The organism is Paenibacillus sp. F411, assembly GCF_017582705.1.
Classification (GTDB): domain Bacteria; phylum Bacillota; class Bacilli; order Paenibacillales; family Paenibacillaceae; genus Paenibacillus_AQ; species Paenibacillus_AQ algicola.
The window spans coordinates 115344-171212 of sequence record NZ_JAGFIP010000010.1; the positions used below are offsets into that span (position 1 = coordinate 115344).

Below are 55869 nucleotides of genomic sequence, written 5' to 3' on the forward strand. Positions count from 1 at the left end.
CCGGCGGCCGGAGCCGGACGTCTGGCGGCAGAGGCGGACAGAGCAGCGGCGGGCCGAGATCCGGCAAGAGCGGCACGGGAGCCGGCCGCAGCGGCGGCAGAGGTACAGGCGGAAGCGGCCGGAGCTCTGGCGGCTCCAGCAGACATGCTGGCAGCGGAGGTTCAGGCAGCGGACGGCGCGGGCGCACTCGTTAATTGGTTGTATAGCCGATGTAAACTCTTTGTCTAATCTGCAGATTCTGATTCAGGCATGCCCCTGGGGTTTAATAATTCTACGTTACCGAATATAGTAAAAATTTACTGAGGAGGCGTTAGACATGTCTGAACATAATCATGTAGTCAAAAAAGACGGTGAGCTTGATATGAACAAAGTGGACGATGCCATGAACAAGATGGATCAAGGGGAAAAGGATCAAATCCTGGCCAACTTTGATACCTTCAAATCCTACCTGCATAAACGTATCAAACTGGCAGAAAGCATCGGTCTTGGCGAGGAGCAGCTGGCCAAGGGCGCCGAGAAGGTAGCCAACTATCTGGCCGAGCACGAAGATCCGCGCAACAGCGAAGAGAAGCTGCTGCAGGAGCTGTGGAAGGTGGGTTCGGAAGAGGAGCGCCACAAGCTGGCCCACATGCTGGTCAAGCTGGCTCAGAACGAATCCAGCCATCACTAATCATATGGCCTCAGCCCTTCTCCGGTCGTGCACCGGGGAGGGGCTTTTGCTTGTGCTTTTGCTTTGGCTGCAGGGACTGCAGCTGTACATAAATCTTCTGTATAAAGGAGTGGCCCAACGTGTCCACGGCGATTCACGAATATCGGGAGCGCAAAATGCAGCCCTTCTACTGGATACTGACGTTTGAAATGATGATAATAGGAATGCTGCTGGGACTGGCGCTGGTTGTGGGTCCGGTAATCTTGCTGACCCTATGGCCATCGGGCTGGATGGCGCTCACCCTGCTGGCCATACCTCTAGGCCTATGGATGATTCGATCGCTGTGGAGGAGCCTGGCGACGCGCATCTGGCATAACCGTCATAATGATTATTTTGCCATCTATGAAGATGTACTGAGGTATACCGTGTGGGACCGGGAGACCCGGGAGGAGCAAAGCGGCAGCATCCGTCTGAAGGACATCTCCGAGATGTACTACGGACGCCATGTGATGATGTACAGCTACGCCTACAAAGAAACCTCCTTCCGGGAACGCGCGCCCCAGGTCGAGCTGTGGCCGGTCATTCACCTGATCTACAACAGCGGCGGAGGCGAGAAGATGATCAGCGTGCCTTTGGCAGAGACGCGGGAGGCGAACGAGTGGCTGAAGACACTGGCTCCGCATGGCATCCCGCTCTGGCTGTCGTCGGTGGTGGTCGTGGACGAGGATGAAGCGGCCATCCACGTTCTCCGAGAGGAGGAGAATCGGGGCGCCGCCGTGTTTGAGAACAATATCGAGCGGGCGTTCCGGCCCTTCATTGAGAAGAAGGTCGAGGAAGAGGAACAGCGAGCACCGGGTCCGGAAGAGCTGGAGGCACTGGATGCCGAAATTCGGCGGATTGAGGAGCAGGAGGCACAGCAGGCTCAAAAAGCGGTGTTTGCCAATGTGGGTCCCTTGGGCTGGATGGTGTTTGTACTCCAGTTCTTCCTCGGCTGGCTCATTATGAATCAGGCAGTCGCTGGCAGGATAGATCCTGACGGGGTGATCATTCCGGTACTGCTGATGCTCGTCATGAGCTTCTTGTTCTTCTTCTTGGTCAAGCGCCTCCGCTGGCCTCATCTGCTGGTCTGCTGGGGCGGTCTGTTTGTGACACAGCTGGTGCTGGATATGATTGCCGGGAGCAGTGAGGAGGGAAGTGCCCTCTATTCGATCGGCGGCGGACTGATCGGAATGTCGATGGTAGCACCGGTCTTCATCTGGCTGCCCTATCTGCTGGCCCTTGGCTTGCGCCGCAGACGGGACGGCGCTAAAGCCAGGCATCACGCTGTCCAGAACAGCGGGTAATCATTCAAGCAGCGTTCCGCCCATGCCAATGGGCGGGACGCTCAGCAAAGGATAAGTAAAGGCCTGCCCTATGAAGCACTGAGGTGCTTCTAGGGCAGGCCTTTACAGGTCAAGCAGAGCTGTGTCAAGGTGCGGCCGCCTATAGGAATAACTTCAAGGAGCATCCGCACCTGCACTTGAAGCCGGAGCAGCCTTGAACTGTATAAGATACGGGTTATCTCTGCTCTCCAAGGAATACACCGAATCCAGCTCCTTCTTCTCTCCCGGTGCAAGGTGAACCTCTTCAAAGGTGCGCTTCAGCAGCTCGGTAACCCGGTCTTCATCCATCACCGTCACGCTAACGGTTCCGGTAAACGGAGCCGAGCCGTAATTGCCGGCGTAGATGACCCATTTGGTACCATCGTCCTCGTCCAGAAACGCCCCCACATAAGCCACAATGCCCGGCGCCTCCGAGAAGGAAAGCCTGTCCTTGATTTCCGCGTGGTATTCATCCATGTCCTGTACCATCTTCTCTTCCACGTAGAGCGACTCCTGGGACACGATCACGGTCGTAAACGTGACAAAGGCATAGAATACCACCAGCGACCAGCCTGTGCTCTTGAGCGTCGTTCTCCGGTCGTAGCCTCCGGCAATCATGCCGATGAAGGCAATGAGCACCAGCACCGGCACGGCCAGATGCCATACAGACACAAACATTTCTGTCTCCAGTCTCATGAACGGTACAACCTCGTTTCTATGTATTCAGCCAAGTCATTTTGGCATAAATCTTGTACCCGGAACCTGCTTGCTTTAATCATCTAAAGGCTGTCCTTTTTGCCGCCAATTCCGGTGTTTTCATATAAACCTGTCTCCAAATGCGCTATAATAGGGGAAGTATCTATACCGATTTCATATTCATACTAGAGCTGCTAAACCTCGGGAGGTCGTTACGTGTATATCGTTCAATCCGTCGTAGAGGTGCCTGTGCACAAGGCAGAGGACCTGGTCCAATTATATGTCAACCGAAGCCGGTCCGTCGATAAGCAGCCTGGCTTTCTTTCATTTCAGCTGCTTCAGAACGAGCATAAGCCGGGAGAGCTGACGGTTCACATGACGTGGGAAAAGAAGGAGCATTATCTGGCTTGGGTAACGAGTGAGGATTTCAAGCGGATCCATGAGCTGGAGAAAAAATATCCGGATCAGGAGCTGGCCGGCATCAAGCCGATGGTTCGAAGATACCACGTACGGGCGGAATAGCCCGTATTCTCATTGCAGCATACATCTATAGAGAGGAAGGGATAAGCATGGGAATGACAGAAAAGACCGCCGGAGATGCATTGCTGAACGAGGCCGAGAAGCTTGCGGACTGGATCACAGAGCAGCAATACAACAGGCAGCCGGATCTGCAGGACCGCTTCGGCCCTTCCGGAAAAGAAAAGACCCGGCGTGACTCGCTGTATACGCTGAATTATTTAGCGGAGAGTGTGCTGGTCAAGAGTCCGGCTTTATTTTTACATTATGTATCGTGGTTAAAGGTACTGCTCGAAGGCTACAAGGTGACAGGCGAGGATTTAAGGGTGAATCTGGAAGCGATGCGGAAGGCGCTGGATGAGCGGTTCGATCATCAAGACAAAGGAACCGTCCTGGATTATTTGGACATGGGGATGATGCAGTCTGTGGAGACGGTGACGCTGGATTCCTATATTACGGAGGACAACCCTTTGGCAAAGGAGGCGGCAGATTATCTGGAGCTGCTGCTGCAAGGAAAGCGCCGGGAAGCCTCCAGCCTGATTCAAGGGCTGCTGGAGCAGGAAATCGGCATTTCTGCGCTGTACAAGCATATTTTTCAGGCGGCGCAGTATGAGATCGGGAGGCTCTGGCAGCTGGGGCGTGTGAGTGTCGCTCAGGAGCACTACTGCACAGCGGTTACCCAGTCGATTATTTCCAGTCTGTATCCGCACTGGATGACGGTGGGCAGTAAGGGCCTGACCCTGGTGGCGGCCTGTGTCGGCAAGGAGACTCACGAGATCGGGCTGCGTATGGTGGCCGACACGTTCGAGCTGCACGGCTGGGACACGTATTATCTCGGAGCAGACGTTCCGGATTTCAGCCTGCTGCAAGCCATTGGCGAGCATGACGCGGATGTGGTCGCGATATCGGCTACGATGACCTATCATATCCATCTGGTGCGGGACCTCATCCGCAAGATTCGGGCCGATGAGCGGTACAAGCATGTGAAGATTATGGTTGGAGGACTGCCCTTCAACCTGGACCCTAACCTGTGGCGGGAGGTCGGAGCGGATGGCTGTGCGCCGGATGCTGAAGCTACGGTGGCTGCCGCGGAGCAGCTGGTCCTGACGAAGCCGGCGACGTGACGGTGTTTGGAAGCAACAAGTAAGGGAGGGACAGGCAAATGCATGACCCTAATACAGAGGCGGAACGGCTGCGGCAGACGATCAGAGAGATGTCAGATCAGATCATCCGGGCGAGGGAACGGGAAGAGCAGGTGCTCGGTGAATTTACCGCTATGAATAATGAGCTGGTCACGCTGCAGCGCCGGCTGGCAAAGAACAATGCTGAGCTCAAGCGGACCCGCCTGGAGGCAGAGCAGGCTAATGAAGCGAAAGGCCGGCTGCTGGCTGTGATCAGTCATGAGATCCGTACACCGATGAATGCCATCATGGGCATGGCGGAGATGCTGGAGCAGCCGGGCTTGACGGATGTTAACCGGCAATCGGTGGGCTTGATCCGCGATTCCGCAGCGCTGCTCATTCATATGATCAACGATTTGCTGGACTTATCCAAGATTGATGCGGGCAAAATGGAGCTGCGGCGGGAGGCCTTCGATCTGCATGTTATTTTGGATCATAGTGCCAGGCTGCTGCAGGACAAGCTGGAGAACAACGGCAACCGGCTGTCTATGCTTCTGGACGAACGGCTGGAGCGGCAGTGGATTGGCGATGCAGGAAGGATCAATCAGGTGATGCTGAATCTGCTCGGCAATGCCAACAAGTTCACACAGGACGGGCAGATCATGATCCGTGTGAAGCCGGCAGAGCTTGAAGGCCAGGGCGAGAACCAGAGCCTGGTGCGCTTCGAGGTCGAGGACACCGGCATGGGGATCTCAGCAGAGGATCAGAAGAATCTGTTTACGCCCTATATGCAGACCGATGAAGGCGGCTCCCCGGAGTATGGAGGCACAGGGTTAGGATTGTCCATCTGCAAGTCGCTTGTCGAGCTGATGCGGGGGAGAATCGGAGTATCCAGTGAAGAAGGCCGGGGCACCTTATTCTGGTTTGAAATTCCGCTGGAGCCGGCTGTCGGCCAGGAAAGCGGTAACCGCTCCGTGGAAGCGCTTCGCGCCGCATATGCAGAGCAGCAGCCGCTGCAGACGACCAGCCGGGATCTGTCTGTCCCTGTGCTGCTGGTGGAGGATAATGACATCAACCGTCAGGTGGTGGGGATGCAGCTGCGTAAGCTGGGCTTGCAGCAGGTGGACTGGGCCCGGAACGGGCTGGAGGCCGTACAGAAGGCGCGCGAGAACACCTATGCCCTCATCCTGATGGATCATATGATGCCCAAGCTGAGCGGAGCCGAAGCCGCGGCTCAAATCCGCACTGAGGAGCAGCAGCTGGGCAAGCCGGCTGTGCCGCTGGTGGCGATGACAGGCAGCACCGATGAGCGGGCGCGCAGGCAGTGCATGGATGCCGGTATGAATGATTTCGTATCCAAGCCGGTGCATGCCCATGCTCTGGCCGCCATCCTGGAAGCTTATCTCCCTGAAAAAACGGCTCAAAGTGATCGGCCGGTGCTGGATTACAAAACGATTCACGAAATTATCGAAATTCAGGAAGACGGCAGTCAGGAGCTGCTGGCACTGCTGTTCCAAATGTACCAGGAGGATATGCCGGACAAGATGGAGCGGCTGCACAAGCTGCTGCAGCAAGGCAGAAGCGCCGAGGCGGCGGCGGCGGCCCATGACATGAAGTCCGGCAGTCTCAGTCTGGGCGTTCAGGAATTCTCCCGGCTGCTGGCAGAGATTGAGGCGTTATGTAAGGCAGGCCGACTGGAGCAGGGCCTCCATACGTTCAGACAACTGCAGCCTGCCTATGAGGAAGCCTGCGGCAGCCTGAATGCACTGCTGGAGAGCCAGGAATAATGTGATCGGATTAAGAGACAATAAGATCATTGGTGGGCGGGCCCTGCCGGTGGTCTTTTTTTGAGTTCCATTTGTCTGCTGTCCAAACGCACATCGTGCAGAAATAACTGTGAAAAGCTGGTTCAAAAGCCTCCAGCACTGGTATTAATTAAAAAAACCAATATTCCCGACATTCTCTAGCTCATAGCTCATTGCCATAGAAGTGTTCCCAGGATCAAAGATTGTGAAATTGTGAACAAAGTGTGAGGATTGCTGCAGCCTATTGCGTTGTGAACTAATTCACAATATAATAAAGACATGAACAAGGTGAATGTTTTCACAATGATAAGCGGTAAATGACAAACAAAGTCCGAAAAATGAACGACAGACGAGCTGAATGAAATACCACCATGCCAAGGAGGAATAAGAATATGAAAGTAGCAGTGATCGGATGTACCCATGCCGGAACGGCAGCAATTGTGAATACCGCGAAGCTGTACCCGGAGGCTCAAATTACCGTATATGAACGCAATGATAATATTTCATTCCTGAGCTGCGGAATTGCGCTGTATGTCGGCGGGGTCGTGAAGGATCCGGACGGCTTGTTCTACTCCTCCCCGGACCAGCTGGCGGAAATGGGCGTAACGACGAAGATGAAGCATGAGGTCGTCTCTGTCGATACGGACGGCAAAAAGCTGACTGCGCGCAACCTCGACACCGGCGAAACGCTGGAGGATACGTTCGACAAGCTGATCGTGACGACCGGCTCTTGGCCGATCATTCCGAAGCTGGACGGCATTGATCTGGACAATATTTTGCTGAGCAAGAACTACAATCATTCCAATACCATTATTGAGAAGTCGAAGCATGCGAAGCACATCACGGTGGTTGGCGCCGGCTATATCGGTGTGGAGCTGGTGGAGGCGTTTCAGCAGAACGGCAAGAAGGTGACCCTGGTCGATAGCGTGGACCGGATTCTGAACAAATATCTGGACCCGGAATTCAGCGATAAAGTCGAGGAGTCGTTCCGCCAGAAGGGCATTGAACTGGCGCTGGGACAGACTGTGAAATCCTTTGAGGGCGAGCATGGTCAGGTGAAGCGCGTCATCACCGATAAAGGCACGATTGAAACCGATATGGTCATTCTGTGCATCGGCTTCCGCCCGAACACCGAGCTGCTGAAGGGTCAGGTTGAGATGCTGAAGAATGGGGCGATCGTCGTCGATTCCTACATGCAGACCAGCAAAAAAGACGTCTTCGCCGCTGGCGACAGCTGCGCTGTCCGGTACAACCCGACCGGCAAGGCGATGTACATCCCGCTGGCCACGAATGCGGTACGGATGGGCACACTCGTAGCGCGCAACCTGGCCAAGCCGACGACGGAGTATATGGGCACCCAGGGCACCTCGGGCTTGAAAATTTACAGCCATCACATCGCCTCCACCGGCTTGACGGAGCTGACTGCGAAGGAGGAGGAGCTGGATTTCGACACGGTGACGATCAAGGAGCACTACCGCCCCGAGTTCATGCCGACGTCGGAGGAGGTTACGCTGAAGGTCGTCTTTGACAAGAAGGACCGCCGGATTCTGGGCGCCCAGCTGATCTCCGGAGCGGACTTGACCCAATCGGTCAACACCCTCTCGGTATGTATCCAAAACAAGATGACGATTGACCAGCTGGCCTTTGTCGACTTCTTCTTCCAGCCGCATTACAACAAGCCGTGGAACTTCCTGAACACGGCGGGCCTGGAGGCACTGCCGAAGCTCGTGAAGGATCCGGTGCAGGTGTAAAGGAAACGGTATATGCGGCATAACCCATTTAAAAAGGCTGTCCCGGAAGATGAACATCTTCTCTTGGGGCAGCCTTTGCTTTTGAAAATGACACAGACACAAAAAAACAAATTCGCCGCATCGAGTTTCGGGGGAAGAAACTCGTTGCGGCGAATTTTTTTGGGAGTGGTCCATGATACGGCAAGGAGAGAAAGGGTCTGGGTTCCTCCTCTTGCTGTTGATACCAAATTACCCGGCGCACCGAGGGATGAAACAGGGGGGTGAATATTTTGTCAAAAAATATTTCGGGCGCTCTTCCCGCTTTACGGCATCCCGGATTTCGTTCTAAGATAAGGGGTAGAATATTGTCATATCAAGGATGGCATCGGGGTACGAGACGAGAGGATGACGACATAGATGATTCACGAGAAGGAAGGCGTCTTCCCGGCGGTATGTCCGCTGGACTGCCCGGATACATGCGGGCTGCTGCTGCATAAGCAGGAAGGCAGGATTGTAAAAGTGACCGGAGATCCGGAGCACCCTATCACCCAGGGAGCAATCTGCAATAAGGTGCGCCATATGGCCGAGCGGATTTATCATCCCGAGCGGCTGCTGTATCCGCTGCGGCGGGTTGGAGCCAAGGGAGAAGGGAATTTTGAAGAGATTACCTGGGAGGAAGCCATTACGGAAATTACAAGCCGCTACCGCAGCCTGATTGAGGAATACGGATCGGAGAGCATCCTGCCGTACAGCTTCTACGGCAATATGGGTGTGCTCAGTGTGGACGGCATGGACCGCCGGTTTTTTAATGCGCTGGGTGCGAGCAAGCTGAAGCAGACGATCTGTAACGCGGCCGGCAATGCAGGCTGGATTTCTGTCATGGGCGCCAATCGGGGGACTGTACCGGAGGAGACCGTGGACGCGGACGTGATTCTGGTCTGGGGCGGCAATATTGTCAGCACGAACATGCACCAGGTCGTATTGGCCGAGAAGGCTCGGAAGAACGGAGCGAAGGTCGTCGTCATTGACGTTCACAAGAATCAGACGGGGCAGTGGGCCGACTGGTTCATTCCGCTGCACCCCGGCACAGACAGTGCGCTCGCCGCCGGCATGATGCATGTCCTGTTCCGGGATGGACTGGTGAATGAGCCGTTTCTGGAACGCTATACGCTGGGCCATCAGGAGCTGAGGGAGCATGTGAAGCAATATACGCCGCAGCATGTATCTTCTATCACCGGAATTCCGGCTGCAGATATTGAGAAGCTGGCGACCCTGTACGGTCAGGCCGAGGCCGCCTATATTCATATCGGCAACGGGCTGCAGCACCATGACAATGGCGGAATGGCTGTGCGGAGCGTAGCCTGTCTGCCCGCCTTGACCGGTCACTGGCAGAAGCGGGGCGGCGGGGCGTCCAAATCCAATGGCGGCTACAGCAGCATGAACAGCGAGGCGCTGGAGCGTCCGGATCTGCGGCCGAATCCCGATGCCCGGGTCATCAACATGAACCGGATCGGGGAGGCGCTGGCTATGGAGGAGAAGCCGGTGAAGGCGGTGTTCGTGTACTGCAGCAATCCGCTGGTCGTAGCGCCGGATGCCGAACGGGTCAAGGCGGGCTTCGCCCGGGAGGACCTGTTCACTGTTGTGCATGATCTGTTCATGACGGACACAGCCAAATACGCAGATATCGTGCTGCCGGCGACCTCTACCTTTGAGAACACCGACGTATACGGCTCATACTGGCACCAATATATTCAGCTTCAGGAGCCGGTTATTCCCAAAGTGGGAGAGAGCCGCAGCAACGTCGAGCTCTTCGCCGCCCTGGGCCGGGCGATGGGCTTTGAGGATCCTGCCTTTAATGAGAGTGAACAGGACATGATCACAAAGGGCCTGGAGTATCCGCACAACCCTTATCTGAACGGCGTAACCTGGGATGGCCTGAAGGAGCACCGGCGCGTGAAGCTGGATATGACGCCTTACGAGACTTTTCTGGAACAGCTGCCTACAGTATCCGGCAAAATCGAGCTCTATTCCGCAGCGCTGGAAGCCGCCGGGCTCCCGCCCCTGCCCACGTACATTCCGCTCAAAGAGGGCTATGACGGCGTCCGCAGGGGAAAAGGAAATCGCTATCCGCTAATGTTCATCTCACCGCCAAACCATAATTTCCTGAACTCGACCTTCGCCAATGTGCCGAAGCACCAGAAGCTGGAGAAGGAGCCGTTCCTGCAGATTCATCCGGAGGATGCTGCAGAGCGCGGCATTGAGGACGGGGATGAAGTGACGGTATATAATGACCGCGGCGTGTACGAGGCCCGGGCAAAGGTGACAGACAAGATGCTTCCCGGCACTGTGGTGAGCCAGGGGCTGTGGTGGGACGGCAATGGCCGGCGTCAGCGCGCCAATGCCCTCACCCCTGATCGGCTGTCGGATTTAGGGGAGGGCGCGGTGTTTTTCTCCACTGTTGTCGATGTAAAGCGTCACTGAGTGTGCTTGCGCGCCAAAGCTTGTGTACGACATACTGATTCTCGTGGAATTTATGCCTTGCTGGAGTGAATTCACAATAATCACACCTATTATGAAATCAAAGAGGCTGTTCTCATGAGATTCTTAAATTCGTACCCGAAGGAAGTCAAGGGCTTCCTGGCCGCAAGTCTGGTTAACTCGGCCGGCGGCTCGTTAATGTGGCCGCTGACGACGATGTATGTGTTCGATGAGCTGGGGCGCAGCATGCAGGATGCAGGCCTGGTCATTCTGCTGCAATCGGCGGGCGGGATCGCCGGGCAGCTGCTTGGCGGTGCGCTGTATCACCGGATCGGCGTAAAAAAGCTTATTGTCGGCTCGCTCCTGCTCAATGCGATGGGCCTGTTCTCTCTACCTTTCATTGACGGGTACTGGCCGATGCTGCTTCCTGTTATGCTGCTGATCGGCTTATTCAGCGCCATGTCGATGCCGGCCATCCAGGCGTTCATCGGCTTCCGCTTTGCAGACCGGCGCGGCGAATTGTTCAATGTCGTCTATGTAGCGAACAATATTGGAGTTGCAGTGGGAACCGCGCTGAGCGGCTTCCTGGCTGAAATCTCTTACGATGTCAGCTTTGTAGGGAACGGGCTGACATCGGCCGGATTCGCTTTCTTTTTCCTGTCTTATTTAAGCCGGACCGACCTGAAGGAGCCGACTCTTCAAGAGGAAGCCGAAGGCCACCCCAAGCTCAAGAGAGCCATTCCTCCAGGCAGCCGTGGCGGCACCTGGGTCCTGCTGCGGAACACCCGGATTTATTTGTTCCTCGGACTGGGCTCCCTGTTCATGTGGTTCGGCAATTCCATCTGGAATACCGGCATTTCACCGCATATCATTTCAGAGGGCATGTCGAAGGCATCCTTCGGCTATTTATGGACACTGAACGGAATTCTGATCTTTGCGGCACAGCCGCTGACGAGCTGGATCAAGCGAAGCTTTGCGCGAAGGGATACCTCGCAGATGTCGGTCAGCGCGGTCTTCTACCTGCTGTCGTATCTGGTCATCGTGCTGACCGGCAGCTATCCGGGCTTCGTGCTCGCGATGGTGCTGGCTACACTGGGCGAGATGCTGGTCTCGCCGGCAATTCCGTCATTTATTGCGGAACGCGCGGGAAAAGCAGCCCCGTTCTACATCGGAGTGGCTGGAGGGATGGGCTCGGCGGGCCGAGTGTTCGGTCCCTATGCCATGGGAATCCTCTATGATGGAGGCGGGCTGAAGCCTGTGGCCTGGCTGGCTGCCGCCATGGCGGTGCTGTCCTTCCTGTCATTTGTCATCCATGCGCGGCGGGTGCCGGGCATAGAAACATCTTCCGTAAGGGGGGAGTAAAGAAAGATGAATACGGATCTGGATACGCTCATGATCCGCTTCTCTGCCTTGAAGGATGCCGGCCGGCTGATGGAGCTGGATCATCAGGTGTGGGATCACCGGACAGCGCCGCAGCCGTTGGTCTGGGAATCCCGGGAGCAGTATCTGCTTCACTGTCCCCCCGGGCAGCAGCTGGTGGCGGAGACGGGGGATGGCACCCTGGCCGGATACCTGGGCTTCAAAGCGCCTACGGAGCTGGATAGCAGCCAGCATGTATATGAGCTTTGGATTGCCGTGGACCGTCAGTATCGCCGCCGGGGCATCGGCGTGAGGCTGATGACAGCCTTCAAGGCCTTTGCCCGGCGGGAAGGCAAGCTGAAGCTGCGCCTGCGCGTGCTGTCCAGCAATGAAGCTGCGGCTGCCTTTTACCGGACCTGCGGCTTTCGGGAGGAAGGACGCCTTGTCCGTGAATACCATGTCAAAGGTCAATACGTGGATGATATACTGATGGCCTGCTTCTTATGAGGCGGCGGGACAGTCCTGATCAGCTCGGGGCTGTTTTTTTATGGTTTCCTCTTAAAAGAAAATGAAAGATTGACGATGATAATCTATAATTGCTTATAACCTATTCATGGATTGGGGCGTAATGATTTGAACATCAACATCAAGGAGCTGTTTATGACATCCGAGCGTTCGCATATCACAGATTATGAAATGCTGGCATCCAAGCTTTTGTACCGGACTATTTTAATTTTGATCGCGGTCTGTCCGTTTATTTTCTGGCTGTTCTACGGGGTTCATATGGTATCGCTGTCGGAGGCTACAGCATTAACGATCGCGCTGGCTATCTTCGCCCCGCTGCTCGTGCTGGCCCAGCGGATGTACGGCACCCGGCCTCAAGGGAAATATGTTCTGGTCAGCATTTGCTTTACCCTCGGCTGTACGCTGATTACGTTCGTGCCCTCGGCTTCTTCAGGTAATATTGTGTATATCTATGTGGCCCTGTCGCTGATTTATCTGAACCAACGGCTGAGCCTGCTGGCAGCGGCATATTCTTTGATCATACTTGTCGGCCAGCTGCTCTTGAATCCGAAGCTGTCGGAGGTTCCGCTGCTGGACGCGGCGATTGATGTGATTGTGCTGATCATGGTGAACGCGATTGCCGTGACCGTCTGCCTGATGGGACGGCGCCTGCTATCCGACGTCGTCGTGGAGAAGAGAAAATCGGATGCCGTGCTGGACATGGTGCGGGAGTCTGTTCTTGGACTGGAGGCGTTCGGGCAGAGCCTGAAGGTTGATGTAGACCGCAATGAAAGCATTGGCGTCCAGCTGTCTGAGGGATTGGGCGAAATTACGAAGGGGGCGGCCGTGCAGGCCGAAAGCCTGTCATCGGTCAATGACAGCATGCAGCAGTCCGGAACCTTCCTGGGAGCGATCTCCACAGAGACAGCAGCCATGCGGCAGCTTTCCGATGCCTCCGTGACTGCAACTGAGGAAGGCGGGAAGCAGCTGGAGAAGCTGCAGCATAATATGCACCGCATTGACGATATTATGGGGGAAACCCACTCTGAGATGTCCGCGCTGCGGGAATACAGCGAGCAGATTCATCTCGTGTTGGAAAGTATTACAGCGATCGTCAAGAATACGAGCATTCTCGCGCTCAATGCTGGAATTGAAGCGGCTCGCTCGGGCGAGCACGGGCGGGGCTTTCACGTGATCGCCCAGGAGATCCGGAAGCTCTCCAGCGATGCGGAGCAGGAAATGTTCCGTATTGCCGAGGTGCTGACCCGGATTGAGCAGCAGACGAGTGTTGTCTCGGACAAGGTCGGCCGGGGCATTGAAACGGCAGCCCAGGTACAGAGCATTGCGCAGGGGACGACGTCCTTTTTCAGCAGCATTCTGGAAGATGCCCGGATGGTCTCCTCCAAATCGCTTGAAATCGAGAGCATGCTCAAGAAGCTGGAGGAGAACACGCAGGCGAGCCTGGGAGATATTGATGCCATCTCTACAGTGATCGAGCAGACCAGTGCTTCCCTGCAGCAGCTCTCTGCCGGATTTGAAGGACAGACCGCTTCGACGGCCAGCATTGCCGGTGCGTTCGGCGAGCTGGAATCCATGATTACCCGGCTGCAGAGCTTGGCGGAGGGCAGTGAAATCTCCGTTGTTCAGGAGCAAGCAGGAAAGGAGACCAACCAACATGGCAGTCATTCAAGCGCTGAATGCAGGCAGGCCGGTAGAGGTTGAGTACAACGGGAAGCCGCTCCTTACCGGTATTTACAAGCAGCCGGTGCCTGGTCCACTGTATCTGGGACAAGAGCAGCTGGAGGGAGACGGCCAGGCCGACCGTGTTCATCACGGAGGCCCGGATAAAGCGGTGTGTGTCTATCCATTGGAGCATTATGCCTACTGGGAGAGCGTCCTCGGCAAGACGATGGGGCCGGCTGCATTCGGAGAGAACTTTACGGTAACCGGGCTGCTGGAGGATGAGGTGTACATCGGGGATGTGTACCGTGTCGGAGAAGCCGTGGTGGAGGTCAGCCAGCCCCGGTACCCATGCTTTAAGCTGTCCCAGAAGCACGGGATCAAGGAGCTGCCAGCGCAGGTGCTTGCGACCGGCTACAGCGGCTTCTATCTGCGGGTGCTGCAGGAGGGAAGCGTATCGGCAGGAGACGAGCTGATACCGGTGCAGGCTCAACCGGACCGCATCTCTGTGCGGGAGGTGCTGTACGCCATGGCAGGCCAGGAGCGGCGGGCGGAGGTGCTGGAGCGCATCCTGGCGCTGGATCGACTGTCAGAGGTCGTGCGGGTGCAACTGCAGAAGCTGCTGGGGAAGCTGGCGAGTCAAGAGCAGACGGAGTAAAGCGCAGGATCTGATCCTCGCGGATCAGACCCGAGCGCTTCCAATATACATGAAGCACACCACGCATAAAAAGGGGCGCCAGTGGCGTTGATTCCCGGCGATTACAGCCGAGTCATCACGCACCTGGCGCCCCTTGCTGCAGGCTGCGGCGGAAATACCTCAGGCCGCAATGCATCGCCGCCCTGGCTGCTGACAGGGCACGGCGTCAGCGCAGCCGCAGCCAGTCACTGCGGATCATGCCATACACGGCATGATTGACATAGCCCTGCGGCAGCTTCTCGGCTTCGCGGACAATGCCTTCCAGCACGTACCCCAGCCGCTCCGGGATCGCGCGGCTGCGGCGGTTGGCCGTGGCACAGCGAATCTCCACCCGATTCAGCCCCATGCGCATGAGCGCATGGTCAGTGAATACCCGGCAGGCTGTACTCATCAGGCCTTGTCCCTGATATGGCTTGCCCAGCCAGTAGCCGATGCCGACCGAGCGGTTGTTCCAGTCGATCTCGTGGTAGGAAATGATACCGGCGAGCTCCTCCCGCACCCAGATGCCGGCAGTGAGGCCGCCGTTCTCGGCGCCCTGGGCCAGCGCGCCTTTGATGAAATTCGTGCTGTCAGACACCTCTTTGACTGAGTCTACCCAGGGAAGCCATTGGCGCAGCCAGTCCCTGCAGTCATCAATCAGCTCATACAGCGCTCTCGCCTGCTCAGGTGCGAGCGGACGCAGCTCAACATGATCATCTAATGGATAGGTAAACATGAACAAGACTCCTTTACCGCAAATGAAATGAGCTCTGGTCATGGCGACGGAGCTATTTTTTAACTAGTTTCTTCCATGCTACCCTAATGAAAAGGAATTCGTCAAAGCTTAGATCCTCAGCCGCCACGGGCAGATCGCCCTTGGGTTTCCTTGAACAATACAGCTCAAGCAGGTATATTTAAGAGAAACAGGCTTATACAGGATATAGAGCCCGCTTTTTCGGCGCCGCCATTCAGATTCAGGTTTGCCAGAGAGAGAATTTACAGGATGAAAGGTTGATTAACGTGGAGAACCATCCGGCAACACCCTCCAATTTCATTAAAAATATTATTGCTGAAGATCTCAAATCCGGAAAGGTCAAGCACGTGGTCACCCGTTTTCCGCCGGAGCCGAACGGCTACCTTCATATCGGCCATGCCAAGGCCATCTGGATTAATTTCGCGCTGGCGGACGAGTTCGGAGGAAGAACCCACCTGCGCCTGGACGATACGAACCCGCTGAAGGAAGATACGGAGTATGTTAACTCCATCAAGGAAGATGTGAAGTGGCTGGGCTATGAGTGGGAGGAGCTGCGTTTTGCATCGGATTATTTCGAGGAAATGTACAAGCGCGCCGTCATTCTGATTCAAAAAGGCAAGGCCTACGTGGATGATCAGAGTGCCGACGAAATCCGCATGAGCCGGGGTACGCTGACTGAGCCGGGTCAGAACAGCCCATACCGCAATCGCAGTGTCGAGGAGAATCTGGATTTGTTCAGCCGCATGCGAGCCGGCGAATTCGGTAACGGGGAAAAGGTGCTCCGCGCCAAGATCGACATGTCCTCCCCGAACATTAATCTGCGCGATCCCGTCATTTACCGAATTGCCCATGCGCATCACCATAACACCGGCGATACGTGGTGCATCTATCCGATGTATGCCTTCGCCCATCCGCTGGAGGACGCTATTGAAGGCATCACGCACTCCCTTTGCTCCCTGGAGTTTGAGGATCAGCGCCCCTTCTATGACTGGGTCGTTGCCGAATGCGAGATGGAAGCGGCACCGCATCAATATGAGTTCGGGCGCTTGAATCTGCAGCAGACGGTCACGAGCAAGCGGAAGCTGAAGCTGCTGGTGGATGAGAACATTGTAGACGGCTGGGATGATCCGCGCATGCCGACCATTTCAGGAATGCGCCGCCTGGGCTTTACCCCGGAAGCGATCCGCAGCTTTGTATATGAGACGGGCATTTCCAAGGCGTATGGCACGGTGGACCGCCAGATGCTGGAGCATTTCATCCGCGAGGATCTGAAGCTGAAGGCGCCGCGCACGATGGCTGTATTGGACCCGCTGAAGGTGGTCATTACCAACTATCCGGAAGGACAGGTGGAGTGGCTGGATGCAGAGAACAATACGGAGAACCCGGAGATGGGCGTGCGGCAGATTCCTTTTTCCCGTGAAATCTACATCGAGCAGGAGGATTTCATGGAGGACCCGCCGAGCAAATATTTCCGGCTGTTCCCGGGCAACGAGGTGCGTCTGAAGCATGCGTACTTCATCAAGTGCAATGAGGTGATCAAGGACGAGAACGGCAAGGTAGTTGAGCTGCACTGCACCTACGATCCCGAAACGAAGAGCGGCAGCGGCTTTACCGGACGCAAGGTGAAGGGCACCATTCACTGGGTAGAGGCTTCTCAAGCGGTTCCTGCGGAGTTCCGCCTGTACGAGCCTTTGATCCTGGAGGAAGAGACCGAGGCGGAGGCAGAGGTGCAGCCGCAGGTAGCGGGAGACGTCACTGCCGAAGAGGGGATGCAGGCCGAGGCCTCTCCGGAGAAGTCCTTCCTGAACCACATTAATCCCAACTCATTGGAGATTGTGCATGGCTTTGTAGAGCCGGAGATGAAGGAAGCCCGCCCACAGGACAAGTTCCAGTTCTTCCGCCATGGGTACTTTAACGTGGACTCCCGGTACTCGAAGCCCGGTCAGCCGGTCTTTAACCGGGTCGTTTCCCTCAAAAGCTCCTTCCAGCTGCCCAAGGCCTAAGCTGCCGTGCAGGCAAAGGCTTGAGCATCCGGGCATTGGGAACAGGAAACAGCTATGGTGAGGTGCATCAATTCATGAAGAAAAGGCCCCGGCTGCTCAGGCAGGGGGCCTTTTCTTCATAAGCTATCCAAAGAGCGGCTATCGCCGGTCCTCCTCATCGTCCTCCTCGGCGTCCCACGACTCCACCATCTGCGGCCGGTAGCCCTGGGTGCGAAGCAGGAACCACATCCATGCAAAGCCGAGGGCGCCGATCAGGGCAAGCATCATGCCCGTGCGGTACATGGTCTGGGCGCCGAAGCTTTGAAAGATCCAGCCGCCGGCAATGCCGCCAATGACGCCGGAAATCCCGCTCCAGGACAGGGTGTACAGCGCTTGTCCTGTCGCGCGGAATGGCCGGGGCACGAACAGCATCGTCAGCTGGGTGCCGACATAGAAGTATCCCCCGAAGGTGATACAGTGCAGCAGCTGAATGAACGCGACCTCCAGCGGGGAGGAGGCCTCAGCCATCAGCAGCCAGCGCAGCGAGAACAGCAGGCTGACGACGGCCAGGCAGGCGACGAGAACGCTGATCTTACGTTTCAGGAACCGGTCGAACAGCAGAAATACCGCCACCTCGAAGACGGAGGAGAGGAAGAGGGCCAGGCCCACGGTTTCCGTGCTGCCTCCAAGCTCCAGAATGTACAGGGACATAAATGTATTGTTGGCGGTGCTGGGGATGGAGACCAGAATGCCCAGCAGAATAAAGCCCGTAAAGTACGGATTCAGAAACAGCCGCGTGACGCCCTTGAAGCTGACGGTAGCGGTATGCGCGTTCTTTTGAATATCCGGAAGCACCCAGATGAATAGTGCCGAGATGATCAGCATCGCCGAAAAGACGAAGGAAATGCGCCCGGTGCCCAGCCGCTCAATGACGGGACCGACCGCGACGGCCGTCAGCGCCCAGCCAAGAGAGCCCCACAGGCGGAACGCGCCGAACTTCAGCGGCGTGCCGTCGATATAGTTCAGAATGAGCGTGTTGCTCTGAGAAAAGATCGGGATTTGAAAAAAATAGAAGAAAATCATAGATATATAAATAAAAACATATGTATTCGCCTGAAAAACAAATTGAACCGATATCAAAGCCCCTGCCATCATGAACAGCAGCACGCGCTTCAGGCTGCTGGCTCTGTCACCGCGGTATCCCCAGAAGGGATTGGCAAGAATCGATACAAACGGAGCGATCGCCATCAGACTGCCGATTTCCAGCTTGTCCATCCCGATATCCTGCAAATAAAGCTGAAAGAAGCCGGTAAAGATGACCATCGCGCCATAGATGAAGAAGTTGAACATTTTTAACGAAGGTAAAGACGGATGGCTGTGATCTTGGTCCCGCAAATGGGTCATTCCTTTCACACTGAAGATGCACATCAACAGTCCGGCCACAGACCGGATATCTTCTTCAATGTATCACGCATTGTAAAGGGATACAAACCATATTGTATACACTTTTACAATTATTATCATATTGTGACATAAGTATGCTCCACGGCGGATAAGGCTTCGGGTCAGCTGGCTTGTTCACGAAAGGAGGAAGATAAAGATGGCGGAGTCTATAACAGGCATTCTGCTTGCGGGCGGACGCTCCCGGCGGATGGGACAGGATAAGGCGCTGCTGCGCTTCGGCCGTCTCTCTTGTATCGAGCAGGTGCAGAGCGCGCTGTCTGTGGTCTGTGCAGACCTGCTGATTTCTGCGAATGCTTCTCGCAGCTATGACTTTCTCGGCCTTCCAAGGATCGAGGATCAATATCCTGGCCAAGGCCCGCTCGCCGGTCTGCACGCCGGTTTGAAGGCGGCCAGGACCTCCTGGAGCCTCGTGTCAGCTTGCGATATGCCTCTTGTTACGGAGGGCATGGCGAGCGATCTGACGCGGATGGTCCGCAGTCTGACACCGAAGGGAAAGGTACAGGCTGTGGTGCCGGTGGCGGAGGGACGGCCTCAGCCGCTGTTCGCAGCCTATCACGACAGCGCAGCGACTGTGCTGGAGCAGCGCTTGCAGCGCGGGGAGCTGCGGATGATGGATGCTCTGGGAGAACTGACGGTGAAGTGGGTGCCTCTCGAAGAGCTGGCGGTGTGCGAAAGCCTTCACCGCTGGCGTGAAGGATTATTCAACATGAACGAGCCGAAAGATTACGAGCGTTTGAAAGGACTTCACCGCCTATAACTACAAATAACCACCGGAAGACAAGGCGGTCAGCCCTGTGTTGCGGTGGTTATTTATGATAAAGGCCCCCTTTCCTACATATGAGGACGGGGGCTGCTTCTTTAGCCGCCGATTTGAGACATCCGGCGTCCGGTCGGCGTGTGGCTCTGTGCTTTTTTCTCCAGCGCCAGCGCCATTTCATGGTTCTGCGGCTTCTCACCCAGCGCCTTGCGAAACAAAGCTTCAATCAAAGCTGGATCATGGGCGACCCTGCGAACGTTCAGCTCATCGGACCAGTAGAGGCACGCCTTGATGTTGCCGTCAGCGGTCAGGCGCAGCCGATTGCAGGAATCGCAGAAATGCTCACTGACCGGATGAATCAAACCGAACGTGCCTTGTGCGCCCTTCACCTTCAGGTTCCGGGACGGCCCGTTCCCGCCGGGGCCTTCATGCGGAGCGACGCTCCAGCCGGCCTCCTCACACACCTCGGTAACATGGCTGAGCGGCAGATAGGTCCGGCGCCATTCTTCTGAAGACTGACCGATCGGCATGTATTCTATAAAGCGGACATGCAGCGGACGGTCCAAGGTCATTGCAATGAAATCCTTGATTTCGTCCTGGTTAAAGCCCTTCATTAACACCACATTGAGCTTGATCGGGTCCAGTCCCGCACGGTAAGCAGCTTCGATGCCATCCAGCACGCGCTGGACATCTCCCCCGCGGGTAATGGAGGCGAACCGCTCCTGCTGCAGTGAATCCAGGCTGATATTAATACGGGTCAGGCCCGCTTTTTGGAGTGCTTCGGCCTTCGCCGGTAGAAACATGCCATTGGTGGTCAGCGAAATATCCTCAATCCCGTCAATGGCCGAGATCATCGCTACCAGCTGCTCCAAATCCTTGCGGACGAGCGGCTCTCCGCCGGTAAGGCGCACTTTGGATACGCCCATGGGAGCGAGCACGCGAAGAACGGCCGTGATCTCTTCATAGGTCATAATTTCGTCATGCGGCTGAAACTCCATCCCTTCGGCAGGCATGCAGTACACACAGCGCAGATTGCAGCGGTCGGTGACCGAAATACGGATATAATCGTGAACGCGGCCAAAGGAATCCGTTAACGGCTTCATGATCGGCAATCCTCCTTTTGCAGGCTTGGTTGAGTTGTATTCTGCAGCAAGCCTTGGTTGTTCTTGATGTGGACACCTCTTTATATTAACAAACAATTCCCCTCTATGTCTTGGGGGCTGGAGTAAAGTGTTCAGGAAAAAGAGCCGCCCCCGACAGATCCCAAGCATCTGTGGGGGCGGCTCTTCGTGTTAGGGCCTGAGGGCAGCAGCCGGTCTTATTCGACGTGCCGCTTGCGGCTGAATTTCATCAGGAATTCGTATACGATCGGCACGACGACCAGCGTCAGCAGCGTGGAGCTGATCAGACCGCCGATAACCGTAATGCCGAGGCCGCGGGAGATGATGCCCGCACTGTTTTCCCAGCCGAATACAAGCGGCAGCAAGGCGCCGATTGTAGCCAGGGCCGTCATCAGAATTGGACGCAGGCGGGTTGCGCCAGCTTCCAGAAGCGCTTCTCGTGTTGAGAGACCCTCGCGCTCCTTGTGAATCACGCGGTCGATGAGAACGATCGCGTTCGTGACGACGATACCGATCAGCATCAGCACACCCATCAATGCAGAGACGCTAAGCGTTTCTTTGGTAATAAGCAGGGCAACAATGGCACCGATGACGATAAACGGCAGTGAGAACAGGATGGCAAATGGAGCCAGTGCACCGCCAAAGGTAACGACGAGTACGAAGTACACGATCGCGATGGCTGCCAGCATAGCCAGGCCAAGCTGGCCAAAGGTGTCATTAATCTGCTCGGTGGCACCGCCGAAGGAGACAGAAATACCGTCCGGCAGATCCATAGCCTCGACTTCTTCCTGCAGCTTCGCAGAAGCACTGCCGATATCATCGGTCACGAAGTCGGCGTTCACGGTTACAGTCATTTTGCCGTCCATCCGGGTGATGGTGTCCGGTGACGTTCCTTCTTCCACGGTGGCCACATCTTTAATAGGCACTTCAATACCGAGCGGAGAGGTAAGTGTTTCATTCTGAATCTCTTCAATGCTGTTATAGGTCTCGTTATCTGCTTCGATATAGACCTCATACGTCTTGTCTTCGATCTGAATTTCGGTCAGCACCGGACGCTCGCGCACCGGGCTCAGCTTCATTGCCAGCTGTCCGGCCGTGAGGCCCAGGGAGCTGAGCTTCTCCTGATCCGCAACCAGAGTGTACTGGCTGTAAGCTTCCGCCAGGCTGGATTCCGCATTTTCAAAATTCGCGGTGTCCTGCTGCGTCAGCTTCAGAATCTGGTCCGCTACAGGCTTGAGCTGCTCCAGCGAATCTCCAAACACATTGATCGTAAGCTGGGAGCCGCCAAAGCCGCCGATATCCATATTGGTCCATTCGCCTTCCGGAACGCGCTGCTCCAGATCCTCGATCAGCTGCGCTTTAACATCCTCGAAGTTCTCTGTTTCCGGATCATACAAGACGTAGAACAGTCCGGAATTGGAGGAGCCCATCCCCAGCGGGTTGCTGCCGCCAATGGAGTACTGCATGTTCTGAACTTGATCCTGCTCCAGGATCAGCTTCTCCGCTTCCAGAGCGCGCTCTTCCACATCCTCCAGACGGTCGCCCGGCTGTGGACTGTAGGTTACCATCACATACTTATCCTCCTGCTCCGGCAGGAAGCTGACGCCGAGGAACGGGGTCAGGAACAAGCTGCCGACAAGCAGCACGACGGCGAGGCCGAAGGTGACGAGCTTGTGGTTCAGCGACCATCTCAGAATCTTCTGGTATCTGAGGGCAAGGCCGCCTGGCTTCTCTTCATGGTTATGCTTGTTCTTAAGGCCTTTGCTGAACAGGCTGTGTGCCAGCGCCGGAACGAGCGTAACGGCGACGAGCAGAGATGCCAGCAGGGCGAATACCATCGTCAGGGCAAAAGGAATGAACAGCTCGCCCACCATACCGCTGACGAGCACCAGCGGCAGGAATACCGCGATGGTGACGATGGTCGAGGACATAATTGGCGCGAACATTTCACGCGTAGCCGCACTGATAAGCTCACGGCCCTTCAGCTTCTCGGTGGAAAGAGACATCCGGCGGTAAATGTTCTCGATAACAACAATGGAGTCGTCGACAACCCGGCCGATCGCAACCGTCATGGCGCCGAGTGACATCATGTTCAGGGTGATGTCCATTTGACGCAGACACAGAACAGCGATCAGGAGCGACAATGGAATCGAAATAATCGAGATAATGGTGGAACGGATATTACGCAGGAAGATCAAAATGATAATGACTGCGAACAGGGCGCCGTATAATGCTTTGAAGAGCATCGTATGCACAGAATCCTCAATCGGCTTGCCCTGGTCGAGCATAATCGTCATTTCGGTTCCCGGGTACAGCTCGGAAAGCTCTGCAATCCTGTCTTTTACCGCATTGACAACATCCACAGTATTGGCATCGTTAGCCTTAATAACCTGGATGCCGATCGACTCGCTGCCGTTCGTGCGGGAGATGGATTCGGCCTTGCCGATCACCTCAATGGCAGCGATCTCGCTCAGCTTAACGGTAGGAATACCGGCTGCTGCCGGGTTAGCGGCACCTTGACCTGCAGCGCCCTGACCTGCAGCGCCTTGTGGTGCCGGGGCTGCGCCTTCAGCCGGCTGCTGGCCTTCAGCACCTGCAGCGCCTTGACCTGCTGCAGCGCCGGGATCAGCTGCACCGGCACCCGGTGAAGCTCCCGCCTCAGGCGCATTGCCTGCGCCTGGCGCACTGCTTTGGCCTGCACCGCCTGCACCGCTCGGCAGAACCGGAATCGCGAGGTTGTTCAGGTCGTCAATGCCGATAATGCCGCCGTCCACGGCGACCGCTTTCTGAGACTGGTCCATTTCGAACAGGCCCAGCGGAGCGTAAATGGAAGAGCCTTGCACAATGCCTTTGACTGTATCCTCGGTCAGACCCAGCTCAGCCATTTTGTCCTGATCAAAGGTTAATTGAACCTCGTTGACAAACTGACCAGCCACCTGCAGGGAAGATACGCCCTCCAGCTTCTCCAGCTCCGGGATGATGTCGTTCTCTACGATTCGCGTCAGCTCATCGAGATCATCGCTCTCCTTGTTGCTGATGCTGACTGAAGTGACGGGGAAGGAATTCAGGCTGAAGCGGGTAATCTGCGGCTTCTGCACACCCTCCGGCAGCTTCACATCATTCAGCGCCTCCCGAACCGCGGCTGTCGCATTGTCCAGATCTGCGCCATAGTTAAACTCAATCGTGACATTCGCGGCATTCTCCAGGGAAGTGGAGGTCACCGTCTTCACGCCGTCTACGTTGCGAAGGCGCGTCTCCAGCGGCTTGCTAACATCCTGAACGACGCCCTCCGGTGCGGCACCGGGATAGATGGCCGTCACGTTCAGGAACGGCACGTTAATGTTCGGGATGGTTTCCTGCTTCATCGTGAGTCCGCTGTACAAACCTCCGGCAACAACAATGATGGTGAGCAGCCAGATGGCGAACTTGTTGCGAAGTGAGAAATTAATAAGACCTTTCATAGGACGTTGCTTCTCTCCTCTCCAAAATAACAATCTTTATCTTTCTGTCCAGCCGGTTAGGGCTGTAAACACCATGTTCATCTGCGCTTCATCTATCGAAGGCAGGGGCTGTGCCGCTTCAGCAGCACAGGGTTACTTCTGGGCGGGCAAAAAGAAATCGGTCACGCTCTGCAGGGTGCTTCTCAGCTCCTCCAGCAGCTCTCCGCCTTGTCCGATCTCCACGAGATTGGCAAGCATTCCCTTCAATACGGCTCGCCGGGGCTGTAAATCGACCAGCTCGCGCTCCAGCACATCCAGAGATTCCAAGGCATCACTGCGGTCAGCCGCATTCATCGGCAGCTGCTTGAGCTCGGTTCGCAGAGCCTTGATCACCACGAGCGGATGCCGGGTATGATACGCCTTCTCTGGCGGAATCAAGCCCATCGACTCCCACACCTCCAGAGACACGAGCGGCTCGGGACGCCGGCGCAGCAGGCTGGCAGCGACATCCTCCAGCATCGTAACCAGATGGGAGGCCAGGGTGCCTACGTTCAGCGGCAGTCCCGGAACAAACAGAAAGCGTATGTAAGAACCGAGCATACCGGTCACAAACATGGCGATTTCCATCGTATAAGGCTCGATATCCTCTCCGTACACTGTGCAGAGCTTGTTCTTGAACCAGATCTGCGCCTGGACCAGCTCACTCTGAAAGCATCTTTCTACATCCATCGGGTGCTTGCCGGGGGAATCGAACAGCTGACGGAGCAGAAACTCCCGCACCTCCAGAAAGTGCACGAGCAGAATTTCCGCCTGCTTGCGCAGCTGCTCCCGGGGGGTGATGCCGGTCTGCTGCTCCACCTGCACGAACGCATCCCAAATCCGGTGGGCAATAAACTCGTAGATGCTTCTCTCCAGCTCCTCTTTAGACTTGAAATGCAAGTACAGACTGCCTTTGGACATGCCGCACACCTCTGCAATTTCCTGCATGGAGGTGCCTGCGGATCCTTTCGTGGAGAAGAGCTGAAGGGCTGTGCTTAATATCTGTTGACGCTTCTCCGTCGCCTTGTCAGCCAAGCTTTCACCCCTCTTAAGAACCTGTCAGTTCTTGAATTGACCCATCGGTCAAACTTATTATATAAAAAAGAAACGGTCAGCACAAATGTTGCCGTGTGTCCGTTTCTTGAACAAATAAAGTCTATGTCAGAACCTTCAAGCCTACTGCAGAGCCTAGAATCATCGCAATGAACACCATGCGGCGCCATTCCTTCGGTTCCCCGAATAACAGCATGCCGGCGAGCGTGCTGCCCACCGTCCCGATGCCGGTCCATACCGCGTAAGCCGTTCCCATCGGAAGGAAGGTCATGGCGTAAGAGAGCAGTGAGAAGCTGCACAGAAAAGAAAAAGCCATCAGCCCTCCGTACCGCAGGCCCTTGCGCTCCGAGACTCCTTTGATGCCGATGACGCCGAGCACCTCGAAGCCGCCCGCCAAGATCAAAGCCAGCCAAGCCATTAGAGGCGCACCTCCCTTACAGAAGAGCCTTCTTTACCCGAGGGCTCTGCCGTTACGAGCTTCAAGCCGATGACGCCGCCCAGCAGCACTCCGATCAGCAGGACCTTGCTCAGCGAGAACGGCTCGCCGAACAGCAGCATCTCCGCGGCTACGGTACCGGCCGTTCCGATCCCTGTAAATACAGCGTACACAGTTCCGACGGGAAGCCGCTTGGACGCCTGTACAATTAAATAAAAGCTTGCGATAATCGCTGCCACCGTGCCGATCCACTCCAGCGCGGTGGTGGAATGCTTCAGACCGGATACCCACACAATCTCGATCAAGCCGCCAATCCACACATAAAGCCAATTCCGACTCATGATTCCGATACTCCTTTATCAATCTGATCTGACGTTTATGTTTAGAAGGTCCGTCCCTTCGCTCAAGAGCGTGTTACCCCTTGCCAGTACACCGGCCAGGCATGAGCCAGCCGCCGGGCGGCACGCTCTTCACCGCCATACAGAATTTCTACATGAATGCCGTCCAGCAACGTCAAAAAGACCGAGGCTGCCTGATCAGGCCGGGAAATAATCCTGCCGTGCTGCGGACATCCTGCCGCGAGCAGCTGCGAAAGACAGACCTCATGACGGTCAAGAAACGGATATACAATATTCATGACCTCTTCATAGAGTGCCCTCGGCGGGAAAAAGGACACCCGCAAAAAAAACCGTGCCTCATCGTCCCGGGTATATTGCTCCAGCCGCTGCTGCAAAAAGCTCTTCAGCATCTCTTCCAGCGAAAGCTCCTGATGCTGACTGAAAAAGCCGACAATGTTCTGCTCCTGCCGCTGGAATACATCCTTTACGGCCTGCAGGAACAAATCGCCTTTACTGCTGTAATGGGCATAAATGGACGGCTTCCGGATGCCGCAGTCCTCGGCAATCCCCTGAAGTGAAGCGCCCTCATAGCCGTCCCGGGCAAAATGAGCCAGCGCGGCCTGCAAAATCTGTTTGGAGCTGTGCATCGTCCACCTCCTACCTAACGATCGTTAGGCACTATTGTTGCAAACCTAACTTTCTTTGTCAAGTTTGCCCTGTGCTTCTTTCGTCATGGCTTTTACTTGAAAAGGTAACTTATTTCATTTGTGGGCGTTATTAGGTATATGGAATACCCAGAAAACAAAGGAGGAAGTTATCCATGAAATATCTGAAATATTTCTATATATTGTTGGTTGGTGTTACCATTTGCTCTGCTTCTTTGTTCTCAAACATTGATGCTAGTGTCAGGGTCCCGGATGATATTCGACATTATGCTAACGACGCCGGACTTGAAGAGTTTAAGAAACTGATTTCCGAGGATCCGATTGGATTTGGATATAAGGACATAGAAGAAGTAGGTCAAGTTACACTAGGGCCCGGCTTTCAAATAAATTGGATTGATGCCGACAAATTTGCAAACGTTAAATCAAGTTTAATAGACGTTTCAAAACCAACAGGACAATATGAATTTATTGTTCTGTCTAATGGGGAAGGTAAATCCTTTTTAACCGTTGAAAGAAACGGAGGTCGTTTCAGAGTCATATCTGCAGGAGGAGATGCATCCGGATTGTCCAAGTCATTAGCGAAGATGACAAGCTCACTTGCTTCAGCAAGTGAACACATTGAACTAGCCTTAATAAAAGATGGAAATGTCAGGTATCTTGTGACAAACGTGGATGGCAAAGAAGTCAATATTCCAGATTTCACCTCAGAGAAAATGGCTTTAATGAGTGGCATGGATCAAAATCAGTTATGGGATTCCGATAAAACAATAAGTTATCTTAAGCAGGCCCAGTTTCAAAATGTAGATCCTAACACAGATGGCACTAGAGGTTATCCGATCACCGAGAAGGAGAACTCCCGTAAGTGATAAAAGCATTAATCATCCCAAATAACTCCTGCTGTTTAGCAGGAGTTATTTGGTTCTAAGCATCATGAAGCTGCTAAGCTTGGAGGGTAGAGATTGAAAGCGGAAGCTTAAAAGGTCGTAAAGCCCAGCAGCTTCTGAATCCGGAACGCCACGCTTTTGAGCCAGACGGTGTCTTCTTCGTAAGCGCTCAGCTCCAAGGTGTACTCCGCATCCACGTTGTTCCACAGCCTGTTGAAATAGTCATTGACCTGTTTCGTGACCTCATGCTCCTTCTCAGCGGACAGCCAAAAGTTGTTCTCCAGGTTGTAATCCTTCAGGTTGCGGGGGGTAAAATTGGTCGAGCCGCCAATCATGATGGACGGCTTGGAGGGCTTGGAAATAAACAGAAGCTTGGTGTGATACTGCTCCTCGCCTGTGTTGTACCAGCGAATATCAATGCTGTTTCCGGAGCGCTCCTTCAGCTCTGCGGCGGCCGGGCGGTTCGGAATGCCGATCTTGTCCCGGCCAAAAGCGTTCTGATTGGGGTCCAGAATCAGCCGCACCTGCACGCCGCGCTGTGATGCGGCGACAAGCTCGTCCATCACCTCGCCCTCAGCGAGATAGAACATACCCATCCACAGGGTATCGCCGGCTTCCGCTTCTTCAATCGCCTTCAGCACATATTTGTACACCTTGCCTTCCGTCAAATATCGGATGTCAGCAGACAGCCCCGGTGCCGGCTGTGTTTCTTCCGACGGAGTATAGACCGGCAATGTATACGGGCCGCTCAGACTGGCAGCCGCCTGCTCTGCTGCGAGCACATCCCGGATGACTTCACCGCCGGCCTCAAAGGCGATGTTGGAGTGGTAGGCACTGGCCGCATGCACATTGGCGGAGGAGACGAGGGCGGTACGTTCGCTCACGATCACCTTACGGTGATTGGCCTTGACGTTCAGCAGCTTCATGTACGAGCGGACCGTCATATCCGGGGCCTCCTCCGCCATCAGGTTGGGCACCTGGCCCTCCCCAGCTTGCCCGAACCACTGAATAAAGGTTCTCCAGAAGGCCGAATAGATCGGCGTGGAATCACGAAGCGGCTCCACATTTGTGATGATGACGGTAATGCCTGCCTGCTTCAGATCCTCTAGCAGCGGGTTTTTGGAAGAGCCGTAGTTTGTGTTGACCTCATCGGTAATCAAGAACATGTCCATTTCCGGATGCTTGCTCTTGTGCGAGATCAGATGGTCTGTCATTTCGCGGCTGACCTGAGGGAAGGATTGGTCTTTATGGGTATAGTCATTAAAAAGAAACATGTCGATCACGAGAAATTGTCTCGACTCGTCAATGATTTCATGCATTCGATCATAAATTTGCTGCTCGTGCACCGCCTGGCCGTCCGGCCCCGGATAAGTCAGGTCATGCCAGAAGGCAACCTCCGTACTTTGGTACAGCGGGCTTTCGTAGGAAATGCCGTCCGGCAGCGGCTTTTGAGTATGATACACGAGGACAGCCAGCAGCCAGGCAAAAAGAAGCAGCACCGCTGTTTTTACCCAGAAGCGGGGAGAACGGCGGCGGGTGTGTGCAGGCTGAGCCCCAGCCGATGCTTCCGGTAAGTTGTTAAATAGGCTGAACAGAATCATAGCCATCCTTCTTTCTGTATAAGGGTCGTTAAAACCATTTACCAACCTCGGCCATAATTGAAGCAAGCTGTACGGCGGGAAAGAAGCCGTCTTCCTGGTCGACAGCGGAAGTGAAACTATGTATAATCGATGTACTGGATTTGTATAAAGTGCGACGTGATATTAGGGAGGATCACTCCTACCGATCGAAAGGCAGGGAACCGCGTGTACTCTATTAAACAAGTATCCACAATGCTGGATATGCCGAGTGTAACGATCCGGGCCTGGGAGAACCGGTATGGGGCCGTGAAGCCGCTGCGGACAGAATCAGGCTACCGAATGTATAGTCCGGATGACATAGAAGATTTGAAATGGCTGAAGGAGCAGGTGGAGGAGAAGGGCATGAGCATTTCTCAGGCCGTGCTGATGCTGAAGGCCGGGAAATCCTTTCCGGGACCGGGCCGCGGTGAGCCATTTCCGACTCTTGGCGCTGAGCAGCAGGAAGGTCCTTATGAAGAGCTTAGCGGCCAGATTTTCAATGCTTTGTTTGCGTTTCAAAGTGAGCGGGCGAATCGCCTGATTGATTATGGCTTTTCAATTTACGGCTATGATGCCATGTTCTACAAAGTGCTGGTGCCTGTTCTCGTGAAAGTCGGAGATGCATGGGAAGCGGGCACGGCATCGGTGGCGCAGGAGCATTTCATGACGGAGCTCATCTCACGGCGGTTTTTTCAGTTTTTTCATTTATTTCCCGTTCATTCTTACATGCCGAAGGTGCTTTCGCTTTGTCCGGAGGGAGAATATCATCAGGTCGGCCTGATGCTCTTCTCACTGCTGCTGCGGCGCAATGGACTGGATGTAGCCTACCTGGGCCCCAACACGCCGAGAGAAGGTCTTCTGGATATCATTGATTCCCAGGGAATCGGGATCGTGTGCCTCTCGGTGACGAATGCCAGATATGTAGGACGGGCGGACGAGCTTGTGGATTATATTTCGGAAGCGTTCCCCGAGGTGCTCTTTCTGCTTGGCGGCAAAGGGTACGGAAGCGGAACAAAGAGCCGGTACACCCAATGGGTGATGAACGAGCCGGCAGAGCAATGGCAGGAGTGGCTGAGCCGATTTTTGGCCCAGCACCAACTGAGGCCGTAAAACCTATTGGATGGGGGATCTCATGATGAAGGAGTCAAATAAGGAGCGTGAAGGCTTACCGCAGGAGCACTGTGAGCAGCCGGCAGGGGGAAATCCGGGTATGCTGATTCCGGAGGTGCCTACCGGGGAACGCAAAATCGAGCACGTCCGCCTCTGTCTGGAGGAAGAGGTGGGGGGGCGCGGGATTACCACGGGGCTGGAGCGCTACCGCTTTCGCCATCACGCTCTGCCGGAGCTGGACTTTGAGCAGGTGGAGCTCTCGGCCTCCTTCTTGTCCCACCGTATGCGCACACCGCTCCTGATCAGCTCCATGACCGGGGGCAGCCGGGCGACGGGCGAGATTAATCAGCGTCTGGCTGCTGCTGCGCAGCGGCGCGGATGGATGCTTGGCGTCGGCTCAGTCCGTGCAGCGGTGGAGCAGGAGGACCTGGCTGCCACGTTCCGGGTCAGGGAATCGGCGCCTGACATTCCTGTCATTGCGAATCTGGGTGCTGTGCAGCTGAACTATGGCTTCGGAGCAGATCAATGCCGCAGAGCCGTGGACATTGCGGGAGCCGACATGCTCGTGCTGCATCTGAACAGCCTGCAGGAAGTGTTTCAGCCGGAAGGCAACCTTTCCTTCAAAGGGCTGCTGAAACAAATTGAGCAGCTGTGCCGGGCGCTGGAGGTGCCTGTCGGCATCAAGGAGGTCGGCTGGGGCATCGACGCGGAAGTCGCCGTACAGCTCGTGGAAGCCGGAGCCTCCTTCATTGATGTTGCCGGCGCAGGCGGCACCTCCTGGAGTCAGGTGGAGAAGTTTCGCAGTCCTGACCCGGTGCGCAAGGCCGCGGCAGAAGCCTTCGCGGATTGGGGCAACTCCACGGCGGATTGCATCGCTGAGGTGCGGGCTGCGCTGCCGCAGACCGAGCTCATCGGCAGCGGCGGTCTTACCAGCGGAGTGGACGCCGCCAAGGCCATTGCGCTTGGCGCAGACATTGCCGGCTTCGGCCGGGGTCTGCTGGGCTCGGCGGTGGCCTCGGAGGAGGCGCTGGATGCCCGGCTGGCTCAGGTCGAGCTGGAGCTGAGCATCGCCATGTTCGGCATCGGAGCCGCTACCATTGAAGAGCTGCAGGGTCATAAGCGGCTGATCAGGCTGGGATAGGCCGTAAACGGGATGTGCGGAGCAGCCGGAGCTTGGGAAGAACCGGCAGGGAGCTTGCCGTGCGGCAGCCTTGGCAGTAAAGACCGTGCAAATGGAATGGAACAGGCCGGAACGCCAGGGGCGAGCCGGCCTGTTCTGCTGTGTAAACTTCAGTTTCAACAACCGGGATCATCTGCTATAATTAATAGGATTGTTTAGCGGCAAGATATTTGAGGATGATTATTCATAAGGAGTTGTCATATACATGGCTTTGAAAGCAGGGATTGTAGGTTTGCCGAACGTCGGCAAATCGACGTTGTTTAACGCAATTACGCAGGCAGGTGCGGAATCGGCCAACTATCCGTTTTGTACGATTGATCCGAACGTAGGTATTGTTGAGGTGCCGGATGAGCGCCTGGACAAGCTGACAGAGATGGTGGAGCCGAAGAAGACCGTGCCGACCGCCTTTGAATTTGTGGACATTGCCGGGCTGGTCCGGGGAGCGAGCAAGGGCGAGGGGCTGGGCAACAAGTTCCTGGCACATATCCGCGAAGTGGATGCGATCGTGCATGTCGTCCGCTGCTTCGAGGACGAGAACATTACCCACGTCGACGGCAAGATTGATCCCGTCAGCGACATTCAGACGATCAATCTGGAGCTGATTCTGGCGGATATCGAGAGCGTGGAGAAGAAGATTGAACGCTCCAAGAAGAATATGAAGGGCGGCAACAAGCAGTTTGTTCAAGAGGTTGAGGTGCTGGAGAAGGTCAAGGCGGTGCTCTATGAGGACAAGCCGGCCCGCAGCATGGACCTGACCGAAGACGAGCGCCTGCTGGTCCGCGATCTTCATCTGCTGACACTGAAGCCGGTGCTGTATGCGGCGAACGTAGCGGAGCATGAGATTGGCGATGTCGCGAACAATGCCTATGTGCAGAAGGTTCGTGATTTCGCAGCGGCGGAGAATGCCGAGGTCGTGCCCATCAGCGCCAAGGTGGAAGAGGAGATTTGCGAGCTTGAGGGAGAAGACAAGCAGATGTTCCTGGATGAGCTGGGTATTCAGGAGTCCGGCCTGAACCTGCTTATTAAAGCAGCATACAAGCTGCTCGGCTTGTACACTTACTTTACTGCCGGTGTGCAGGAGGTTCGTGCCTGGACGATTCGCAAGGGCACGAAGGCTCCGGGAGCAGCCGGTGTCATTCACAGCGATTTCGAGCGCGGCTTCATTCGGGCCGAGGTCGTGTCCTACGAGGATCTGGTCGCTGCCGGCTCCATGAACGGTGCCAAGGAGCGGGGACAGCTTCGCCTGGAAGGCAAGGAATATGTCGTGCAGGACGGCGATGTGATGCATTTCCGTTTCAACGTATAGCAGAGAACGGTGCCAGCCCGCCGCGCTTTAGAAGCGCAGCGGGCTGGCTTGTTTGTCTTGGCGGGAATTGCCAGGGGGTTATCGTGTTCTCGCAGAGTCAGCGCGATGTCTATCGCTAGGCGTGCTGCACGGTCTTTGCCGTTGTCGTTGTAGCTGTCTTTCCCGAAAAGCTGTTGCTATTCAAAGCCTGTAGAATATGATATAATTAAGAGTCGTATGACTAGTGTTTTGAAACTAATGATGAAATGACGTAAAGCGAGATGTGCAGGGGAGACGGAGCGTTTTTGTACGCTGGCGGCCGAAATTCTGCAGCAGCTGGCGATCTGATAATGAATGAAATAGAAGCATGCTTCCGGACAAAGTGTACCCGGGGCGTGAAGAACATACCATACCATGAGGTGACAAGCCATGTTGGATAAATTACAGGCATTAGCGGATCGTTATGAGAAGCTCAGCGAGCTACTCTGCGATCCGGATGTGGCCAGCGATACGAAGAAGCTGCGGGAATACTCTAAGGAGCAGTCCGATCTCCAGCCGACGTATGAGGCGTACAATGAATACAAGCAGGTCAGCGAAGAGCTGGATGCCGCCAAGGAAATGCAGGGCGAGAAGCTGGATGATGACATGCGCGAAATGGTCAAGATGGAGATCGACGAGCTGTCCGGACGGAAGCAGCAGCTGGAGGAGACCATCCGCGTCCTGCTTCTGCCGAAGGACCCCAATGACGACAAGAACGTCATTGTGGAGATTCGCGGCGCAGCCGGCGGCGATGAGGCCGCGCTGTTCGCCTCCGATTTATACCGGATGTATACCCGCTATGCCGATACTCAGGGCTGGAAGGTCGAAGTGATGGATGTCAATACGAATGATCTCGGCGGTTTTAAAGAGGTTATTTTCCAGATTATCGGCCGGGGAGCATACAGCAAGCTGAAGTTTGAGAGCGGGGCACACCGAGTGCAGCGGATACCGGCTACGGAATCCGGCGGCCGGATTCATACCTCCACTTCAACGGTAGCGGTGCTGCCGGAGGCGGAGGAAGTGGACATCGAGATTCATGACAAAGACATCCGCGTGGATACCTTCTGCTCCAGCGGTGCTGGCGGCCAGTCCGTTAACACGACGAAATCGGCGGTTCGTGTAACCCACGTTCCAACGGGCATTGTGGCAACGTGTCAGGATGGGAAATCCCAGAACTCCAATAAGGAGAAGGCGCTGCAGGTGCTTCGGACCCGGATCTATGACATGATGCGCCAGGAAGAGGAAGCGAAGTATGCCGGTGAGCGGAAGAGCAAGGTCGGCACAGGAGACCGCAGTGAGCGGATCCGGACCTATAACTTCCCGCAAAGCCGTGTCACAGATCACCGGATTGGCTTGACGGTACACAAGCTGGATCAGATCATGAACGGTGAAATTGAGGAAATCGTTTCAGCCCTGACGATTGCAGAGCAGGCAGAAATGATGGATAAAGGAGAATAACGCTTTGGAGCGACAAAGGTTCAGCATGACGCCGGAGCAGACGATACGGGAAGCCTTTGCAGAGGCTTCTTCTTTTTTGAAGGCCCATGAAGTGATGGAGCCGCAGCGCAATGCCCAGCTGCTGCTGGAGCATGTGCTGGGGCTGTCGGGAACGTCTTATTACGTAGCCTTGGGAGATCCTTTTCCTGCCGAGAAGCAGGGAGAGCTGGAGGAAGGGATCACCCGGAAGGCACAGGGAGTTCCGGCTCAGTATATTACAGGGGTACAGGAGTTTTACGGCCGGGAATTTAAGGTGTCGCCCGCCGTGCTGATTCCCCGCCCTGAAACCGAGCTGCTGGTGGAGGCGGTGCTGCAGTATGGACAGAAGCTTGCGGCCGGTCCCGGCGGCGAGCTGAATGTGGTGGATATCGGAACCGGCAGCGGTGCTATAGCCGTAACCCTGGCGCTGGAATCGCCCCGCTGGCGTGTGCTCGCCAGCGATATATCCCCGGCGGCCCTGAACGCTGCCGAAGAGAATGCCCGGAAATGCGGCGCTCGGGTAGATTTCCGCCAAGGGAATCTGCTGGAGCCGTTCAGCGGACTTATGATTCACATTCTCGTCTCCAATCCTCCTTATATCCCGGCGCGGGATATAGAGGAGCTGCAGCCGGAGGTCAGGGACCATGAGCCGCGCACTGCACTGGATGGCGGCCCCGATGGGCTGGACCCATACCGGGCTATGATGGAGCAGCTTCAGCTGCTGCAGGCGCCGCCGCGCCTTATAGCTCTGGAGCTGGGCATGGGCCAGGCGCCGGAGGTGGCGGAGCTGCTGCGCCGTGCCGGGCACTGGCAGGATATTGTGACCGTTAAGGACCTGGCAGGCATTGAGCGCCATGTGCTTGGGGTGGGGCGCTAGCTGCAAGTGTGCAGTCAAGGAGTCCATCATGAGCGCTGGCATTGTACTGCGGGAAGGTTTTCTTTTACAATAGATGGAGGATATGAACTTGAAAATGGAAACACTAAAGAGCTTGCCCGGCTCTTGCATGGAGGGATGACATGCTGAATAAGCTTAAAAAAATCGACTACCTCATCGTCACCGCCCTGGTAGGGATGATGATCGTCAGCATTACGTCTATATACAGCGTCACCAAAGATACAGCGGATATGGACGGAAGCCATCTGACGATGATGGCTTACTATGTCGTCGCGTTTATTGCATTTTTCGGCATGAGTCTGCTGGATTACCGGCTGCTTCACAAATACGCCCTGTATATTTATTTGGGCGGCATCGGCATCCTGGTATTTACGCTATTTTTCGGGAAGACAATTAATGGCGCCCAGGGCTGGCTGGATCTCGGGATTGTGAACCTGCAGCCGGCAGAGATGTTCAAGCTCATTCTTATTATTTTTGTCACTCATGTGCTCATTATGAGAAACAAGCCGGAGCTTTCCTTTATCAAGGATATTATTCCGATCGGCCTGCTGACCTTCATTCCGTTCGCGCTCGTCATGATTCAGAATGACCTGGGGAATGCACTGGCGTATGTGGTCATTCTGCTTGGCCTGCTGTGGATCGGAAACGTCAAGGTGACTCATGCGCTGATCGGTCTGGTGCTGGTGGCAGGGACGGCTTTTGGCGGGATTCAGGCCTACATTCATTATCATGATCAGATTGAGGAGTTCTTGGGCAAGGGCTCCCGTGCGCACTGGATGGACCGGATCGATCCCTGGCTGATGGCCTCCAGTGTGGATACGTCCGGCGCAGGCTGGCATACGTATAATGCCAAGCTGGCTATTGCGAGCGGCGGGATGAACGGGGAAGGCTTTATGCAGGGGACGTCGGTTCAGTCGGGTCGCGTGCCTTATACGTATTCGGATTCGATTTTTGTGCAAATTGCGGAGGAATACGGGTTTGTCGGGTCCTCGGTCGTCCTGCTGCTGTATTTCATTCTCATCCACCGGATGATTCTGATCGCGCTGGAAAGCCGGGAGCGGGCAGGTCCGTTCATGATCGTTGGTATTGTGTCGATGCTGCTCTATCAGATTTTCGAGAACATCGGGATGTTTATCGGGCTGATGCCGCTGACAGGCATTACGCTGCCGTTCATTAGCTACGGCGGAACGTCGCTCGTGATCAGCATGGCTTCGCTGGGCGTGGCCATGAGCGTCAAGCTGCACGGGCAGGACATCGAGGAGGATTTCCCCGAGCCCAAAACCTACCGCACCCAGGCGGCGCGGATTCGTCCGCAGAACCGTTGATGTCAGTCCAGCAGGGCGTGGCGGGGTGCCGCCATGCCTGGTTGGCAGCAGGATGAGTTTGGCGGGGATGCTCAAGATGAGATGAACCATAAAGATCCCAAAGCTGAAGGCCCCCGTGCGGGGCTTTTTTTTGGATAGAGAAGAAGTCTATCAAAAAATCATAGACCGCCACGTTTATCTCTCAAAGCTGCCGGACATACTGGTAGTATCATAGAGTTATCGTAAGAGAGGCGGCTGTCCAATGCAATCATCCCATCCATCCCGTGATCCACTGCGTACTGCAGTCAAGCAAATTGTCGTGCTATTATCCATCTTGTTTCTGGTTGTCATGTCCTGGGAGGAGCAGCGCATTGATGCTGCTGTCACGGAAGGCGCCATCCCGGAGGAGTCCATTCGGCTCCGCATTCTTGCTCATTCCGACGCCCCGGAGGACCAGCTGGTGAAGCAGGACATTCGTGACGCTGTCGTGATGCAGATGAAGAGCTGGGTGGGTGAGCTGGCACCGGAGAGCCTGGAGCAGGCGAAGGCGATGACGAGAAATCACTTGCCGGAGATCGAGGCGCTGGTTGCACAGGAGCTGGCTGCACGGGGTATCACGTATGCTTACCGGGTGGAGCTGGGCGAGGTCCCTTTTCCGACCAAAATGTACGGAAGAGTGATTTATCCCGCAGGTGATTACGAGGCGGTTCGCATTACACTGGGATCCGGCAAGGGCAAGAACTGGTGGTGCGTGCTGTTTCCGCCGCTGTGCTTCATCGGGGACAATGGAGATGTGAGTGCGCCAAAGGAGGCTGCAGGAACACGCACGGCTTCTGCCGAGCCCGCTCCGTCTGAGACGGCAGAGGCAGAGGCGAGTGCGCCGGAGGTACGGTTCTTCCTCTTGGACCTGCTGGCGTCACTGTGGAGCTGGGTTAGCGGACTGTTTAAGTAGGGTGGAATATGATACACTTTCTAGCAAAAGAGTGCTTGTTCTCTTCAGCGCCGCCACGACCGCTTGCCAAGCGGCGGGGAGCGCTCAGGGCTGGAAGCACTTTTTGTGATTGAATTCGAAGAGAAAGCTTGGGATATAGATGAAGCATGAGAAATGGCAGGATGCAGCAAAAGAAAGACAGCCGCTGACCGGCGGCAAGCGTGCAACGAAGCTGTGGATGCTGGGCGGAAGCGCCCTTGATGGGGCTGAGGCTGAAGGGGGCGCTGCGGCTTTGTTCCATGCGGATTCCCGCAGACTGTCAGCTGGTAGCGGGAGAGGGCCGGAGGAGATTCTCGGCAGTGCGGATGCACCCGACACTTGTGCGCTGCAGGAAGCAGGAGCCGTGCTGGCGGCAGGCGGAACCGTCGCTTTTCCGACGGAAACGGTGTACGGGCTCGGCGCGGATGCGCGCAGCACGGCTGCGGTGGAGCAGATTTTTGCCGCGAAGGGACGGCCTTCGGACAATCCGCTCATCGTACACATTGCAGATCCGGCACAACTGCAGGAGCTGGTGACCGGCGTGAATGACACCGAGCGGCGCCTGATGGCGCAGTTCTGGCCCGGCCCGTTGACGCTGGTGCTGCCGGTGAAGCCCGGCGCGGTATCGCCGCGGGTGACGGCCGGACTGGATACGGTCGCCGTGCGGATGCCGGATCATCCGGCGGCGCTGGCGCTGATCCGCGCCTCCGGCTGTCCGCTGGCCGCGCCGAGCGCGAACCGCTCGGGCCGTCCCAGCCCGACGCTGGCCGCGCATGTGCTGGAGGACCTGTCCGGGGCCATCGACGGTGTGCTCGACGGCGGACCGGCAGGCGTCGGCGTCGAATCGACAGTCGTGCAGGCCGCCCCGGACGGCGCCGTTACGGTGCTTCGCCCCGGCGGCGTCACCGAGGAGCAGCTTGCCGGCATTGCGGCAAGCGTGCGGCGCGACCCGGCGCTGGCGCACGCCGGGGGCACAGACAGCCCGGCGCCCCGCTCGCCGGGCATGAAGTACACGCACTATGCGCCTCAGGGCGCGCTGTGCGTGGTCACCGGGCGGACGGCAGCTGCCGTGTCCGCCCGCATCCAGGCCGAGCTGGACGCGGCCCGCACGCGCGGGGAGAAGACCGGTGTGCTGTCGTTCGACGAGCACATCGGCTTCTACCGCGCGGACGTTGCCGTCTCGCTCGGCAGCTTGGCCGCGCCAGAGGAAGCGGCACGGCGGCTGTACGCCGGCCTGCGGCAATTCGATGAGGCCGGCGCGGCCTTCCTCCTGGCGGAAGCCTGCCCGGAGGAAGGCCTCGGTGCCGCAGTGATGAACCGGCTCCTGAAGGCGGCGGGGCATCACATCATAGATGCCGACGCCTAATCAGCGGGACGCACTGTCCTCGTCCCCTCCCTAGCCTCCCGCGCCCACGATGCTTAACGCGCCCCCAGCGCCGCCTCGGCCCTGGCCTTCCCGCGCCCGCGATGCTCAACGCGCCCCCAGCGCCGCCCCGGTCCTGGCCTCCCGCGCCCGCGATGCTCAACGCGCCTACAGCACCGCCTCGGCCCGGGCCTTCCCGCGCCCGCGCGGAATGATTTCCTCCTTGTCCGCATATGGTGTACAAGACCATAGGACTTGGAGGAAAGCGCATGCTGGAGACATCTGTCCAGACCGGGCAGCTGGCCGCGATCTTGATGATGGCCGTGGCCCTGGGGCTGGATGCTTTTTCGCTGGGCATCGGAGTCGGCATGAAGGGGGTACGCCTTCGGCATGTTCTGGGCATCGGGCTCATGACGGCACTGTTTCATATGCTGATGCCTCTGCTGGGGCTCATCTTCGGCCGATATGTCGGCGCTCTGCTGGGCGAGATTACGGGGATTGCAGCGGGAGGGCTGCTCGTGCTGCTGGGCGGACATATGATCTGGAACTCCTTTCAACAGGGGGAATCCCGTCCCGTGAACCATACGACCCTGCTGGGGATGCTTCTATTTTCCTTGAGCGTCAGCATCGACTCCTTCTCGGTCGGAGTCTCCCTGGGGATGTTCAACAGCCACGCGGCATTGATCGTCAATGCCTTCGGTATTGTCGGCGGGCTGATGTCCATCTGCGGCCTGCTGCTGGGACGGAAGGCGGCAAGCCGTCTGGGGGAATACGGCGAGCTGGCAGGGGGCGCGATTTTGCTTCTGTTTGGCTTGATGTTTATCTTTTGATACAATAACCGCAGATCTTTACAGGCGACAGGAGGCGAGAAGCCGTGACTAATATTTTGTTTCTGTGCACAGGCAATACGTGCCGCAGCCCCATGGCAGAAGGCATGCTGCGCAAGCTGGCGGCCGGAAGGTCCATGAAGCTTGAGGTACGCTCTGCCGGGGTAGCTGCCGTGGAGGGCATGCCGATTTCGCGTCACGCCCAGGCGGTGCTGCGGGATCAGAGCATTGAGGGGGAATTCACCTCGAAGCCACTCAGCCGGGAGCTGGTAGCATGGGCAGATTTGATTCTGACACTGACTCAGTCCCACAAGCAGTTCGCGATTTCCCGGTTTCCGGAGGCAGCAGACAAGGTGCATACGCTGAAGGAATTTGCCGGAGCGGATGAGCAGGTCATGCAGGATCTGCAGGAGCTGGACCGGCTCTATGTATCGGCAGAGCTGGCCCGTTCGCTCGGGGGTGCCCAGTCCAGCCAGGAGCGGGAGCGCTTGATCGAGCTGCGCCAGCGGATTCCGAGCTTTGATATCTCGGATCCTTATGGCGGCTCGCTGGAGGACTATGAGGCGACGGCGGCCGAGATCCGGACCGCGCTGTTCCGCCTGCTGGACAAGCTGGAGGGAGAAGCGCGCTGAGGCTGGCTTTAGAGAGCCGGTTTTTTGCAGTCTTTCATCCTGCTGTTTATGAGAATGAGGGACGGCTGCACATCGACGTAAATGGTCCAAATGTCTCCCTTGCTTTTGGGGATGTTTTGATTTAAGATGAAGTGGAAAAAGTGAGATTCCGATGTAACTGGCGACGAAGTGGAGTAAACCACGATGGAGCATCGGAGACATACGGCCGGTCGCCTGGGCAAAGAGCATTTGTGCACGCTATGCGTGTGCAGACTGCTCTTTTTTCGTCTTTTGGCCAGACCATGGGTTATACTATAACTAGTATTTGAACCAGAGGATGAAATCAGGAGGAGGTTTTTCAATCATGAGAATCGCATTGGGCACGGATCACGCCGGTATACGCTTGAAGGAAGAGATGATCAAGGTCATTCAGGAGCTGGGGCATGAGGTCGAGGATTTAAGCTGCGGCTGTGAGACGTCTGTGGATTATCCGGATTATGCTCTGCCCGTCTGCGAGCGGGTCATCGCCGGTGAAGCTGACCGGGGCATTCTGATTTGCGGAACGGGGATCGGCATGAGCATTGCAGCGAACAAGGTGCCGGGCATCCGCTGCGCGTTGACCCATGATGTATTCTCCGCCAAAGCGACGCGGGAGCATAACGACAGCAATGTGCTGGCACTGGGCGAGCGTGTCGTGGGGCCGGGGCTGGCTGCGGAGATCGTAACGGCCTGGCTGACTACGGAATTCAGCCAAGGTGTGCGCCACATCGGGCGTGTAAGCAAGATTAAGGCCATTGAGGATCGGTATCTGAAAGCTTAAACCCTGGAGCCTGGAGCTTGTTGCTCTTCGGGGGAAGCCGAGGCTGCGGCCCTTCTAAGGATACGGTTCAACTTGGCATAAGAACACTTCCATACAATATACAGGCGGGAGGCGGTCCACTGGATGGAGCATGGGGCAGAAGTGAGAGACATGAGCTTGAAGGAGCAGACGGTGCAGGTGTTGAGAGAGCTGGCGGAAGCAGCCGGTCTCAGGTCGGGCAAGGTGCTGGTGGTCGGCACAAGCACGAGTGAAGCGGCGGGCCGGCGGATCGGCACAAGCGGCGCCCTGGACATCGCGGAGCAGCTGCTTCAAGGCATTCAAGAGGTGCAGCAGGAGCTGGGCTTTGATACGGTTTATCAGTGCTGCGAGCATCTGAACCGCGCGCTGGTTATGGAGCGGAAGGTGCTGGAGCGGCTGTCCTTGAATGAGGTTGCAGCGATTCCCGTCCCTAAAGCCGGCGGCTCGATGGCCGCGGCCGCTTACCGCAGCTTCCGGCAGCCGTGCCTGGCGGAGCATGTCGCGGCAGATGCGGGGCTCGATATTGGCGAGACGCTGATTGGCATGCATTTGAAGCATGTCGCGGTGCCCTTCCGCCCTTCGCGCCGCAGCATCGGCGAGGCGAGAGTAACCGCGGCATTTACCCGCCCGAAGCTGATCGGCGGCGAACGCGCCGTGTACAGGCTGGAGAACGAGAGCGGAGCCGGTTTTTGTGATTGATGACGTTATTTACCTTACTTTTATATAAATACTATGTAGATTCAGGGAGGAAATAATTATGATGGAACATTTGCGCAAGGCCGACCCGGCTGTACTGGAAGCCATGAATCTGGAGCTTTCCCGCCAGCGCAGCAACATTGAGCTGATTGCATCAGAGAACATTGTCAGCGAGGCTGTTATGGAAGCTATGGGCTCCGTGCTGACGAACAAATACGCGGAAGGCCTGCCGGGGAAGCGCTACTACGGCGGCTGTGAGCGTGTAGATATTGTTGAGGATCTGGCGCGTGACCGTGCGAAGGAGCTGTTCGGAGCAGATCATGCGAATGTACAGCCTCACTCCGGCGCACAAGCGAACATGGCCGTTTACCTGGCTGTGCTGAAGCCTGGAGATACCGTACTGGGTATGAACCTTGCTCATGGCGGACATCTGACGCACGGCAGCCCTGTGAACGCTTCGGGCCTGCTGTACAACTTCGTTGCCTATGGCGTACAGGAAGATAGCTTCCTCATCGACTATGATGAAGTCCGCAAAGCGGCGTTCAAGCACCGCCCTCGCCTGATTGTAGCCGGCGCGAGTGCATACCCGCGGATCATTGATTTCGAAAAAATGGCTTCCATCGCAAACGACGTCGGCGCGCTCTTCATGGTAGACATGGCGCACATCGCCGGCCTTGTTGCAGCCGGTCTGCATCCGAGCCCGGTTCCGCATGCGCATTTTGTAACGACAACTACGCACAAGACACTGCGCGGACCTCGCGGCGGCTTGATTCTGTGCAAGCAGCCATGGGCGACGGCTATTGACAAGGCTGTGTTCCCTGGCTCCCAGGGCGGTCCTTTGATGCACGTCATTGCTTCCAAGGCGGTGGCTTTCGGTGAAGCGCTGCAGCCTTCCTTCAAGGAATACTGCCAGCAGGTGGTGAACAACGCGAAGGTGCTGTGCGAAACGCTGATTGAGGAAGGCCTGAACATTGTATCCGGCGGCACTGACAATCACCTGATGCTGCTCGATACCCGCAATATGGACATCACTGGCAAGGACGCGGAAAAAGTGCTCGACTCCATCGGCATCACGGTGAACAAGAACGCCATTCCGTTTGACCCGACATCTCCGTTTGTTACCAGCGGCATCCGGCTTGGTACGCCGGCAGTCACCTCCCGCGGCATGGACGAAGCTGCAATGAAGACGATCGGCAAGGTCATTGCCATGACACTTCGCCAGCCGAAGGACGAGGAGAATCTTGCGAAGGCCGCCCGTATGGTGGCTGAGCTGACGGACCAATACCCGCTGTATCCTGAAATGAAATACTAATCCTTTATCGACTGCTATTACCAAGGCCCCGTCAGGTATGACGGGGTTTCTTGCATATTCTTTACAGAGCGGGAAACGCCGCTTCTACAGGTGGAAAACATTCATCGGTCTTGCAGGTGTAAAATCACATCCGGGAGTGATATAATAGACAAGATTTATGGAGCCACAATCCTGCTTGCAGCCCATATTGAAGAATATATAAGAACATATACGTAACCAACCGGAGGGACCTGACATGGGAAAATTGGTGATTTGTGATCACCCTTTAATTCAACACAAACTAACTTTTATACGCGATAAGCAGACCAACACGAAGGATTTTCGGGAGCTGGTGGATGAGGTCGCTACCTTAATGGCGTATGAAATTACACGCAATATTTCATTGGAGTCCATTGCTGTAACGACACCGGTGGCGCAGACGGAGGGCAAGGTCATTTCCGGCCGCATGCTGGGGCTCATCCCGATTCTTCGCGCCGGGCTGGGGATGCTGGATGGCGTCGTTAAGCTGCTGCCGGCGGCGAAGGTCGGACATGTCGGCTTGTTCCGGGATCCGGAAACGCTGCAGCCGGTCGAATATTATACCAAGCTGCCAACCGATGTGACCGAGCGCGAGCTGATCGTGATCGATCCCATGCTGGCTACCGGCGGCTCGGCGATTGCGGCCATTGATGTGCTGAAGAAGCGCGGCTGCACACAGATCAAGATGATGAACCTGGTTGCCGCGCCGGAGGGCGTGAAGGCTGTGCATGATGCTCATCCGGATGTCGATATTTATGTAGCGGCGCTGGACGAGGGTCTGGATGATCACGGGTACATTGTGCCTGGCCTTGGCGATGCCGGTGACCGGCTGTACGGCACGAAGTAGCCGCCGCAAGCCGAGATATAAACGCTGTGATGCTTTGATCCATGCTTTCGCATGGAAGGTCTTTGCTGTATAGCGGGAGAAGAGGAGTTAGTCCAACATGTCCAAAATTAAAGTGATGACGATCTTCGGCGTCCGGCCGGAGGCGATCAAAATGGCGCCGCTCATTCTGGAGCTTCAGCGCCATCCCGAGCACATTGAATCTGTGGTCTGCGTGACCGCGCAGCACCGCCAGATGCTTGATCAAGTGCTGGACGTATTCGGCATCGTGCCGGATTATGATCTGAATGTAATGAAGGACCGCCAGACGCTGAATGAAATTACGGTTCGCGTGCTGGAGGGGCTGGAGCCCGTGCTGCGCGAAGCGAAGCCGGACATTGTGCTCGTTCACGGCGACACGCTGACGACCTTCCTCGCCAGCTATGCGGCTTTTCTTCAGAAGATCCAGGTGGGCCATGTTGAAGCCGGTCTTCGAACATGGAACAAGCTTTCTCCGTATCCGGAGGAGATGAACCGCCAGCTGACCGGGGTGCTGGCTGATATTCATTTTGCGCCAACCGATCTGTCTGCGGGCAATTTGAGAAGCGAGAACAAGAATGAAGACTCGATCTATGTGACAGGCAACACCATTACCGATGTGTTCCGTTATACCGTGAAGCCGGATTATACCCACCCGATGCTGGACTGGGCCAAAGGCAAACGGCTGATTCTGATGACCGCCCACCGGCGGGAGTCGCAGGGGGAGCCGCATCGTAATGTGTTCCGCGCTGTGAAGCGGATTGCGGATGAGTTTGAGGACGTTGCGATCGTGTATCCTGTTCATCCCAGCCCTGCGGTGCTGGAGCCGGCTCATGAGATTCTGGGAGGCCATCCCCGCATCCGTCTGATCGATCCGATGGATGTGGTGGACTTCCACAATTTCTACCCGCACACCCACCTGATCCTGACGGATTCCGGCGGACTTCAGGAGGAGGCGCCTTCTTACGGCGTGCCCGTGCTGGTGCTTCGGGATACGACGGAGCGGCCGGAAGGCGTTGAAGCAGGGACGCTGTCGCTCGCCGGAACCCACGAGCAAGAGGTTTATGAGAAGACGCGCAGCCTGCTTACGGATCAGGATCTGTATGAGTCCATGAGCAAAGCCGCGAATCCGTATGGGGATGGACAAGCCTCGGAGCGGATCGTGAATGCGATTTTGCATCATTTTGGCGTGCAGAGCGAGCGTCCGTCGGAGTTTCACAGAATGTTCACAAACCGTTAAAAAAATATAAGCTGCAGTACAGCAGCGCAGTATACAGTTGAACTGTACGGTTGACGCGGCGTTTCGGGATTTTAAATACCCTGAAACGCCCGTTTTATAAGGAAAATCAGTCAAAGTGATTCATTGACAAACTCTTCTGTTATTCAGTAAAATGAGTTGGGATTAGAGAGGTACTATGAAAAATCCGAACAGTCAAGATAACCCTTGGATGATTGCGCTTTATCTCGGCGGATCCGGCGGACTGCTGGCAGCCTACATCGTAATTGGTTTTTTTGCAGGAAGGTGGGTCATGGAATGGATGGACGGGCCTAGGTACTGGCTGGCCATTGGAACCTTGACCGGACTCGCTTTGGGGATTTTGAATATATCTCTTCTCATTAAAAAGTTTCTGGGGGCACAACGTGAATGATCTGACATCCATTGTGGGCGCCGTGACGAGGATTTCCTATCTCATTATGGCAGCGCTGTTTCTGGGATGGGCTGTATATCCGGAATTTCGGCCAGAGTTTGCCGGAGGGATTCTGGGCATGACAGCAGGGCTGTTTAACTTTCGCTTCCTTTCCCTGAAGGTGCGGCAGGTGGCCCAAATGGCGGTCGACAACCATGACAAGCGGCTCAGCTTCGGCTTCATTACCCGCCTGTGCATCGGTGTGCTGATCGCAGCTGTGGCCATCAAGCTGGAGCAGGTATCATTGGGTGCGGCTGTCGCCGGTTTGTTCATCCCCCAGGTGTTGACGATTCCTGTCAGCATTGTGTTCAGTTTGAGAAACAACCAATGACCAACGCTAACTTGGAAAGGGGTGAAAACTAATACATGCATGATTCACCGGTTATTATTCTCGGCGGGCTACATATTGACTTGTCAGCGGTTCTGATGCTCCTGGTCACCTGCGTGGTGGTCTTTGCACTCGTGATGCTGTCTGTCCGTAATCTGTCTGTCGAAAACCCTTCCAAACTGCAAAACTTCATGGAATGGGTAGTAGAATTTGTGCAGGGCATCGTCGCTAGTGCAATGGACCTGAATAAGGGAAGGCAGTACATATCGCTCGGCCTGACTCTGATTTTGTTCATTTTTGTAGCGAACCTTCTGGGCTTGCCGTTCTCCGTCATTACAGATCTTCCAGCCAATTTCACTGTGTTTGGACACGTGATCGAGGCGACGAAGGATCTCAAGCCGGATTACTATGCACACGTTCTGTGGTGGAAATCGCCAACGGCTGACATCTCGGTTACCGCAGGTCTGGCCATCGTCGTTTTCATCTTGATGAACTACCTGGGATTGAAGCTGAACCGCAAGCATTACCTGAAGCACTACATCGAGCCGTTTCCAATCTTCCTGCCGCTCAACATTGTTGAGAACCTGGCAAAGCCTATCGCTTTGTCGATCCGGCTGTACGCAAACATTTTTGCAGGTGAGGTATTGATTACGGTTATTCTGAAGACAGGCTTCTACGGCATTCCGTTTATGGCGGCATGGCAGGGCTTCAGTATCTTTGTCGGCGCGCTGCAGGCGTTTATCTTTACCATCCTGACGATGGTGTACATCTCGCAGGCTTCGATTCACGAAGAGCATTAATGAACTCCGAGAATTGCCCGTGCAAGCGGTGTGATTCGAAAGAGATATTATTTATAGCTTTACCAATTCAAAGCAACTTAATTTAAGGAGGATTTTTAACAATGGGAATGGAATATTTGGCAGCAGCAATTGCAGTAGGTTTGGGCGCATTGGGCGCAGGCTTGGGTAACGGTATGATCGTAAGCAGAACGGTAGAGTCTATCGCTCGTCAGCCGGAAGCTCGCGGCCAGCTTCAAACAACGATGTTTATCGGCGTAGGTATCGTCGAGGTTATTCCTTTGGCGGCTACTGTAATCGCGTTCCTGATCATGTTTTCTTAATAACAATACAACGGTTTGGCGGGGAGGGCCGATGCCATCCGCGCCTTCGTTTTGTTAAACACCGCACTTCGTGTTAACGGAAAGGAGTGACTTTAATGCATATTTTGTGGGAAAACATTGCAATTACGATACTTTCATTTATCTTGCTTTATGCTCTGCTTCAGAAGTTCGCATTCAGCAAGCTGTTTGCGATCATGGAGCAGCGCCGCGAGCTTGTCATGGGTCAAATGAATGAAGCAGCACAAACCCGCCAGCAGGCGGCTCAATATGTAGAAGATCAGAAGAAGGCACTGGAGCAGGCTCGTAAGGATGCTCAAGAAATTATTGAACGTTCCAGACAGACCAGCAGCAAGCAGGCTGAGCAAATGCTGGAGCAAGCGAAGGAAGAGGCTGTACGTCTGAAGACGGAAGCTGTTCGCGACATCGAGAATGAGAAGAACAAGGCTGTTGAAGAGCTGCGCAGCGAGCTGGGCACGGTATCCGTGAAGATCGCATCGAAGCTGATTCAACGTGAAGTGAGCAACGGCAAAGCCCAGGAAGAATTGGTAGACCAATACCTTAAAGAGGTAGGGGGCAGACCATGAGCCAGGAAACTGTAGCAGCGAAGCGGTATGCGCGGGCGCTGTTCGAAGTGGCGGCTCAGCAGCAGAAGGGTCTGGAAGTGGAAGAGGAGCTTCGTTCGGTAGTCCAAGCCATTGAAGGCGATACCGACATTCAGAAGTTTATCTCCACTCCGAATGTGCCTCAGTCCGTGAAGATGGAAGTGCTTAGCAAGGCATTGGCAGGGAAAGTGTCAGCGCCGGTTATGAATACAATGGAGCTGCTCTTGAACCGTGGACGCGCAGAGCTGATCAGCGACCTGCTTGACAGCTATGTGAAGATTCAGGGAGACAGCCTGGGAATGGCGGATGCAACCGTGTATTCGACCTATCCCCTGAGCGAGCAGGAGCAGAATCAGGTGTCTGCCGAATTCGGACAGATGGCCCAGAAGAAGATTCGTGTCAGTAATGTAGTGGACGAGAGCCTGCTGGGAGGACTGAAGGTTGTAATCGGCGATAAGCTGTACGACGGCAGTCTGGCTGGCAAGCTGCAGCGTCTCGAGAAATCTTTCAGAGTTTAGAAGATAGGGGTGAACACGTTGAGTATCAGACCTGAAGAAATCAGTACTTTGATTAAAAGTCAAATTGAACAATACAAATCCGATATCGCTGTTTCTGAAGTGGGTACGGTAATTCAAGTTAGTGACGGTATCGCTCGCGTATACGGCCTTGAAAATGCCATGTCCGGTGAATTGCTGGAGTTCCAAAGCGGCGTATTCGGTTTGGCGCTCAACCTGGAAGAAAGCAACGTGGGTGTCGTTATCCTCGGTCCTTTCTCCGACATTAAGGAAGGCGATCAGGTTAAGCGTACGGGACGGATCATGGAGGTGCCTGTAGGTGAAGCACTTCTGGGACGTGTCGTAAACCCGCTGGGTCAGCCACTGGATGGCAAAGGCCCAATTGAAGCGGCTGCATATCGTCCGGTAGAAAGCAACGCTCCAGGCGTTATCGACCGTAAATCCGTTCATGAGCCGATGCAGACTGGAATTAAAGCGATCGACGCTATGGTTCCAATCGGCCGCGGTCAGCGCGAATTGATCATCGGTGACCGTCAAACAGGTAAAACCTCGATCGCGATTGACACGATCCTGAACCAGAAGGGCAATGGCGTGAAATGTATTTACGTCGCAATTGGCCAGAAGCAATCCACGGTTGCACAGGTTGTAGAAACACTGCGTCGTCATGGTGCACTGGAATACACAATCATCGTGACCGCTTCCGCTTCCGAGCCGGCTCCTCTGCAGTACATTGCTCCATACGCAGGCTGCGCTATGGGCGAGTACTTCATGTTCAAGGGTGAGCATGCCCTCATCATTTATGATGACCTGTCCAAGCAGGCAGCAGCTTACCGCGAACTGTCCTTGCTGCTTCGTCGTCCTCCGGGCCGGGAAGCATATCCGGGTGACGTTTTCTATCTGCATTCCCGTTTGCTGGAGCGTGCAGCGAAGCTGAGCGACGAGTTGGGCGGCGGTTCCCTGACGGCACTGCCATTCATCGAGACGCAGGCTTCTGACGTATCCGCGTACATTCCAACGAACGTGATTTCAATTACCGACGGACAGATCTTTCTGGAGTCTGACCTGTTCTACTCCGGTCAACGCCCAGCGATCAACGTAGGTATTTCCGTATCCCGTGTCGGCGGCTCCGCGCAGATTAAAGCGATGAAGAAGGTTGCCGGCGGTCTGAAGCTGGATCTCGCACAATACCGCGAGCTTCAAGCGTTCTCCCAGTTCGGATCCGATCTGGACAAATCCACACTGGCTCGCCTGAATCGTGGTGCGAGACTGATGGAAATCCTGAAGCAGGGTGTAAACCAGCCGTTGTCTGTTGAACAGCAGGTCATCAGCTTGTACACAGCAGTGAAGGGTTACCTGGATGAAATTCAAGTTGCGGATGTTCGCCGCTTCGAGAAAGAATTCCTTGCCTATGTGGAAAGCAACAAGCCGGAAATCATTCAATCCATTACGGATACGAAGGATTTGACAGCGGATAACGAAAATGCGCTGAAGAGTGCCATCGAGCAGTTCAAGAAGGGCTTTGCTGCTTCGGCATAAGGCTCGGCATTCTCAGTAATACAATGGAAGGGGAGCCGCGTGGCGTACGTCCGGTATCCTCTTTCATCATAATCAGGTACCGCTTTGGCTTCGCCAAAGCTTATGTTGATGCTTACGAAGTAGCTTTGGCTTCGCCAAAGTTTATGTTGATGCTTACGAAGTTAGCTTTGGCTTCGCCAAAGTTTATGTTGATGCTTACGAAGTAACTTTGGCTTCGCCAAAGTTTATGTTGATGCTTTCGAAGTTAGCTTTGGCTTCGCTAAAGCTTTAAGGTGGTGAAAACATGGCAAGAGGATTACGCGATATCAAACGGCAGATCAAAAGTATCCAGAACACCAAGCAGATCACCAAGGCAATGGAAATGGTCGCTGCGGCCAAGCTGAGAAGAGCGCAGGAGAAGGCGACATCCGCCCTTCCTTACTCCGAGAAGCTGAAAGAGGTAGTCGGCAGCATTGCAGCCGGCACCAAAGGCATCAGCCATCCCATGCTGGAAAAGCGCGAGGTGAAAAAGACCGGTTACCTGGTCATCACTTCCGACCGCGGTCTTGCAGGGGCTTCCAACTCCAACGTTTTGCGTAAAGTCTCGGCGATTCTGGCTGAGCGCCATAAGTCCAAGGACGAGTACACGATCTTCGTCATTGGCCGTAAAGGCCGCGATTACTTCCGCCGCCGCGAGCTTCCGGTTTCAGAAGCGCTGACAGATTTGTCAGACAGCCCTACATATGGGGACATCAAGTCGATTGCATCGGCTGCGGTACAGCAGTATGAGCTGGGTCATATTGACGAGCTATACCTTTGCTATAACCGTTTCTTGAATGCTTTGACACAAACCCCGGAAGTGGACCAGCTTCTGCCTATGGAAAATATCGGAGCCGGCGCAAGTGCATCCGGTCATGAATACGAGCCTTCGCCAGAGGCGGTTCTGGAGGCTTTGCTTCCGAAATATGCAGAGACGCTCATCTTCAGCGCAATGCTGAACGCCAAGGCAAGTGAGCTCGGTGCCAAGATGACCGCGATGGGTGCTGCAACAAAGAACGCCAGCAAGCTGATCGGCGAGCTGAAATTGACATACAACCGTGCCCGTCAGGCTGCAATCACTCAGGAAATTTCCGAGATTGTTGCCGGTGCCGACGCACAGTAACGTGCTAGACCTAGCTTCAACATGAAGAAATACTGGCAGCACAGATCGTGCTGCTTTACGATGATCGCTCGCCGTGCATAACGGCGGGCGGGTAGGAGGGAAAACGAAAAGATGAACAAAGGACGCGTTGTCAGCATTACAGGCGCTGTTGTTGACATTGAATTTGAACGCGGTCAGCTTCCCGACATCTTTAACGCTGTCAAGATTGAAGGCGTTGTGGAAGGCGGCCGTTCGGTTAATCTGACTTTGGAAGTATCCAACCACCTGGGTGATAACCTGGTACGTTGTATCGCGATGTCCTCAACCGATGGCTTGATTCGTGGAATCGAGGCAACGGATCTGGGCAGACCGATTACTGTACCTGTAGGCTCTTCTACACTGGGCCGTGTATTTAACGTTCTGGGTGAGCCGATTGATAATGCAGGCGTGGTTGTATCCGAGGTCAATAACCCGATCCACCGTGAAGCTCCTGCATATGATGAGCTTTCCACGCAAGCTGAAATGCTGGAAACCGGCATCAAGGTTATCGACCTGCTGGCTCCTTACCAAAAGGGCGGCAAAATCGGTCTCTTCGGCGGCGCGGGTGTAGGTAAAACCGTTGCGATCCAGGAACTGATCAATAACATCGCTCAAGAGCACGGCGGTATCTCTGTATTTGCAGGGGTCGGCGAGCGTACTCGTGAAGGTAATGACCTGTACCACGAGATGAGCGATTCCGGCGTAATCAACAAAACCGCGATGGTTTTCGGACAGATGAACGAGCCTCCGGGCGCGCGTCTGCGTGTAGCCCTGACCGGTTTGACGATGGCGGAGTATTTCCGTGACCAGGAAGGTAAGGACGTACTGCTCTTCATTGATAACATCTTCCGTTTCACCCAAGCGGGTTCTGAAGTATCGGCCCTCCTCGGCCGGATGCCTTCGGCGGTAGGTTACCAGCCGACACTGGCTTCCGAGATGGGACGTCTGCAAGAGCGGATTACCTCCACGAAGAAAGGCTCTGTAACGTCCATCCAGGCGATCTACGTGCCTGCGGATGACTACACGGATCCGGCTCCGGCAACGACGTTTGCCCACTTGGACGCAACGACGAACCTGGAGCGTAAAATTTCCGAGATGGGTATCTACCCGGCGGTAGATCCGCTGGCATCCAGTTCCCGGATTCTGGCTCCTGAGGTTGTAGGCGAAGAGCATTACAACGTAGCTCAAGGCGTTAAGAAAATTCTTGCTCGTTACAACGAGCTTCAGGATATCATCGCCATCCTCGGTATGGACGAGCTGAGTGAGGAAGATAAAGCGATCGTTGCGCGTGCGCGCCGCGTTCAGCGTTTCCTGTCCCAGCCGTTCCACGTAGCCGAGCAGTTCAACGGTATGCCGGGTAAATATGTACCGGTTAAAGAAACCGTGCGCAGCTTCAAGGAAATTCTGGATGGTAAGCATGACAGCCTTCCAGAGGCCGCTTTCCTGTTCGTCGGCACCATTGAGGAAGCAGTGGAAAAAGCCAAAACTATGTAAGCTGACGCTCTCGTATCAGACAGGCGGGACGCTGATAATTCAGCGTGTCTTGCCTGCTGCTGCGGGTTTTCTGCGGAAAACGGTGAGGAGGGATGGAAGTGAGCACCTTTTTGTTAGAGATTGTAACTCCGGACCGCCTGGTGTATTCCGAGCAGGCCAACAGCATTACTGTGCGTGGTGTGGAAGGGGAGCTGGGCATTTTGCCGGGACATATCCCATTCGTAACGCCGCTGCAGGTCGCTCCGGTTTTCGTGAAAATCGGAAATCAGACTACCGCATTTGCGGTTCAGGGCGGATTTGTTGAGGTCCGGAAGGACAAAGTGGTGATCTTGGCAGAAAGCGCCGAGAAAGCGACTGAAATTGATCTTGAGCGTGCTGAGGCTGCAAAGAGCCGGGCAGAAGCCCGTCTGGGCGCAAGCCGCCAGGATGAAATAGACCATCGCCGTGCCGAGCTGTCTCTGCAGCGGGCGATGAACCGGATCAAGGTTTCCGGCGGAAACTAAGATTTATCATTATCACTAAAGAAGCGATTCAGCTGTGCAAGCAGCCGAATCGCTTTTTTCATTGGAAAAAAGCTTGGCGTTTTCAAAGTAAAAAGAGCGATGAATCCTGATATAGCGCGGTTTAGGGCCATAAGTCATGAAAAAGTTCATGAAAATGACCATAAGTGATCATTTTTTTTTATTTCCGAGGAAATGGTGGGATATAGGGGTGGATTCTTCAGGCTTTGCCAAGTATGATAGAGAAGTCGGTCCTTTTCGGGCCTAACATCTGAGCCTGGAGGAGGGAATATGAATCAAGGCATTTCAAGTGCCGTAGACAGTGCGGTAGGCGTAAGCGGACTTATCTCCATCACCGTATCGCTCTTATGCATTGCACTGGCATGGTGGGCATTACAAACATTAAAACTGGATTTGGTGATCCGAAATCCCAAAAGTCCCCAAGGAAGGCTGCTGCATGTGCTGCTAGCTGTAGTGCTGGGTCGTTTTGTAGCTGAATTTCTCAATGACTATTTGATTTGGAGCCAAATGATCCGATATATTTTTTAGGTTTATTGCTAGCTGTGTTTTAACGGGGTCTTGATTGGTTATAAGTCTGATAGGCTGCCTGAGACAGATGTCGAATAAACGTGAATTATTATGTTAACAATGACAATAAGCATAATAATCGGGCGGACGAACATGACTTCTGAACTAAACCGTTCACCCGCTCCTGAATGAAATGACAGGTCAGGAATAACGCGTGGGAACCTTTTGAGGTCTATGTCGCATACAACTAATGTATTGAAATGCTTGTTAGAGGAATTGAAATGTGTTTAAGGATGTAGACAGGGGTCAGTTGGATAATCGTAGAAACAGATCATCGGACGGGACGAAGTGTATGGGAAATAGTCCTTGGTAACCTTGTACGTCTGGAAATGGCAATGGTAAGATGTAAGTTGGAAATTTAGCAGGTATTTGTAACGTCATTGATAAGAATGCATGATAAACAGAATTTATGGACGCGGAGGGAAACCAAGATGAGCAAATTTATCGTCCGCGGTGGCAAAAGACTGGCCGGAAGTGTCAAAGTCAGCGGAGCAAAGAATTCAGTTCTTCCGATCATCGCCGCCTCTCTTCTCGGGGAAGAAGGAGAAAGTGTCATTATTGACGCCCCTCCTCTTGACGATGTGATGACCATTAGCAAGGTGTTGGAATCTTTAGGGGCTGCAGTTACATATAAGGATGATGTGATCACCGTGAACGCGGAGAACATCTCCACATGTGAAGCACCGTATGAATGGGTGCGGAAAATGCGTGCCTCGTTCCTGGTGATGGGACCTTTGCTTGCTCGCTGTGGCAGCACGAAGATTTCTCTTCCGGGTGGCTGTGCCATCGGGACCAGACCGATTGACCAGCATTTGAAGGGCTTTGAAGCATTGGGTGCAGAGATCAGCTTGGGCCAGGGATTCATTGAGGCCAAGAGCAATGGAAGACTGCGCGGTGCAAAAATATATCTGGATGTTGCCAGCGTAGGCGCAACCCAGAACATCATGATGGCGGCTACGCTGGCTGAAGGCGTAACCACGATCGAAAATGCGGCGAAAGAGCCGGAGATTGTCGATTTGGCGAACTACCTGAACGGAATGGGCGCTGTGGTTCGCGGTGCAGGCACCGGGGTCATTCGGATCGAAGGTGTAGAGAAGCTGCACGGCGTGAAGCATCATGTCATTCCGGACCGGATTGAAGCTGGTACCTTCATGGCGGCTGCCGCCATTACGGGTGGAGATGTGTATGTGGAAGGTGCAATTGCGGACCATTTGGGCTCTTTGATTGCGAAGATGGAGGAAATGGGTGTGACGGTACAGCCGGATGAGAACGGGATCCGGGTGATTGCCGACAAGCCGCTGAAGGCTGTGGATGTGAAAACTCTCCCATACCCGGGCTTTCCGACCGATATGCAGTCCCAAATGATGGCGCTGCTGCTGAAATCCAAGGGAACCAGTGTGGTTACGGAGACCGTTTTTGAGAACCGCTTCATGCATGTGGAAGAATTCCAGCTTATGAATGCGGAAATCAAGATTGAAGGACGCTCCTCCATCGTAACAGGAGACGCCAAGCTGACCGGAGCAAAGGTATGCGCAACGGACCTTCGCGCAGGCGCAGCCTTGATTATGGCTGGATTGGTGGCTGAAGGAACGACAGAGGTCACAGGTACGCATCATATTGATCGCGGCTATGTGAATCTGGCAGAGAAGCTGTCCGGTCTTGGCGCAGACATCTGGCGTATTTCGACAGAAGAGCGCAGCACACAGGAGACGGCGAAGCCGGCTGTTGCAGAAACCGAAGACACGAAGGTGTTCAAGGTTCAGCCAAGCTGGGTGTAAGGAAACGACTTCTAGAGTTCTCTTAAAACGGCGGATGAAGCCGGGGGAGAAGGCTGCTGCTTAGAAATAGCAGCCTGCGATAGAAGTAACATGAACAAAGACATGGTGATACCAGGAAGCTGTTCCCGGTACCGCCATGTCTTTGTTTGTTTCTAGGGAATACTAGGGAGCACACTACGTTCGGATCCGGTTCTATCATCTGTTACTCTCTCATACATATATATCAATTCAAAAATATGGACGCACTTGGCGTGAAAGCTTAGGGATTCAGGAGGGAGAGCAGAATGAAAGATTCCAAGGTTCGTATTCAAGTTTCGATCCCGGCTCAGCGCGGCAGCGACGCTGCCATAGATACAAGAGAGGCAGGAGAGGGCGAGCATGAGCATAAGCATGAGCATGAGCATGAGCGGGAGCAGATGGCAGAGCCGCAGCCTATGATTACGTGGAGCTTCCCGGGCGGTTCCGCTGGGGAGCGCGGGGCGGCGAGAGAGCCGGGGCGGCCGAGCGCGGGCACGAGAGTGGCGGCGAAGCACGGGGCGGCGAGGGCAGAGCAAGGCAGCGCGCGGGCCCGCGCAGCGGAGGCGGCGCCGCTGCCCGTTCCGGGCGCGGCCGCGGCTGCGCCTGGCGGCGCGCTGCGCGGGAGCCCCG

General features: G+C 55.2%; 53 protein-coding genes and 1 riboswitch (1 of these 54 cut by a window edge). Of the genes, 43 read left to right on the forward strand and 10 right to left on the reverse strand.

The genetic code is table 11. The annotated features are described in order from the left end of the window. The 3 genes from JJQ72_RS12100 to JJQ72_RS12110 form a co-directional block, all read left to right on the forward strand. Positions 1–194 carry the final stretch of a DEAD/DEAH box helicase gene (locus JJQ72_RS12100; protein ID WP_243896046.1) on the forward strand. The gene continues 1282 nt to the left of window position 1, outside the view, so the window shows 194 of its 1476 coding nt (coding positions 1283–1476); its start codon lies off the left edge, out of view; its stop codon occupies positions 192–194. A gap of 122 nt (positions 195–316) precedes the next feature. Beyond that, positions 317–670 (forward strand): DUF3243 domain-containing protein, encoded by a 354-nt coding sequence (locus tag JJQ72_RS12105; RefSeq protein WP_138227332.1) that lies wholly within the window; start codon positions 317–319, stop codon positions 668–670. Positions 671–789: 119 nt separating this feature from the next. Then, positions 790–1992: a hypothetical protein gene (locus JJQ72_RS12110; RefSeq protein ID WP_208203827.1), complete on the forward strand. Its 1203-nt coding sequence runs from the start codon at positions 790–792 to the stop codon at positions 1990–1992. 153 nt (positions 1993–2145) lie between these two features. Here the strand turns inward: JJQ72_RS12110 and JJQ72_RS12115 are convergent, their stop codons facing one another. Further along, positions 2146–2706, reverse strand: a complete 561-nt coding sequence (locus JJQ72_RS12115; RefSeq protein WP_208203828.1) for a hypothetical protein — start codon at positions 2704–2706, stop codon at positions 2146–2148. A gap of 216 nt (positions 2707–2922) precedes the next feature. Between JJQ72_RS12115 and JJQ72_RS12120 the strand changes: the two genes are divergently transcribed. The 9 genes from JJQ72_RS12120 (at position 2923) to JJQ72_RS12160 (ending at position 14557) form a co-directional block, all read left to right on the forward strand. Beyond that, positions 2923–3228, forward strand: a complete 306-nt coding sequence (locus tag JJQ72_RS12120) for an antibiotic biosynthesis monooxygenase family protein (RefSeq protein ID WP_138227329.1) — start codon at positions 2923–2925, stop codon at positions 3226–3228. A 47-nt stretch (positions 3229–3275) separates the two neighbouring features. After that, positions 3276–4346 (forward strand): cobalamin-dependent protein, encoded by a 1071-nt coding sequence (locus tag JJQ72_RS12125; protein WP_208203829.1) that lies wholly within the window; start codon positions 3276–3278, stop codon positions 4344–4346. Between the two features lie 38 nt (positions 4347–4384). After that, a complete protein-coding gene (locus tag JJQ72_RS12130; protein WP_208203830.1) occupies positions 4385–6130 on the forward strand; it encodes an ATP-binding protein in 1746 nt (581 codons plus the stop codon). Positions 6131–6540: 410 nt separating this feature from the next. Then, the gene (locus tag JJQ72_RS12135) at positions 6541–7899 is read left to right on the forward strand and encodes an FAD-dependent oxidoreductase (RefSeq protein WP_138227326.1); all 1359 of its coding nucleotides are present in this window, start codon (positions 6541–6543) and stop codon (positions 7897–7899) included. A gap of 396 nt (positions 7900–8295) precedes the next feature. Continuing rightward, positions 8296–10359, forward strand: a complete 2064-nt coding sequence (locus tag JJQ72_RS12140) for a molybdopterin-containing oxidoreductase family protein (RefSeq protein WP_208203831.1) — start codon at positions 8296–8298, stop codon at positions 10357–10359. A gap of 114 nt (positions 10360–10473) precedes the next feature. Next, positions 10474–11718, forward strand: a complete 1245-nt coding sequence (locus tag JJQ72_RS12145) for an MFS transporter (RefSeq protein ID WP_208203832.1) — start codon at positions 10474–10476, stop codon at positions 11716–11718. A gap of 6 nt (positions 11719–11724) precedes the next feature. Further along, complete coding sequence (locus JJQ72_RS12150) at positions 11725–12222, forward strand: GNAT family N-acetyltransferase (RefSeq protein ID WP_138227323.1); 498 nt, start codon at positions 11725–11727, stop codon at positions 12220–12222. Positions 12223–12348: 126 nt separating this feature from the next. Beyond that, entirely contained in the window at positions 12349–13941 is a 1593-nt protein-coding gene (locus JJQ72_RS12155) for a methyl-accepting chemotaxis protein (RefSeq protein WP_208203833.1), read from the forward strand. Beyond that, positions 13895–14557, forward strand: a complete 663-nt coding sequence (locus tag JJQ72_RS12160; RefSeq protein WP_138227321.1) for an MOSC domain-containing protein — start codon at positions 13895–13897, stop codon at positions 14555–14557. Before JJQ72_RS12155 ends, JJQ72_RS12160 begins: the two co-directional genes overlap by 47 nt. A 205-nt stretch (positions 14558–14762) precedes the next feature. Here the strand turns inward: JJQ72_RS12160 and JJQ72_RS12165 are convergent, their stop codons facing one another. Then, entirely contained in the window at positions 14763–15311 is a 549-nt protein-coding gene (locus JJQ72_RS12165; protein ID WP_138227320.1) for a GNAT family N-acetyltransferase, read from the reverse strand. A gap of 275 nt (positions 15312–15586) precedes the next feature. Between JJQ72_RS12165 and JJQ72_RS12170 the strand changes: the two genes are divergently transcribed. After that, on the forward strand, positions 15587–17332 hold the full coding sequence (locus tag JJQ72_RS12170) for a glutamine--tRNA ligase/YqeY domain fusion protein (RefSeq protein ID WP_208203834.1): 1746 nt from the start codon (positions 15587–15589) through the stop codon (positions 17330–17332). A gap of 138 nt (positions 17333–17470) precedes the next feature. Here the strand turns inward: JJQ72_RS12170 and JJQ72_RS12175 are convergent, their stop codons facing one another. Beyond that, on the reverse strand, positions 17471–18715 hold the full coding sequence (locus JJQ72_RS12175) for an MFS transporter (RefSeq protein WP_138227910.1): 1245 nt from the start codon (positions 18713–18715) through the stop codon (positions 17471–17473). A 196-nt stretch (positions 18716–18911) separates the two neighbouring features. On the opposite strand from JJQ72_RS12175, the gene mobA reads away from it, so the two are divergent. Continuing rightward, on the forward strand, positions 18912–19532 hold the full coding sequence (gene mobA / locus JJQ72_RS12180) for a molybdenum cofactor guanylyltransferase (protein WP_208203835.1): 621 nt from the start codon (positions 18912–18914) through the stop codon (positions 19530–19532). Positions 19533–19633: 101 nt separating this feature from the next. On the opposite strand, the gene moaA is transcribed toward mobA, so the two are convergent. From moaA to JJQ72_RS12210, 6 genes are all read right to left on the reverse strand, one after another. Beyond that, the gene (gene moaA, locus JJQ72_RS12185) at positions 19634–20638 is read right to left on the reverse strand and encodes a GTP 3',8-cyclase MoaA (protein ID WP_138227909.1); all 1005 of its coding nucleotides are present in this window, start codon (positions 20636–20638) and stop codon (positions 19634–19636) included. Positions 20639–20850: 212 nt separating this feature from the next. Next, positions 20851–24114: an efflux RND transporter permease subunit gene (locus JJQ72_RS12190; protein WP_208203836.1), complete on the reverse strand. Its 3264-nt coding sequence runs from the start codon at positions 24112–24114 to the stop codon at positions 20851–20853. Between the two features lie 132 nt (positions 24115–24246). After that, positions 24247–25167: a TetR/AcrR family transcriptional regulator gene (locus JJQ72_RS12195; protein WP_138227316.1), complete on the reverse strand. Its 921-nt coding sequence runs from the start codon at positions 25165–25167 to the stop codon at positions 24247–24249. A gap of 121 nt (positions 25168–25288) precedes the next feature. Further along, positions 25289–25603 (reverse strand): DMT family transporter, encoded by a 315-nt coding sequence (locus JJQ72_RS12200; protein ID WP_208203837.1) that lies wholly within the window; start codon positions 25601–25603, stop codon positions 25289–25291. Next, complete coding sequence (locus JJQ72_RS12205) at positions 25603–25962, reverse strand: DMT family transporter (RefSeq protein ID WP_208203838.1); 360 nt, start codon at positions 25960–25962, stop codon at positions 25603–25605. Before JJQ72_RS12205 ends, JJQ72_RS12200 begins: the two co-directional genes overlap by 1 nt. 62 nt (positions 25963–26024) lie before the next feature. Next, on the reverse strand, positions 26025–26606 hold the full coding sequence (locus JJQ72_RS12210; protein WP_208203839.1) for a TetR/AcrR family transcriptional regulator: 582 nt from the start codon (positions 26604–26606) through the stop codon (positions 26025–26027). A gap of 173 nt (positions 26607–26779) precedes the next feature. Between JJQ72_RS12210 and JJQ72_RS12215 the strand changes: the two genes are divergently transcribed. After that, positions 26780–27490: a hypothetical protein gene (locus tag JJQ72_RS12215; protein ID WP_208203840.1), complete on the forward strand. Its 711-nt coding sequence runs from the start codon at positions 26780–26782 to the stop codon at positions 27488–27490. Between the two features lie 107 nt (positions 27491–27597). On the opposite strand, the gene JJQ72_RS12220 is transcribed toward JJQ72_RS12215, so the two are convergent. Continuing rightward, complete coding sequence (locus JJQ72_RS12220; protein ID WP_233281067.1) at positions 27598–29109, reverse strand: phospholipase D family protein; 1512 nt, start codon at positions 29107–29109, stop codon at positions 27598–27600. A 204-nt stretch (positions 29110–29313) separates the two neighbouring features. Here JJQ72_RS12220 and JJQ72_RS12225 point away from each other — a divergent pair, with 204 nt between their 5' ends. The 28 genes from JJQ72_RS12225 to JJQ72_RS12360 form a co-directional block, all read left to right on the forward strand. Next, positions 29314–30237 carry a MerR family transcriptional regulator gene (locus tag JJQ72_RS12225; RefSeq protein WP_208203841.1) on the forward strand — a complete coding sequence of 308 codons (924 nt, stop codon included), beginning with the start codon at positions 29314–29316 and terminating at the stop codon, positions 30235–30237. Between the two features lie 25 nt (positions 30238–30262). After that, the gene (gene fni, locus JJQ72_RS12230; RefSeq protein ID WP_208203861.1) at positions 30263–31378 is read left to right on the forward strand and encodes a type 2 isopentenyl-diphosphate Delta-isomerase; all 1116 of its coding nucleotides are present in this window, start codon (positions 30263–30265) and stop codon (positions 31376–31378) included. Between the two features lie 244 nt (positions 31379–31622). After that, positions 31623–32723 carry a redox-regulated ATPase YchF gene (ychF, locus tag JJQ72_RS12235; RefSeq protein WP_138227310.1) on the forward strand — a complete coding sequence of 367 codons (1101 nt, stop codon included), beginning with the start codon at positions 31623–31625 and terminating at the stop codon, positions 32721–32723. A gap of 408 nt (positions 32724–33131) precedes the next feature. After that, the gene (gene prfA, locus JJQ72_RS12240) at positions 33132–34199 is read left to right on the forward strand and encodes a peptide chain release factor 1 (RefSeq protein WP_138227309.1); all 1068 of its coding nucleotides are present in this window, start codon (positions 33132–33134) and stop codon (positions 34197–34199) included. Positions 34200–34224: 25 nt separating this feature from the next. After that, positions 34225–35094: a peptide chain release factor N(5)-glutamine methyltransferase gene (prmC, locus tag JJQ72_RS12245; RefSeq protein WP_175415439.1), complete on the forward strand. Its 870-nt coding sequence runs from the start codon at positions 34225–34227 to the stop codon at positions 35092–35094. Between the two features lie 140 nt (positions 35095–35234). After that, complete coding sequence (locus JJQ72_RS12250; RefSeq protein WP_138227307.1) at positions 35235–36437, forward strand: FtsW/RodA/SpoVE family cell cycle protein; 1203 nt, start codon at positions 35235–35237, stop codon at positions 36435–36437. Between the two features lie 241 nt (positions 36438–36678). Continuing rightward, complete coding sequence (gene spoIIR, locus JJQ72_RS12255) at positions 36679–37368, forward strand: stage II sporulation protein R (RefSeq protein ID WP_243896048.1); 690 nt, start codon at positions 36679–36681, stop codon at positions 37366–37368. 139 nt (positions 37369–37507) lie between these two features. Beyond that, the gene (locus tag JJQ72_RS12260) at positions 37508–38752 is read left to right on the forward strand and encodes an L-threonylcarbamoyladenylate synthase (protein WP_243896049.1); all 1245 of its coding nucleotides are present in this window, start codon (positions 37508–37510) and stop codon (positions 38750–38752) included. 266 nt (positions 38753–39018) lie between these two features. After that, positions 39019–39579, forward strand: coding sequence for a manganese efflux pump MntP (locus JJQ72_RS12265; protein WP_138227305.1), 561 nt, complete (start codon positions 39019–39021; stop codon positions 39577–39579). Positions 39580–39623: 44 nt separating this feature from the next. Further along, on the forward strand, positions 39624–40208 hold the full coding sequence (locus tag JJQ72_RS12270) for a low molecular weight protein arginine phosphatase (RefSeq protein WP_208203842.1): 585 nt from the start codon (positions 39624–39626) through the stop codon (positions 40206–40208). 143 nt (positions 40209–40351) lie between these two features. Continuing rightward, a riboswitch (ZMP/ZTP riboswitch) is annotated at positions 40352–40434 on the forward strand. Positions 40435–40551: 117 nt separating this feature from the next. Continuing rightward, on the forward strand, positions 40552–41007 hold the full coding sequence (gene rpiB, locus JJQ72_RS12275; protein ID WP_208203843.1) for a ribose 5-phosphate isomerase B: 456 nt from the start codon (positions 40552–40554) through the stop codon (positions 41005–41007). A gap of 123 nt (positions 41008–41130) precedes the next feature. After that, positions 41131–41724, forward strand: coding sequence for a TIGR01440 family protein (locus JJQ72_RS12280; RefSeq protein ID WP_138227302.1), 594 nt, complete (start codon positions 41131–41133; stop codon positions 41722–41724). 58 nt (positions 41725–41782) lie between these two features. Then, positions 41783–43033 (forward strand): serine hydroxymethyltransferase, encoded by a 1251-nt coding sequence (gene glyA / locus JJQ72_RS12285; protein ID WP_138227301.1) that lies wholly within the window; start codon positions 41783–41785, stop codon positions 43031–43033. A gap of 235 nt (positions 43034–43268) precedes the next feature. After that, complete coding sequence (upp, locus tag JJQ72_RS12290) at positions 43269–43898, forward strand: uracil phosphoribosyltransferase (protein ID WP_138227300.1); 630 nt, start codon at positions 43269–43271, stop codon at positions 43896–43898. A gap of 97 nt (positions 43899–43995) precedes the next feature. Further along, the gene (wecB, locus tag JJQ72_RS12295) at positions 43996–45153 is read left to right on the forward strand and encodes a non-hydrolyzing UDP-N-acetylglucosamine 2-epimerase (protein WP_138227299.1); all 1158 of its coding nucleotides are present in this window, start codon (positions 43996–43998) and stop codon (positions 45151–45153) included. A 175-nt stretch (positions 45154–45328) separates the two neighbouring features. Further along, on the forward strand, positions 45329–45562 hold the full coding sequence (locus JJQ72_RS12300) for an AtpZ/AtpI family protein (RefSeq protein ID WP_138227298.1): 234 nt from the start codon (positions 45329–45331) through the stop codon (positions 45560–45562). Then, the gene (locus tag JJQ72_RS12305; RefSeq protein ID WP_208203844.1) at positions 45555–45932 is read left to right on the forward strand and encodes an ATP synthase subunit I; all 378 of its coding nucleotides are present in this window, start codon (positions 45555–45557) and stop codon (positions 45930–45932) included. Before JJQ72_RS12300 ends, JJQ72_RS12305 begins: the two co-directional genes overlap by 8 nt. A 35-nt stretch (positions 45933–45967) precedes the next feature. Beyond that, positions 45968–46729 carry a F0F1 ATP synthase subunit A gene (gene atpB / locus JJQ72_RS12310; RefSeq protein ID WP_138227296.1) on the forward strand — a complete coding sequence of 254 codons (762 nt, stop codon included), beginning with the start codon at positions 45968–45970 and terminating at the stop codon, positions 46727–46729. Between the two features lie 107 nt (positions 46730–46836). Further along, positions 46837–47049 (forward strand): F0F1 ATP synthase subunit C, encoded by a 213-nt coding sequence (atpE, locus tag JJQ72_RS12315; RefSeq protein ID WP_138227905.1) that lies wholly within the window; start codon positions 46837–46839, stop codon positions 47047–47049. A gap of 95 nt (positions 47050–47144) precedes the next feature. Beyond that, a complete protein-coding gene (gene atpF / locus JJQ72_RS12320; protein ID WP_208203845.1) occupies positions 47145–47633 on the forward strand; it encodes a F0F1 ATP synthase subunit B in 489 nt (162 codons plus the stop codon). Beyond that, positions 47630–48169: a F0F1 ATP synthase subunit delta gene (locus tag JJQ72_RS12325; protein WP_208203846.1), complete on the forward strand. Its 540-nt coding sequence runs from the start codon at positions 47630–47632 to the stop codon at positions 48167–48169. The genes atpF and JJQ72_RS12325 overlap by 4 nt, the downstream gene beginning before the upstream one ends. An 18-nt stretch (positions 48170–48187) precedes the next feature. After that, complete coding sequence (gene atpA, locus JJQ72_RS12330) at positions 48188–49702, forward strand: F0F1 ATP synthase subunit alpha (protein ID WP_138227293.1); 1515 nt, start codon at positions 48188–48190, stop codon at positions 49700–49702. Positions 49703–49985: 283 nt separating this feature from the next. Next, positions 49986–50843 (forward strand): ATP synthase F1 subunit gamma, encoded by an 858-nt coding sequence (atpG, locus tag JJQ72_RS12335; RefSeq protein WP_138227292.1) that lies wholly within the window; start codon positions 49986–49988, stop codon positions 50841–50843. Positions 50844–50954: 111 nt separating this feature from the next. Further along, on the forward strand, positions 50955–52355 hold the full coding sequence (gene atpD / locus JJQ72_RS12340) for a F0F1 ATP synthase subunit beta (protein WP_138227291.1): 1401 nt from the start codon (positions 50955–50957) through the stop codon (positions 52353–52355). A gap of 98 nt (positions 52356–52453) precedes the next feature. Then, on the forward strand, positions 52454–52858 hold the full coding sequence (locus tag JJQ72_RS12345) for a F0F1 ATP synthase subunit epsilon (RefSeq protein WP_138227290.1): 405 nt from the start codon (positions 52454–52456) through the stop codon (positions 52856–52858). Between the two features lie 288 nt (positions 52859–53146). Then, entirely contained in the window at positions 53147–53404 is a 258-nt protein-coding gene (locus JJQ72_RS12350; protein WP_208203847.1) for a DUF1146 family protein, read from the forward strand. A gap of 470 nt (positions 53405–53874) precedes the next feature. Next, complete coding sequence (gene murA / locus JJQ72_RS12355) at positions 53875–55221, forward strand: UDP-N-acetylglucosamine 1-carboxyvinyltransferase (RefSeq protein WP_138227288.1); 1347 nt, start codon at positions 53875–53877, stop codon at positions 55219–55221. A gap of 284 nt (positions 55222–55505) precedes the next feature. After that, positions 55506–55869 (forward strand): hypothetical protein (locus JJQ72_RS12360; protein ID WP_208203848.1); only part of this gene is annotated, 364 nt, incomplete at its 3' end.

What these genes read in the sequence shown, in the direction of transcription:
- atpB (WP_138227296.1), top strand. Translation starts at nt 45,968, where the DNA reads ATGCATGATTCACCGGTTATTATTCTCGGCGGGCTACATATTGACTTG.
- prmC (WP_175415439.1), top strand. Translation starts at nt 34,225, where the DNA reads ATGACGCCGGAGCAGACGATACGGGAAGCCTTTGCAGAGGCTTCTTCT.
- JJQ72_RS12140 (WP_208203831.1), top strand. Translation starts at nt 8,296, where the DNA reads ATGATTCACGAGAAGGAAGGCGTCTTCCCGGCGGTATGTCCGCTGGAC.
- JJQ72_RS12125 (WP_208203829.1), top strand. Translation starts at nt 3,276, where the DNA reads ATGGGAATGACAGAAAAGACCGCCGGAGATGCATTGCTGAACGAGGCC.
- murA (WP_138227288.1), top strand. Translation starts at nt 53,875, where the DNA reads ATGAGCAAATTTATCGTCCGCGGTGGCAAAAGACTGGCCGGAAGTGTC.
- JJQ72_RS12135 (WP_138227326.1), top strand. Translation starts at nt 6,541, where the DNA reads ATGAAAGTAGCAGTGATCGGATGTACCCATGCCGGAACGGCAGCAATT.
- JJQ72_RS12215 (WP_208203840.1), top strand. Translation starts at nt 26,780, where the DNA reads ATGAAATATCTGAAATATTTCTATATATTGTTGGTTGGTGTTACCATT.
- atpE (WP_138227905.1), top strand. Translation starts at nt 46,837, where the DNA reads ATGGAATATTTGGCAGCAGCAATTGCAGTAGGTTTGGGCGCATTGGGC.
- JJQ72_RS12130 (WP_208203830.1), top strand. Translation starts at nt 4,385, where the DNA reads ATGCATGACCCTAATACAGAGGCGGAACGGCTGCGGCAGACGATCAGA.
- spoIIR (WP_243896048.1), top strand. Translation starts at nt 36,679, where the DNA reads ATGCAATCATCCCATCCATCCCGTGATCCACTGCGTACTGCAGTCAAG.
- JJQ72_RS12115 (WP_208203828.1), bottom strand. Translation starts at nt 2,706, where the DNA reads ATGAGACTGGAGACAGAAATGTTTGTGTCTGTATGGCATCTGGCCGTG.
- JJQ72_RS12105 (WP_138227332.1), top strand. Translation starts at nt 317, where the DNA reads ATGTCTGAACATAATCATGTAGTCAAAAAAGACGGTGAGCTTGATATG.
- JJQ72_RS12280 (WP_138227302.1), top strand. Translation starts at nt 41,131, where the DNA reads ATGGAGCATGGGGCAGAAGTGAGAGACATGAGCTTGAAGGAGCAGACG.
- ychF (WP_138227310.1), top strand. Translation starts at nt 31,623, where the DNA reads ATGGCTTTGAAAGCAGGGATTGTAGGTTTGCCGAACGTCGGCAAATCG.
- JJQ72_RS12145 (WP_208203832.1), top strand. Translation starts at nt 10,474, where the DNA reads ATGAGATTCTTAAATTCGTACCCGAAGGAAGTCAAGGGCTTCCTGGCC.
- JJQ72_RS12150 (WP_138227323.1), top strand. Translation starts at nt 11,725, where the DNA reads ATGAATACGGATCTGGATACGCTCATGATCCGCTTCTCTGCCTTGAAG.
- atpF (WP_208203845.1), top strand. Translation starts at nt 47,145, where the DNA reads ATGCATATTTTGTGGGAAAACATTGCAATTACGATACTTTCATTTATC.
- JJQ72_RS12210 (WP_208203839.1), bottom strand. Translation starts at nt 26,606, where the DNA reads ATGCACAGCTCCAAACAGATTTTGCAGGCCGCGCTGGCTCATTTTGCC.
- JJQ72_RS12190 (WP_208203836.1), bottom strand. Translation starts at nt 24,114, where the DNA reads ATGAAAGGTCTTATTAATTTCTCACTTCGCAACAAGTTCGCCATCTGG.
- JJQ72_RS12300 (WP_138227298.1), top strand. Translation starts at nt 45,329, where the DNA reads ATGAAAAATCCGAACAGTCAAGATAACCCTTGGATGATTGCGCTTTAT.
- mobA (WP_208203835.1), top strand. Translation starts at nt 18,912, where the DNA reads ATGGCGGAGTCTATAACAGGCATTCTGCTTGCGGGCGGACGCTCCCGG.
- JJQ72_RS12260 (WP_243896049.1), top strand. Translation starts at nt 37,508, where the DNA reads ATGAAGCATGAGAAATGGCAGGATGCAGCAAAAGAAAGACAGCCGCTG.
- atpD (WP_138227291.1), top strand. Translation starts at nt 50,955, where the DNA reads ATGAACAAAGGACGCGTTGTCAGCATTACAGGCGCTGTTGTTGACATT.
- glyA (WP_138227301.1), top strand. Translation starts at nt 41,783, where the DNA reads ATGATGGAACATTTGCGCAAGGCCGACCCGGCTGTACTGGAAGCCATG.
- rpiB (WP_208203843.1), top strand. Translation starts at nt 40,552, where the DNA reads ATGAGAATCGCATTGGGCACGGATCACGCCGGTATACGCTTGAAGGAA.
- JJQ72_RS12205 (WP_208203838.1), bottom strand. Translation starts at nt 25,962, where the DNA reads ATGAGTCGGAATTGGCTTTATGTGTGGATTGGCGGCTTGATCGAGATT.
- JJQ72_RS12175 (WP_138227910.1), bottom strand. Translation starts at nt 18,715, where the DNA reads ATGACCCATTTGCGGGACCAAGATCACAGCCATCCGTCTTTACCTTCG.
- JJQ72_RS12325 (WP_208203846.1), top strand. Translation starts at nt 47,630, where the DNA reads ATGAGCCAGGAAACTGTAGCAGCGAAGCGGTATGCGCGGGCGCTGTTC.
- JJQ72_RS12160 (WP_138227321.1), top strand. Translation starts at nt 13,895, where the DNA reads ATGGCAGTCATTCAAGCGCTGAATGCAGGCAGGCCGGTAGAGGTTGAG.
- JJQ72_RS12220 (WP_233281067.1), bottom strand. Translation starts at nt 29,109, where the DNA reads ATGATTCTGTTCAGCCTATTTAACAACTTACCGGAAGCATCGGCTGGG.
- upp (WP_138227300.1), top strand. Translation starts at nt 43,269, where the DNA reads ATGGGAAAATTGGTGATTTGTGATCACCCTTTAATTCAACACAAACTA.
- prfA (WP_138227309.1), top strand. Translation starts at nt 33,132, where the DNA reads ATGTTGGATAAATTACAGGCATTAGCGGATCGTTATGAGAAGCTCAGC.
- JJQ72_RS12165 (WP_138227320.1), bottom strand. Translation starts at nt 15,311, where the DNA reads ATGTTTACCTATCCATTAGATGATCATGTTGAGCTGCGTCCGCTCGCA.
- JJQ72_RS12200 (WP_208203837.1), bottom strand. Translation starts at nt 25,603, where the DNA reads ATGGCTTGGCTGGCTTTGATCTTGGCGGGCGGCTTCGAGGTGCTCGGC.
- JJQ72_RS12250 (WP_138227307.1), top strand. Translation starts at nt 35,235, where the DNA reads ATGCTGAATAAGCTTAAAAAAATCGACTACCTCATCGTCACCGCCCTG.
- JJQ72_RS12350 (WP_208203847.1), top strand. Translation starts at nt 53,147, where the DNA reads ATGAATCAAGGCATTTCAAGTGCCGTAGACAGTGCGGTAGGCGTAAGC.
- atpG (WP_138227292.1), top strand. Translation starts at nt 49,986, where the DNA reads ATGGCAAGAGGATTACGCGATATCAAACGGCAGATCAAAAGTATCCAG.
- fni (WP_208203861.1), top strand. Translation starts at nt 30,263, where the DNA reads ATGAAGGAGTCAAATAAGGAGCGTGAAGGCTTACCGCAGGAGCACTGT.
- JJQ72_RS12265 (WP_138227305.1), top strand. Translation starts at nt 39,019, where the DNA reads ATGCTGGAGACATCTGTCCAGACCGGGCAGCTGGCCGCGATCTTGATG.
- wecB (WP_138227299.1), top strand. Translation starts at nt 43,996, where the DNA reads ATGTCCAAAATTAAAGTGATGACGATCTTCGGCGTCCGGCCGGAGGCG.